The following is a 56,479-nucleotide window of genomic DNA, read 5'->3' as shown; positions in this document are numbered from 1 at the left end:
AACGCTAATTGATTAATCAATTAGCGTTTTTTTACTAAACAAAAGAGTATTTTACGATTAAGAAATTTGGTCATGTTGTTATATATTGCACCCTACACTCACCATGCACAACCTTAAACAATATACTTTTTCATCCCTTTATAAATAAGTATATAAAACTGATTCAAAAAAAGCAAACACACACAATCCAAGATAGGTAGCCTAACGTATCGCTGTCAGTCATTATTGATCATACATAAAAGTACATGGATTATGTTTTATGGAATAAAATAAGCCTCAAACACAGACTGGATAAAATTTCAATGTTTTTTTAAAGAAAAAAACAATAACAGACAAAGTTTGACAAAAGTTGTTTTTCGAGGAATTAAACCTGTTTAATAATAATTTTTAACGTCCTTTTTTTTAACGTTCATTTTTTCTAGACACCTAGATATGACCGCTAAAAACAGTATGCTCTTGCCACACTCTTTCCTGCTGCATCAAAAATTCTATATTTGTTTCAAACTGACAATTGATGCAAGAAATTAAAAACTACGTGGCAGCCAACAAAGACCGTTTTTTGGACGAGCTCTTTGCCCTGCTCCGTTTTCCTTCGGTGAGTGCCGACCCAAAATATAAAAACGATGTTTTAAACGCGGCCAATTTTGTTGCCCAGAAGCTGCGCGAAGCAGGCGCCGAAAACGTAGCAGTTTGCCCAACAGCAGGTTATCCGGTGGTTTATGGCGAGAAAATTATTGATCCAACAAAACCAACTGTTTTAGTTTACGGTCATTACGATGTGCAGCCGCCCGATCCTTTAGAACTTTGGAAAACGCCTCCTTTTGAACCCACCGTTCGAGATGGTAAAATTTATGCCCGCGGCGCCTGCGATGACAAAGGCCAGTTTTACATGCACGTTAAAGCCTTCGAACTGATGATGCAAACCGAAACTTTGCCTTGCAACATCAAATTTATGATCGAAGGAGAAGAAGAAGTTGGTTCGGATAACCTGGGCATTTTCGTTCAGCAAAACAAAGAAAAACTCAAAGCGGATGTGATTTTGATTTCGGATACTTCAATGTTGAGCATGGAAAACCCATCGTTGGAAACCGGTTTGCGCGGGCTTTCTTATTTGGAAGTAGAAGTAACCGGGCCGTCGCGCGATTTGCATTCCGGTGTTTACGGCGGCGCGGTTGCCAACCCGATCACCATACTTTCAAAAATGATCGCTTCTTTTCATGATGAAAATAACCACATCACCATTCCCGGTTTTTATGATGATGTGATCAAGCTTTCAAACGAAGAAAAACATGCCTTAAACGAAGCACCGTTTGATGCAGAAGCGTACAAAAAAGATTTGGCAATTGATGAACTTTGGGGCGAAAAAGACTACAGCACTATCGAGCGGACCGGCACACGGCCAACTTTAGAAGTAAACGGAATTTGGGGCGGTTACATTGGCGAAGGCGCAAAAACAGTTTTGCCATCCAAAGCTTCTGCAAAAATTTCGATGCGGCTGGTGCCAAACCAAACTTCAGCAAAAATTACCGAACTGTTTACCAAACATTTTGAAAGCATAGCGCCGCCTTATGTCAAGGTAAAAGTTACGCCGCACCACGGCGGAGAACCAGTGGTAACACCAACTTCAAGCGCAGCTTTTAAAGCAGCAGAAAAAGCAATTGAAGAGTCTTTCGGTAAAAAACCAATCCCGACACGTGGTGGCGGCAGCATCCCGATTGTGGCTTTGTTTGAGAAAGAATTGGGCATAAAAACAGTATTGATGGGTTTCGGCCTGGACAGCGACGCCCTGCACTCGCCCAACGAGAAGTACGATATTTTTAATTATTACAAAGGCATCGAAACCATTCCGTTGTTTTATAAATATTTTGCAGCTTTATCCGCAGAAAGCTAAAATTGGCTGATGCTTCTTTTACCATGCAAAAATTGGTGTCCTTTTTAACCTTTTCAGGTAACCCAAATTAACGTAATGCCGTTACAAATAAAACCTTTAATCTAAATCAATGAGTAAAATAATTGTGTTTGGCGCTTCCGGCCAGTTGGGTCAGTGTTTAAAGCAGGTTGCTGCCGAAATGGATATCACCGATATTGCTTTCCCCAACGAAACGGAAGCCAATATTTTGAACCCTGATGCTTTGCAGGAACTTTTTGACAAACATCAGCCTAAATACGCTATCAATTGTGCAGCTTATACGGCTGTTGATAAAGCGGAAGACGAACTGGAGTTGGCCCGAAAAATCAATAAAACTGGCGTTGATAACATTGCCGCTTTGTGCAAAGTATTTGATGCCGCTTTGGTTCAGGTTTCTACCGACTTTATTTTTGCAGGCAGCACGCCGCATCCTTTAATAGAAACCGATCCGGCCGAACCAATCAGCGTTTACGGTTTGACTAAATTGGAAGGCGAGCATGTAATTCCGCAACATACCGAAAAATATTTTATATTGAGGACGAGCTGGCTTTACTCTGAGCACGGCAACAACTTTGTAAAAACCATGTTAAAGCTGGGCAAAGAAAGAGACGAACTTAAAATCATTGCCGATCAGGTTGGTACGCCAACTTACGCCATTGACCTGGCTTCGGCTATTTTGCAAATCATCGAATCGGGCAGCCAGGCTTACGGCATCTATCATTACAGCAACGAGGGCGTTACTTCCTGGTACGATTTTGCGCAAGGCATTTTCGACATCAGCAAAACGGAGGTAAAAGCATTGCCCATCCGCACTTCCGAATATCCAACCAAAGCCACACGCCCGGCTTATTCTGTTATGGACAAAGCCAAAATTAAAAAGACTTTTGGCATCGAAATCCCTTACTGGCGCCACAGTTTGGAAAGATGTATTCAGGCTCTTGCCCAAAATCCATAAAATCTACTTCAACCTCTATCAACACAAAAACATACATGAAAGGAATTATCCTCGCCGGCGGTTCCGGCACGCGCCTTTACCCAATCACCAAAGCCATCAGTAAACAATTGATGCCGATTTACGATAAACCGATGATCTATTATCCGCTTTCGGTTTTGATCCATTCGGACATCCGCGAAATTTTGATCATCACCACGCCAGAAGACAGCAGCAGTTTTAAACGTTTGCTGGGCGACGGAAGCGAATTGGGCTGCCGTTTTGAATTTGCCGTTCAGGAAAAACCAAATGGGTTGGCGCAGGCTTTTGTCATCGGCGAAGAATTTATTGGCCAGGATAAAGTTGCTTTAATTTTAGGCGATAACATTTTTTACGGAACAGGTTTTGGCCGATTGATGCGGAAATATAACGAAGTGGATGGCGCTGCCATTTTTGCGTACCAAGTTTCAGACCCGGAACGTTATGGCGTGGTGGAGTTTGATGATGATTTTAAAGCGCTTTCGATCGAAGAAAAACCGTTGCAGCCTAAATCTAATTACGCCGTTCCGGGATTGTATTTTTATGATAATAATGTAGTGCAGATTGCCAAAGATATTCCGCTTTCGCCGCGCGGCGAATATGAAATTACCGATGTAAACAAAGTATATCTGAAGCGTAAAAAGCTGCATGTGGGCGTGATGGACCGCGGAACGGCCTGGCTGGATACCGGAACTTTTGATTCGTTAAGTGATGCAACCGAGTTTGTGCGCGTGATTGAAAAACGCCAGGATACCAAAATTGGTTGTATTGAAGAAGTTGCTTTTCGCAGAGGTTTTATGAACGAAGAACAATTGCGCGTGATGGCCGAACGTTATCGAAAAAGTGGTTACGGCAGCTATCTTTTAAAACTGCTCAACAAAAACTAATCCCACCAAGCAAACTTTATGCTTCGTTTACAGTATTATTTTAATTGAAAATTATGGAAAATAAAATTACAGTAAACGAAGAAAGCCACCAGTTTGAAATGCAAACGCCGGAAGGTTTAGCTTTAATTGCTTATGAAATGGACTCGAACGTAATGAATATTATGCACACCGAAGTCCCGGAAGCGATGGAAGGACAAGGGATTGCTTCGGATTTGGCAAAGTTTGCATTGGATTACGCCCGCGAAAACCAAATGAAAGTGAAAAACTATTGCCGTTTTGTGCAGGTTTTTCTGCATCGCCACCCCGAATACCAGGATTTGATTGTGAAGCCGTAAAACCTGCTTAAAATTTGTTTGGTAAGCCTGATGCTTCTTTTATCGGCTAAAAATCAGTGTATATTTGATTTTATTTAAATTGATATGGACACCAATTTCTATGCGGTAAAAGAAGCATCGGCATTTTTTGCAAACTTAAACAGCGCTTTATGTTTCAGGCTTTCGATAAAAACCTAAAACTGCATGTTGGCCTTTCGCAGCAGGAATTGGAAATCGTCCATCAGCATTTTCAGCATAAAACTTATCCGAAGAAAACACTTTTATTGAAAGCCGGCCAGGTTTGCAATTTTGAGGCTTATTTGTTAAAAGGCTGTATCAAAAGATATTACATTGATCAAAACGGTGATGAAACCATTTTGCAATTTGCGGTTGAAGATTGGTGGGTGAGCGATATTGCCAGTTTTTGCCAGCAACTTCCTTCCCGGTTTTATGTTGAAACGATGGAAGAAACCGAGCTGTTGCAAATCAATTATCAAAACAAAGAACTGCTTTTTAAGGAAGTGCCGAAGCTGGAACGCGTTTTCAGGCTGCTAGTGCAACGTGCTTATGCGGTTTTAGAAAACCGTTTTTTTACGGGGATTACCGATCCTGCGGAAGACCGTTATCTCGAATTTATCAAAAAATATCCCGGCCTGTTGCAACGTGTGCCGCAATATCAAATTGCTTCTTATCTCGGCATTACGCCCGAAGCGCTTAGCCGCATCAAAGCAACACTTTCCCGAAAAAAGTAGTTGGATTTCTTAACCTGCATCAACCTAAAACGCTGTAATTGTTGCCGATATTTGTACTGTTAGCCCATTAATTTTAAGGCTGACGGACATTAAAAAACTAAGGGTAAAAACAGTATGGCAAATTCAATTCTTCACAAAGCAGAAAGCCGCGGACACGCAAACCATGGTTGGCTGGACAGTTATCACAGCTTCAGTTTTGCAAATTATTATAATCCCGAAAGGATGAATTTTGGCGTATTGCGCGTTTTAAACGACGATACGGTTGCCGGTGGCCGGGGTTTTGGCAGCCATCCGCACGATAACATGGAAATCATCAGCATTCCGTTGGAAGGCGATTTGGAACACGAAGATAATTTGGGAAATGTTGCCGTAATTAAAAAAGGCGATGTGCAGATTATCAGCGCTGGGACAGGCGTTTTTCACAGCGAAAAAAATAAAAACCCGAACCAGCAAGTCCAGTTTTTGCAAATTTGGTTGTACCCGAATAAGTTAAATGGTGCGCCGCGTTACGATCAGGTTTCGTTGGATGTGAAAGACCGGCATAATAATTTCCAGCAAATTTTGTCGCCAAACCCAACTGATGAAGGCGTTTGGGTGCAGCAGGATGCTTGGTTTAGTTTGGGCAAATTCGACGAAGGATTTCAAACAACTTATCAAATTAAAAAACCGGGAAACGGTGTTTACGCTTTTGTTTTAGAAGGTGATGTAACGATAAACGGACAAGCTTTGCACCGCCGCGATGGTTTTGGTATTTGGGATACCGATCAGCTTAATTTTAAAGCGGATTCTGCCGGTGCCGAAGTTTTATTGATGGATGTGCCGATGAAATTTTAATTTTTTAATCAATTAGTTACCGAAGCCGGAAAACTTGTCGAAAAACATCTTCCGGCTTCCTTAGTTTTTAAAATTATGCACCGTTTAAATATCCTGGCCATCCACCGCGACACCAAAATTTTGGCAACTGTTTTAAGGTTGATCAATACGAACGAAAATTGGAACGGGATCGGTTCTACTTCGGATGAAGAAGCGGTCGAAATGTTTCATCAACAACCTGTTGGTATCGTTTTATTTTGTGCTGGGATTGATGAAACCAGCGAAGAAAAACTAAAAGCTATTTTTAGTACACAAAATCCGTCGCCAATTTTTTTACAGCATTATGGTGGAGGAAGCGGTTTGTTAAGTGCCGAGATTTATGAAGCGTTGGCCAAGCAAGGGCATTAATTTTCCGTTGCCGGTTGCGGGTTTTCTGCTGCCAGTTTTGGTTTGATTGTCCGCGTTGTTGTTGAAAGTATCGCTGCCATTTCGACCGTAGGGAGAAATCTTATTCAAATTGTTAATGCTTCTTTTATCGGCATAAAATCATCAAATAATTTCTCTTTGAAGTAGATTTCTCCCTACGGTCGAAATGACAAAACCGCCTCTAAAATAGCTTCTACAGCAACTGTTTCCGGTGCTTTTTCCTGATGCTGCTGCACAAATTTTAAGACTTCGTTTTTACTTCGCAACGCTTCTGGAACTTCAAAAAACAAAACTTTATTAGGCGTTTTCCAAGGTGTATGCTGCGGATTGGTTTGCGCATACAAAACCACAACTGGAGTTTGCGTTGCAGATGCAATATGCACTGGGCCAGTATTTACCGAAAGTAGGAGTGGTGCTTCTTTTATCAGGCAAATAAATTCATCCAAAGTAAACAAACCCGCAATAGAAAAAGCGTTTGTGCCAATGCCTTGCTGTATTTCGTCCGTCAGTTGTTTCTCAGCAGCCGAACCTGTAAGCAAAATCTGGTAACCAAAATCTTTAACCAAACATTTTCCCAACTCAATCCATTTTTCGGTTGGATATTGCCGTTTCAATTCGCTTACGCCCGGATGTAAAACGAGCCAGGGTTTTTGCAAGTCAATACTGTTTTTATCAAGCTTTTTTTGAGTTGATTGCCAGGCATCAGGGATTTGAAGGCTTAAACGGTCATCCGAAGTTTTTGCGCCAATAGTGGCAACCAAATCCAAATCGCGTTCTACCTGATGTTTGATCAACGTATAAGGCTCTTCGTCCGGAACCCAATTTGTTAATAATTGATAAGAGTTTTCCCGGCAATAAGCCAAACGCAAAGGAATATCAGCGAGATAAGCAAGCATCACGGCCGGCATTGGGTTCTGACTGAAAACCGTAAAAATAACCGCCGCATCAAAATGTTTTTGCCTCAACACTTCCGCCAAAGTCAAAAAAGTAGTGCTAAAAGAAGCATTTTGGGTTTTTACCCAGGGAACATCAAACGTTAAAGTTTCATCAATTTCGGGAATATTTTTGGCGATCCCGGCGGCCATGGAAGAAGTTAAAACGGTAATCCGGCTGTTAAAAGTTTTTTTCAAAGCACGAATGGCTGGGGTTGACATCAGCAAATCGCCCATGTTATCCAACCGGACAACTAAAATATTTTTACAGTTTTGCCAGAGATTATCCATCGGCTAAATTCCCAGATCGGTAGAATGAACATCGGTGATAAAAGCAGCGGCCTGAAAAAAGTTTTTCGCTTTGTAGTCTGGTGTGCGGTATTCACCTGGAACCCATTCTGTTTCGTTGCCGTTATCAATCAAAACGGTTTGGCAGCCCGCTCTTTTTCCGGCTTCTACGTCATTTAAAATATCACCGATCATCCAGGATTGCTGCAAATCAATCTGATGTTCTGCCGCCGCTTGCAAAATCATGCCGGGTTTTGGTTTGCGAAAGTTGCATTCCACTGCATATTTTTCAACTGTTCCCTGCGGATGGTTAAAGCTCCAGTAAAAACCCTGAAACCGGATTTCGTCTTTTTCCAGCAAAACCTGTATTTTATTTTTTACGCCGGTTAAAGCTTCTTCCTCAAAAAAACCACGCGCCACACCGGATTGATTGGAGATCATGATAAAGATATAACCTTGCGCTTTTAACAGTTTCAAGCCTTCAACCACGCCTTCCTGCAAGGTAATCTTTTCAGGGTCAACGTTGTAAGGAATATCCGGGATCAGTGTTCCGTCTTTATCAATAAAAATGGCTTTGTTCATTATGTCGTTTTCAGTATTTTGCCATTTCTGTGCGCTGTCATTCCGACGATAGGAGGAATCTTCTTCAAAGCAGTTTGTGGATTAATAATGTTCGATGAAGATTTCTCCCTACGGTCGAAATGACAGCGTGCTTAATATCAGCAATGCTTCTTTTATCCCTATAAAATCAGTGTTTATTTTACCGAAGCGGTTTTCGTAATTTTAGTTGTTTTGCTTTTTCTGGTAGATAAATGATTTTCTACCAAACGGGAAATGGTATGTAAAAGGTGCAAATGGATTTCCTGAATTCGATGCGGGCTGTTGGAAGGCACGATGATGTTTAAGTGCGCATAAGTTGCTGCATCGCCGCCGCCTTTTCCAAGCAAAGCAATGCAGGTCATGTGTTTTTTATGGGCAACTTTTATCGCATTTACAATATTTACCGATTGGCCGCTGGTGCTCATGCAAAGCAAAATATCGCCTTTTTTGCCATAAGTTTCTATCTGTCTGGAAAAAACATCATCAAAACCAATATCGTTGGCAAAACCGGTAAGCACAGAAGTATCCGCAGCAAGCGAAATTACCGGCAAACCTTGCCGTTCCGAACTTTCAAAGTAATTCATCATTTCTGATGTAAAGTGCAAACTTCCCGCAGCGCTGCCGCCGTTACCGCAAACCAATAGCTTTTTATCTGCTGCCAAAGCATTGCTAATGAGCGTTGCTGCTTGTGCAACCGGAATGCGCAATGCTCTTTTTGCACGCAAAAAAGTATCGGCAGCTTTATCAAAAGCTTGGTCAATCAACATCAGCTCGTTGTCTTCTTCATTGCCGAATTCGTTTACGTGAATAATTTTCTCGTACATACTAATGGCCATTTCCGAGATTTTATGCCAGGTAAACAAAGCATTTACACGACGGATGGCGTTATCGCGCATATCGTTCAGCAATTTTTTATTGCTGATCAACTGAAAAACGCGTTGTGCCAGCACGTCAGGATCATTCGGCGGAACTAAAAAACCTGTTTTTTTATCAGCCACACTGTGTTTAATGCCGCCAACATCGGCACCGATAACCGGCGTGCCGCACGCCATTGCTTCCAAAGGCGTAATACCAAAAGGCTCGTACCAGGGCGTAGTAATAAAAATATCGGCGGCAGCGTAATAGTATTTTAAAATATCACGGTTTTTGCGGCCAACAAAAGTAACATCGGCAGAAACGCCATGATCTGCTGCCAGTTTTTTTAGGCGCAGCATTTCCGGGTTTTGGTCGGTGTCCGGGTTATCGGCTTCGCCGCCCACAACCACCAATCGCAATGGTGTGTCGGTCTTTTTCACTTTAACCAAAGCACGGATCACATTGTCAATCCCTTTTCTCGGAACCATACGGCCCAATTGCAGAATAATGTTTTCGTTCGATTCAAAGTTGAGGATCATCCGCGCCAGCTTTTTATCAATCGGATAAAACTCGGTCGGGCAAAAACCGCAAGGAATGATCGTGATATTTGCCGGGTCGGCGTTGTAATAATTGATCAGGTCTTCCTGGTCTTGCGGGCATTCGGCCACAATCTGATCAGCTTGCCGGGCAATTTCTTCTTCAATTAAAATTCGTTCTTTTGGAAACTTGTCCTGGTCGCCCTGATGGATTTGCCGAACTCGGCCCAACGCATGATAGGTAATGACAAAAGGCAGTTTCAGTTTTGCTTTGAGATTGCAGGCCACCAGGCCCGACATCCAGAAGTTGGCGTGGACCAAAGCATAATCTATTTTTTCGCGGGCAATAAAAGCAATCATTTCCGAAGTAAAATCGGGCATGTACTGCAGCAGGCTTTCCTTCGGGATAAAACTTTCCGGGCCGGCCGTAACATGGATGATGCGGACGCCCTGCACCCAGCTAACAATTTCGGGAAAACGCGTATCATCGCGGCGGGTAAAAATATCAACTTCGTAGCCGGATTGCGCAATATGCTTGGCCAGTTCTCCCACATAAACATTCTGTCCGCCGCTATCTACACCGCCCAGCATAGCCAGCGGAGAAGCATGTTCACTGATAAAGGCTATCCTGTTTTTCATATTTAGGTTTTTGGTTCAATGAGCTAAATTTTGGTAAGTAAGGGGCCGGTTACAGTTTTTTGGATCAACTGCTTCCAATCGGCTAAAAAACGTTTTGAGCTAAAAATTTTTATTGCGAACGAACGCGCATTGGCACCTAAAGAAGCGGCTGATTGCGGATCTGCTATTAATTGCTGCATTTTCCCGATAAGGTATTGCAAATCAGAATGTACAAAACCGGAAACTTCATTGCTGATGATCGTCGGTAAATCGGTCGTCGCTAATCCAACAACAGGCATTCCGATCATCATAGCCTGCTGCACGGCAAAACTGGGACTGGCATAACGATCAGGGCAAAACAGGAAACGGTAAGGGCTGAGTTTTTCGGCTAAATTTTGGTAAGTTATATCTTTTTTTCCGATTTGGATAATTTCCAGCGGCAATGCTTCTTTTACCTGCATAAAAATGTCCATCCCGGTTACACGGTTATCGGCAGGGTTTTCTTCTAAAACCACCACACCGCATAACTTTTCACCGGTAAAAGAAGCATGGTTTTCCGGTACGCCGTTTTCGATTACCGAAACAGGAACGCTGTTATTGTCCCACATTAAAGCGTTGTAATGATTAACATGGACAAGCTGAACGTCAACATCTTCTACCCAGTGTTTGGTGTTGGTTGGATGTTGTTTCGGCGGATTATGTTCTAAATAAACCTTTGGGAGCTCGCGTTGCTGCGGCGATAAAACCTCGTATTGCGCGGTTTGGTAGCTGTGTTCGTCCTGAAACAAAATACAATCCAATTGCAAATCTTTTATCTCCGCAACATTTGTTTCAACCACATTTTTTTGAGCAGAAAAAAAGTTCCTGAAGCTTTCGTTTTGGCCTTCGGGAATATAAATTTCAAAATCTCCCTGCGCCAGCTCCAACAAATATTGTTGTTGCACCGGCCACGTAAAGATTTTATATTGTTGGTCCATGTAAAATTATTGGTTCAAATTATCGGCTAAATTATCTTTTAGTAATTAATTATTTTAATCAAAAGCCAAGCTTTAAATAAAATGTTGATAATTTGTAAAGCGCGCGCTTTGTTTTTTTGTAATTGCTAACACTATATTATTTTATTTGGTTTGCGATGTGCATAATTTATTGCCGCTAAAAACAGTAATGCTTCTTTTACCAGGCAAAATTAAGGCACGTAAAATAGTAAATTATTTAGAAATGCGGATAAGTGCTACCTTTGCGCAACAATTTTTAAAATGAAATTTATTTATCAAAGCTGGTGGAAAGTACTGGCTGTTGTTACCATTATTTACACGCTGGTTGCGGGTTTAACGTTCCATGTACCTACGCTGCCAATTTTGCACGAAACCATTCGGAACCTTTATTTTCATGTGCCGATGTGGATGGCGATGCTGGTTATCTTCAGCATATCGGTTTGGTACAGTATCAAATATTTAAGAACCGGGCAAGAAGCGTACGATTTAATTGCGGTTGAATGTGTAAACACCGGTGTCGTGTTTTTTATATTTGGGTTGGTAACCGGCATGATCTGGGCAAAATATACTTGGGGCGAATATTGGAGCAACGACCCGAAGCAAAACAGTGCAGCCATCGCTTTCTTGTTGTATTGCGCTTATTTAGTGTTGCGAAATTCGATTGATGAAGAACAAAGGCGTGCGAAAATCTCCGCTGTGTACAACATCTTTGCTTTCCCGATCATGATCGTGCTGATCTTTATTTTGCCGCGTTTAACCGATTCGCTCCATCCTGGAAACGGCGGAAACCCGGCTTTTGGCAAATATGACTTAGATAGCAGGATGCGCGTAGTACTTTATCCTGCTTTTATTGCCTGGCCGTTGATTGCGGTTTGGATTGCAACCCTGCGTTACCGCATCCGCCTGATCGAAAACAAAAGAAATACTTTATAAATCCTCCCGATGAAAAAAATATTGTTGTCGTTTTTAATGCTGTTTTTATCCACCTTTTTTTCGTTCGCACAGCAAACTACTGGTGTAGAAATGGCCGACCAGATGCGCAGTTCGGGAAAAATTTATGTGGTGATTGCCACCATCGTGATCGTTTTTATCGGCCTGGCCATTTATCTTTTCACCATTGACCGCCGCTTAAAAAAGATCGAACGCGAAAATTAACCGCCCTAAACCTCAATTCAATCAACCCTACCGAATGATAAGACGTATACACTGGCTATAAAGAATTTGTGTAATTGAAATAATTTCATTCAACTTTGCATACCTTTTATAAAACCAGTTAACGTAACAATTTTTATTATGAGTAATTCACTTGTTCTCTCCGAAGTGGAGAATCACTTTTTTGGTGATGTTTGTCAGTTTTTTGATCACGCAGCCCAATTTACCAATCACGATGCCGGTTTGCTGGACCAAATAAAATCCTGCAACAGCGTTTTCCGTTTCCGTTTCCCCATCCGCAAAGGCAAAGGGTTTGAAGTAATTGATGCCTGGCGCGTAGAACATTCGCACCACCAATCGCCAACTAAAGGCGGTATCCGCTACAGCGAAATGGTGAACGAAGACGAAGTGATGGCTTTGGCCGCTTTGATGACTTATAAATGTGCGATCGTAAACGTGCCGTTTGGCGGCGCAAAAGGCGGCATCAAAATCAACCCGAAAAATTATACCGAGCAGGAACTGGAGAACATCACCCGCCGCTACACCGTAGAGTTGATAAAAAAGAATTTCATTGGGCCCAGTATTGATGTCCCAGCACCCGATTATGGTTCCGGAGAACGCGAAATGAGTTGGATTGCAGATACTTACGCTACTATGAACCCCGGCCAGGGTGATGCTTTAGGTTGCGTTACCGGAAAACCGATTGCTTTGCACGGTATTGCCGGAAGGCGTGAGGCAACTGGCCGTGGCGTTGCGATTGCCACACGCGAATGTGTAAGCGTGGCAGAAGACATGAAAAAGTTAGGTTTGCTGCCGGGCATTTCAGGCAAACGCGTAATTGTACAAGGGCTTGGAAACGTAGGCTTTTATTCGGCTAAATTTTTGGCAGAATTTGGCGCATTGATTGTTGGCATTTGCGAATACGAAGGCGCAATTTACAACGAAGACGGCCTGGACGTAAATACTGTTTTTGAGCATAGGAAAGCGACCGGTTCAATTTTAGGCTATCCTTTGGCCACCAAAGAGTTTAAAAACTCGATGGAAGGCTTGGAGCAGCCCTGCGATATTCTGGTTCCGGCAGCTTTGGAAAACCAAATTACAGTGGACAATATCCGCCGTATCCAGGCAAAAATCATTACCGAAGGAGCCAACGGCCCAACCACACCGGAGGCGGAAGCTATTTTTACAGAACGTGGCGGCATCATCATCCCGGATATGTACGCCAATGCCGGCGGTGTAACGGTTTCTTACTTTGAATGGTTAAAAAACCTGTCTCACGTTTCTTTTGGCCGTATCAACCGTCGTTTTGAAGAAACCGCCAATATGAACTTAGTAAATATGGTAGAAGGAATTACAGGCGTGGCCTTAACACCCATGCAGCGTTCTACCATTGTAAAAGGAGCATCAGAACTGGAACTGGTAAACTCCGGATTGGAAGATACCATGATTCGTTCGTACCACGAAATCCGCGAAACTTTTGTACAAACACCAAAAATAGATACGTTAAGAACTGCCGCTTTTGTGGTTGCCATCAATAAGATTGCAGTTTCCTACAAAAACCTGGGCATCTGGCCATAAGCACTAATTTTTATGCGGTAAAAGAAGCATTTTCTATTTCTATGGAAAATGCTTCTTTTTGTTTAGAACGATTCTAAATTCGAGATAGAAACCCTAAAAAAAAGATTACGAACTTTGTTTTGTATTTTTGTATGCTTATTAAAACCAAGAATTATCCAGATGAAAAAAAGTTCAATATTAGGTATCGTTATTATTGCCGTTGCTATTTGTATCATCATCAGCACTTATGCAGATACAAGCACATACGGTTCTTTTAATGAAGCCAAAAACACACATAGCGAACTGCACGTAGTCGGCCATTTAAATAAAGATAAACAACTGATTTACGACGCTAAAAAAGACGCCAACTATTTTTCTTTCTTTATGAAAGACAACAAAGGTGAGGAGTGCAAAATTGTATTTACCGGCACCAAACCGCAGGATTTTGAACGATCGGAACAAATTGTGCTGACCGGGCAAATGGTGGGCAACGAATTTCATGCCTCAAAAATTCTGATGAAATGCCCTTCCAAATACATACAAGACAAAGTGGAAGTTACCGAGGCAAACGCAACCAAACAAGCTTCAATTTAAATTTCTTTAATGGATATTCAATATAAAGGAGAGCACCTTTTGCCGGGGCAGCTCGGCCAGTTATTTGTTATACTGGCATTCGGCTCGGCACTTTTTTCTGCCATCAGTTATTATTTTGCAACCGTAAATAAAAACCAGCTTGATAATAGTTGGAGAAACCTGGCGCGTTACGGCTATTTTATCAACACACTTTCGGTTGTTGGTATTGGTGCCTGTTTGTTTTACATCATTTACACCAACCTGTTCGAGTACCATTATGCCTGGGCGCATTCTTCGCGTACGCTGCCGGTTTATTATATCATTTCCAGTTATTGGGAAGGGCAGGAGGGAAGTTTTTGGCTTTGGGGATTTTGGCAGGCCGTGCTGGGAAACATCCTGATCTGGAAAGCGAAATCTTGGGAAAACCCGGTAATGGCTGTGGTAGCTTTATCGCAGGCATTTTTGGCTTCGATGCTGATCGGCATTGAGATGTTTGGCACGCGTGTGGGCAGTTCGCCATTTATTTTACTGCGTAACGCGATTGAAGGTCCGGTTTTTAGTAGACCGGATTATTTAAACTACATTAAAGACGGAAACGGGTTAAACCCTTTGCTGCAAAATTATTGGATGGTCATTCATCCGCCAACGTTGTTTTTGGGTTTTGCTTCGATGGTTGTCCCTTTTGCTTACGCCATTGCCGGATTGTGGCAACGCCGGTACAAAGAATGGATCAAACCAGCTATTTCTTATTCACTTTTTGCAGTGATGGTTTTAGGGACCGGTATTATCATGGGTTCTTTCTGGGCTTACGAATCGCTAAATTTTGGAGGTTTTTGGGCTTGGGATCCCGTGGAAAATGCTTCTTTTATCCCCTGGTTAACGCTGATTGGCGGCGTACATGTGTTGATCGTTTATAAAAATACCGGTCATTCTTATTTTACGGCAGCGTTCCTGGTCATTATCAGTTTTATACTGGTTTTATATGCTTCTTTTTTAACGCGAAGCGGGATTTTAGGCAGTACATCTGTCCACGCTTTTACCGATTTAGGCATGACCTGGCAATTGTTGGTTTTCCTGTTTGCTTTCATCGCGATTTCGGTTTGGCTATTTGTTACCCGTTGGAAAGAACTGCCCATCACCAAAAAAGATGAAGAAACCTACTCGCGCGAATTTTGGATGTTTGTTGGGGCTGTCTTCCTGGCTTTGTCTTGTTTGCAATTGGTTATCGTAACTTCCATACCGGTTTGGAATGCTATTTTCGGAACAAAAACTGCACCGCCAACGGAACCTGTAAGGTTGTACAACATCGTGCAATCTTCCTTTGCCGTCGTAATTACGCTGCTGATGGGTTTCGCGCAATTTCTTAAATACAAACGTTCGGATGCAACCACTTTCCTCATCCGTTCTTTGGTTTACCTGTTTTTTGCAGCTTTAATCAGCGCCGTTATCATCGTTTTGTCCGGCCTTTACCACACGCATTTGGTTTATATGCTGGTTATTTTCGGTTCGGTTTACGCCGTTCTGGCCAATACCAAATATTTGGCCGATATTTTTAAAGGCAAAACAAAGCTGGTTGGTTCGGCAGTGGCACATATTGGTTTTGCTTTGTTGCTGGTTGGTGCGGTAATTTCTACGGGAACGAGCCGCGTGATTACCATCAACAACAGTGGTGTTGGTTTTGGAACCGAGTTTGAAAAGGTTGGAAATTCGCGCGAAAATCTGCGTTTGGATTTTAATACGCCAACCAAAATCGGCGTTTATACGGCAACTTATGTCGGCGATTCCTTAAACGGGCCAAACCATTATTTCAAAGTTAATTACAAACGCATTGACGATAAAACTGGTAAAGTAAAGGAGAATTTTACCTTGCTTCCAAATGCGCAAGCTAACCGTAAAATGGGTTTGGTATCTTCCCCGGATACACGCCACTATGTTTTTAAAGACATGTATTCTTACGTGAGCATTGCCTGGCCAATGAAATTTCAGGACGACCAGACCGCCGAAAACGAAGGCCACACCGAAGCCAACGAAGATAAAGAATACGCCAAACCGGTTGCCCACGAAATGAACATCGGCGATACCATCCGTTACCGTGCCGGTTTGATCATTTTAAAAGCTTTAAATAAAGATGCCAAAGTGCGCGATATTCCGTTGGCTAAAAACGATGTTTCTGTTGGTGCGCAGTTGGAAGTGCAAAGCAATGGCAAAGTATTTACCACAGAACCGGTTTTTATGATCAAAGGCGGCAACAAGTTTGATTTCAGTAAAAAGGTAGACAGCGCCGATTTGAAAGTGCGCTTCTCTAACATTTTGCCTGAAAAAGGCAAGCTGGAAATCACTACTTATGTAAAACCCGAAGGCGAAAAACCATATATCGTGATAAAAGCGATTGAGTTTCCTTCCATCAATTTCTTTTGGTCTGGAACAATTATTATGGTAATTGGCTTTTTGCTTTCTATTTTCCGCAGAAACAAAGAATTGAAAACGGCGTAAACGGCAATACTTCTTTTACCATGCAAAAAACAGTGGGCCTGATTTTACTATTTCTAAGTGTTTTCTCCATTTCTGTAAAAGCACAAAGCAAAGAAGAAAAGCAGGTTGCCGCGGCGGTGGAAACATTAAAGAAAGCAATGATTGACGGCAACAAAACCGCTTTAGAAAACATAAGTTCTGATCAATTAAGTTACGGCCATTCCAGTGGAAAAGTTCAGGATAAAGCGGCTTTTGTAGAAACCATCGTAAGCGGGCAATCAGATTTTGTAACGATTGATTTAACCGGGCAAACCATTGTTATCAAAGATAAAACCGCCATCGTTCGGCACACACTTTCGGCACAAACCAACGACGGCGGAAAACCAGGAAACGTAAACTTAGGCGTAATGTTGGTTTGGGTGAAAGAAAAAGGCAACTGGAAATTGTTAGGCCGGCAAGCTTTTAAGTTGTAAACAAGCCAAAAGATTGATTTTTATTTGTAGGAAAATTTTCTGATTGAATCAGAAAATTTTCCTACTTTTGTTTATACAACAAAAGGTTATGGCTAAAAAAGAAGTATCAACTAAAAAAAGTGTAGTTTCTGGAAGCACTTCATCGAACGAAAAAGCTGCCACAACTTATAGAAAAACCAGCGTTGGCAATAAAAATTTATTTAACGAGCAGGCAGTTGTTTATCAATCTTTATACGCCAACCCAATTAGCCTGTTAAACAGTTCTAAAAAAGGATTGGATGCCAAAGCCGCTTTAGATTTTATTAATCTGTCTGGTTTTACGCAGGAACAGTTTCAGGATACTTTTAAAACCACGATCAAAACAATTCAGAATTATGACCGCCAGGAACTGAAACTGGATGCTTCTTTGAGTGAGAAACTGCTTAAATCTTTTGCCCTGTTTGAAAAAGGTATCGAATTGTTTGGTTCGGCAGAAGCATTTAATGATTGGCTTCACGTATCAGCTTACGGTTTAGGAAACCAGGTTCCGGTTGAAATGATGGACACCATAACCGGTATTGGTTTGATTGAAGAAGAATTGATCCGCATCGCATACGGCGATTTAGCTTAAAAATGTTTGTTTACAGGATTACGTTGAGTGTTTATTCGGATAAATTGAAAGCATCGGGCAGGGCGGCAAGATGGAACCCCAATAAAACGGAGGTGATCTATACAGCTTCTAATCGTTCTTTGGCTTGTTTGGAAAACGTTGTCCACCGTGGCCAGTTAGGTTTGAGTCAGATTTTCAGCATCATGGCCATCAACGTAGATGATAAAATTAAAAAGGAAAAAATAAGTTTGAACGAACTGCCGGAAGATTGGAAAGAATTTAACCGAATGCCGTTTACACAAGCTTTAGGAGAAAGATGGATAAGTGAAAACCGTTCGGCAATAATGCAAGTACCGTCATCTATTGTAGAAGAAGAGGTAAATTATTTAATCAATCCTAAGCATCCTGATTTTAATTTTGTTAAACTTATTAAAATAGATCCTTTTGTTTTTGATAAAAGGATCAAACTGTAATGCTTCTTTTACCATATAAAAAATGCGCATCACTTTAATTGGTTCGGGCAATGTGGCCACACATTTAGGCGCTGCGCTTAAAAATGCCGGCCATCAAATTATCCAAGTTTGGAGCCGTAATCTGCAAAATGCGGCTTTGCTGGCTTATTATTTAAAAGCCGAACCGGTTGATGATTTAAGTGAAATTTGTCCAGAAACTGACTTAATTATCATTTCAGTAAAAGACGATGCGGTGGAAACCGTTGCTTCTTTTATCCACCTAAAAAATGTATTGGTGGTGCATACTTGTGGTAGCGTAAGTATGCAAACTTTGGAAAAGTATTTTGATACTTGTGGCGTTTTTTATCCGCTGCAAACCTTTTCCAAGATGCGTGAATTGGATTTCCGTTCCGTGCCGCTCTGCATAGAAAGTACCGATAAAAACAGTATGGCGTTGTTGCTCGGCCTCGGCCAAACCATCAGCAATAATGTAACTTATATTGATTCGGCACAACGTAAAACCTTGCACTTGGCTGCTGTTTTTGCCTGTAATTTTCCAAACTTTTTGTACGCCATTGCTGCCGATTTACTTTCTGAACAGCAAATGGATTTTAATTTGATCAAACCGCTGATCCTCGAAACCGCATCCAAAGTGCAATCTTTTTTACCGGCTGAAGTACAAACCGGGCCAGCCAAAAGGCGAGACATGCAAACGATGGCTGCTCATTTGGAATTGTTGCAGCAACAGCCCGAGTGGCAGCAGTTGTACACGTTGCTCAGTCAGGGTATTATCAAAATGGACGAACCGCCTTTAGCCTGAACTAAAATTATTACTTTTGCGTGCAATGGAAATTTATAACGTCAAGATTAACTTTGAAGAAGCAGGAGTGCAATCCGTTGTGCTGCCGATTGCCGAAGGAGAATCTGTATTGGATGTTTGTTTGGAAAACGGTATTGACCTGCAGCATAACTGCGGCGGCGTTTGCGGTTGCAGCACATGCCACATTTACGTGAACAAAGGCATGGACAATGTGCAGGAAATATCCGACAAAGAAGAAGATTTTATAGACCGCGCCGTAAACCCGCGCATCACTTCCCGTTTAGGTTGCCAATGTGTGATGATTGATGGCGACATTGAAGTAACCATTCCTGACCAGTCTCAATTTCTGGGTCATTAAAACTCAAATTAATTATGTTGGATAAAGATTTTGCCCTGCCCATTCATTGGAACGATTACGAAGACATTGCCATGAGTTTGTACGAAAAATTTGGCGATGATTTTAACGATTCTAAAATTTACCGTGTACGCTTTACCGATCTTTTAGAATGGGTGCTTACGTTGCCAAACTTTGTTGGCAAACGAGAAGAAAGCAACGAAGGCCATCTGGAGCAAATCCAAACTGCCTGGGCTTACGAATGGCGCGATAACCAGTAAACCGGTTGCCGGTTTTGGGTTTTCTGTTGCCGGTTCAATGCTCAGAAACTCGCACCTCAAACCTCGTACCTGAAAACCCACAACTTCCTCAAATGTACCTCGAAAAACTAAAAAATATCAAAGCGTTTATCTTCGATGTGGATGGCGTTTTAACGAACGGCGATGTTACTGTGGCCGAGAACGGCGACCAAATGCGGCATTTTAATGTAAAAGATGGTTATGCAGTTAGCCATGCGGTTAAGTCTGGTTATTATATCGCCTGTATTTCTGGCGGACGTTCGCAAGGCGTTATATCGCGCTTAAATGGTTTGGGTGTGAAAGATGTTTTTTTGGGGATCAGCCATAAATTGGAAGTTTTTGAGCGCGTTGTAGCAGACATGAAACTGAACCCGGAAGAAATTTTGTACATGGGCGATGACATCCCGGATTTAGATATCCTGAAAAAAGTAGGTTTGCCAACTTGTCCGGCTGATGCTTGTGAAGAAGTGAAAGCTGTTGCCGAATATATTTCGCCAGTTATAGGTGGAAAAGGTTGCGTGCGCGATGTGATCGAAAAAGTTTTGAAAATCCAGGATAAATGGATGAAGGAAAACGCGACGAGCTTTTAATGAATCAAAAAAGCTTATTATTAATAAAAAGTTTAATTTTTTTCTTAAAAAGAATTATAAAAAGTTTCTATTAACAAACAATAAGATTTTTATTTGTTAAATTTGAAGATGCCAAATTAATTATTACCAAAATGTCCAGTTTAATTAACTAACATTTTTGTCCTACGTAAAACAACCAACCATTATAAAACTGTTAAAAATTGACTATCATGAACATACAAGAAATATCTGATCTGTTAGATTCAAAATTAGATTCAAAGCTTGAACCAATAAAAAATGATTTATCAGCCTTGAAAACCGATGTACATGCGATTAGAATACATGTAGATTCTATTAACAACAGGTTATACAAATTAGAAGAAAGAGTAGCTAAAATTGATACAAAGCTGGATACTGTAGTTAGAAGCAGTAATTTAACAGCGATATAAAGTTTGCTATAAGCTTAATAAAAAAGGTGCTTATTTATTTAGGCACCTTTTTTATTGGTAAAAAATTCCTTGCTTAATTAAAAATGGGTTTTGGGATGAGAACAACAAACAGCCAAAAATCCAACTAAAAGAGGAAAATCTATCATGCAACAATTCCCACCCATCATTCTCGCTTCCAAATCGCCACGAAGGCAAGAGTTATTACGCTTGATGAATTTCAATTTCCGCGTTGTTTTAAAAGAAGTGGATGAATCTTATCCGGAAAATTTAAAACCGGAAGAGATTGCTGTTTTTATCGCCCAAAAAAAGGCAGCCGCTTTTGATGAAATGATCGAAGATGAAATTGTGATTACCGCAGATACCATTGTTTCTATAGATGATCAAATCCTGGGAAAACCGGAAACACCGGAACATGCGATTGCTATGTTGCAACTGCTTTCAGGGAGAAAACACAAAGTTATTACCGGTGTAAGTTTGTTGTACAAGCAGCAGCAAAATACTTTTTTTGATGTTTCCGAAGTGCTTTTTCGCCCGTTATTAGATGAAGAAATCCGGTATTATGTAGAAAATTTTAATCCCTTTGATAAAGCCGGTTCTTACGGCATCCAGGAATGGATTGGTTTGGTTGGTATTCAACGCATCGAAGGTTCTTATACTAATGTGGTTGGTTTGCCAACGGAGAAATTGTATCAGCAGTTGATAGCAATCAGCCATTAGCTTTCAGCTTTCAGCTACCTTTCTATTGGTTATTTTGCTCGAAAGCTTGAAATCAGCTATTTGCTGAAAGCTGAAAGCCGACAGCTAAAAGCCTTCTTCCGCCAAAACTCCTTCTTTCAACGAATAAGTCGTCATCGCCAACTTTTTAATTTGCAGCTTTTGCAGTACAAACTGCGTAACCAAAGAAGCCACCACAATCATATCCACACGCAACGGAATAATGCTTCTTTTAGCCATCCTTTTTTGGTGGCTGGATTGCTTTAACCAATCCGCAATGGCATTAAATTCATCCATTTCAAAATCATAGGTTTTGATGTTTTGAATGTTGAATGGGTTTCCTTTTTCAACCTCAATCATTTCTGCATAAGTTTCAAAAGAACCGGCAGAACCAATCAGTTGCTGCACATCCCAATTTTTAACCGATAAAAACAGTAGCTGCAATTGTTCTTCTAAATAATTGTTCAGCTTCTGAATATTTTCCTCCGTCATCGGATCGGTTTGATGGAAAAGTTGTCGCAGCCGTTGTGCGCCAATTTCAAAACTTTGTTTCCAATAAATCTCCCGTTCATCGCACAAAATAAACTCCACACTGCCGCCGCCAATATCCAAAATCAGTGCTTTTTCTGCCGATAAAATACCCGAACTTTTTACGCCTTTGTAAATCAACCCAGCTTCCTGCAAACCGTCAATCACTTCAATTTCAATCCCGGTTTTGGTTTTTACTTCGCGGATAAAATCCTGTCCGTTTTTGGTACTTCTAACAGCAGAAGTTGCTACGGCACGAACTTGTGATGCTTCTTTTACCGCTATTTTTTCGGCAAAAAGCTGCATGGTTTTCAGGCCGCGGTCAAAAGCTTCGGCAGTAATCAAGCCGTTTTTCATGCCGCCTTCGCCCAGCTTTACCGCTTCTGTTAGGTGCAAAATTTCTTTAAATCCGTTTTCCGCTTTTTCGGCAATCAGCAAATGGAAAGTGTTGGTTCCGAGGTCCATTACGGCGATGCGTTGGTTCATAAACCGAAGATGCTGAAATAAATTGATCCTTTAAAAACGGAACTTAAACTTTCGGGCTTTCTAACTTTCTGACTTTTGGTCTTTCTGAATTTTCCGACTTTTTGTTTTGGGCGTGCCCCTGCGGGTCGGGCTTTCCGCTCCAAGTCCTCGCTCGTGCCTCGCTGTGGGCTTTCCGCTGCAATCCCTCACGCGCATGGCGGCTACCTTGCAAACGGCCCTTGCTATCGTAAGAAAAACAAGAATCAATTTTTCAACAGACCAAATTTATACCGATAAAAGAAGCATTTAGACATTCAGAAGCGGCAGGTCTGCGCCCAGGCGCGCAAAGGCTGGACAAAACGCCCGGAGGGAGCGGGTTTGTCTTGATTTCGTTGGTTCTTTTTCATCAAGGAAAAAGAAAGTTAAATACAATTAGTGATACTTCTTTTATCAACCTAAAATCACTCTTTATAAAAAAACCATTTGGCCAGCTCTTTATAACTTGCTTTCTTGCCATACATCAGCACGCCAACACGGTAAATGCGGGCGGCAACCCAGGTGGTAAACAAAAACCCGGCAACCATCATCACCATAGATAAAGCCAGTTGCCAACCCGGCACGCCAAACGGAACGCGCACCATCATGGCAATGGGTGCCGTAAACGGGATAACCGAAAGCCAAAACGCCAGCGAACTATCCGGGTTGTTAACCAAAAAAGCAAACGATAAAATGTAGGTGAACAAAAGCGGCAACGTGATGGGGAACATAAACTGCTGCGTTTCCGTTTCGCTATCCACAGCCGAACCAACGGCCGCAAACAAGGCACTGTAAAGCAAATAGCCCGACAAAAAATAAAAGATAAAACAGCCGATGATGTACGGGTAATTAACGCCTTCTAAACTCTTCATAAAACTCATCACCGGGTTGCCAATGGGCGGCTGCGTTTGCCCCGTGCTGTTTTTACCACCTTTTATTTGGGTTTGATTGCTTTGTTCAACAGCGGTTTCGTGTTTGGTAAAAGCTTTTTCGGCGATGTTGGTAACCGTGGTGGAAAGGACGATCCACAACAAAAACTGCGTTAAGCCAACCAAGCCAACGCCCAGAATTTTGCCCAGCATCAGTTGAAATGGTTTTACCGAAGACACAATGACTTCAATAATCCGGTTGGTTTTTTCTTCGATTACGCCACGCATCACTTGGGCGCCATAAATAAACAGCGAAAGATAAATCAGGATGGCCGAAGCAACGCCGATGCCGTAAGCCGAAGCCAGGTTGCTGTCTTTCTCGCCCTCGTCCGTTAATTGTTTGGTTTCTGCGGAGATATTGCTTTTCAAGCCGCTTAACTTAACCACATCAATACCCGCCGCCGCCATGTTATTGCCGGTTGCGATCGTGTTCAGTTGCGTTTCTACTTCGTTTACCAAGGCAAAATTGGGTTTCTTTTTGGAGAAGATTTGGACGCTGTTTTTATCGGTAAAATTTTTTGGTATCGAGAGGATAAATAAATCTTCGTTCTTGTTTGCTGCTTTTTTGGCTTCAGGCAACGATTGGCTTAACGAACTAAAATGGATGTTTTTATGGTCTTTCAATTTCCCCGCAAAAACGCCGCTTTCGTCAATCACTTTAATTTCGCGGGTTTTATTTAAGCTGTCGCTGTTGGCTGCAATTAAGTAGGTGATGGCATACATCGCCAAAATCAACCCCGGGACCAAAAAAGTCATCAGGATAAACGATTTCTTTTTTACCCGCGCCAAATATTCACGCTGGATGATAAGTAAAGTTTTGTTCATGGCGATAATTGCTATTTGCGGTTTTGGTTAACTTTTCGGATAAAAATTTCGTTCATCGTCGGGATTGTTTCTTCCAGTTTTTGGATGCTTACTTTCGGTATCAAATACTGCAATACTTCGTTTACCGTATGATTTTCTTTGAGCTTGATTTGGATTAATTCAGTTTCCTCACCGGGAGTGTGTTGCAACAATTCAAAAGGTTCTGTTCCGTTAAAATCCAGTTTCCCCGAAAATTCTACTTTAAAAGTATTGTTGCGGTACGAATTGCGGATGGATTTCACCGGCCCATCTAAAATTTTATGCGACAAGTTGAGCAACGCAATCGAGTCGCACAATTCCTCCACCGATTCCATCCGGTGGGTCGAAAAAATAATGGTGGCACCTTTTCGGTTCAGTTCCAATATTTCATCTTTGATAATTTCTGCATTTACCGGATCAAAACCGCTGAAAGGTTCGTCCAAAATAATCAGTTCCGGGTTGTGCAAAACGGTGCTTACAAACTGCACTTTTTGCTGCATCCCTTTAGAAAGGTCTTCAATTTTTTTGCCCCACCAATCGCCCATGCCCAACTTTTCAAACCAGGCTTTGATGCGTCGTTCGGCATTGGTTTTTTCCAAACCTTTTAACCGCGCCAGGTAAACCAACTGCTCGCCGATCTCCATTTTTTTGTACAAACCGCGCTCTTCGGGCATGTAGCCAATGCGTTCAATGTGCGACTGGTTTAATTTCTCGCCGTTAAAATAAACCTCGCCCGAATCTGGTGCCGTAATCTGGTTGATGATGCGGATCAGCGAAGTTTTGCCGGCACCGTTTGGGCCAAGCAAACCAAAGATGATTCCTGTTTCAACTTCCAGGCTTACATTGTCCAACGCCCGGTGCCCGGCGTACTGTTTCACAATGTTACGGATACTTAGCATCATGCTTCTTTTATCGGTGTTTTTTTGGGTTAGAGGAGGTTGGAGGTAGAAATGTTACGGCAATGTAAATATTAAAAAGAGGAAAGGAAATAATTTTTTGTGGTTGAGGGGAATTAGGTTTAATAATAAGATTGGAAGGTTTAATTTGTATTGAATTTAATTATGACTATTGAAATAAAAACACCTGTTACAAAAGAAAAAGTTTAGCAAGCTATCGAACAGCTAAACAATGTCTTAAAACTATACTTGTAATTTTTCCTGATTCTATTTTTTCTGCCCTTAAAAAAAGCATCCTGCCTGTAAAACTTTTTGCCTTTGATACTTCTTTTATCAATAAAAAAACAATGTCAGGATTACAAAATTTTGTGCAGTTACCGGTTGCCGACGGAACAACCATGCAAGCTTATACTTCCATTCCGGCGCATGGCAAAAGCCCGTTCCCGGGTTTAATTTTATTTCAGGAAGCTTATGGCGTCAACCACCACATCCGCAAACTGGCCGACCGCTTTGCCGATGAAGGCTATTTTGTGATTGCACCCGAACTTTTTCACCGTTCTGCCAAACCCGGAATTGAAATTGATTATACCGATTTCCAGTCGGCAATGCCGCACATGCAGGCGATTACTGTGGAAGGACTGGAAGCTGATATTCAGGCAACCTGGGACTGGCTGGAAAATCATTCGCAGGTAGAAAACGGAAAAATTGTGGCAACCGGCTATTGCCTGGGCGGCCGTGTTGGTTTTTTGGCCAATACCATGCTGCCGTTTAAAGCTGTTGCTTCCTATTATGGTGCTGGGATTGCGCCTGACCTGATTAAAAGGGCTGCTGCCATCAACGCGCCACATTTGTTTTTTTGGGGAGGAAAAGACCAGCACATCCCGAAAGAACAGATTGAAACCGTTAAAAGCGAACTGACCAAAGTTGGCAAACAATTTATCAATGTAGAATTTTCTGATGCCGACCATGGTTTCTTTTGTGATGAACGCGCCAGTTTTAATGCCGATGCCGCCGAACTGGCCTGGGGCTTAACACTGGAATTTTTTATACAGAAGATGAAGCTTTAGGGGCGAAAGGCAAATTGTAACTTCAAACCAAAAACGGACAACCGAAAATGCAACATCAATAGCAACAGCTTTGATGTTTGTGTTTTTGAAACGGATTGCAAAATACAGGCTGGCAGGTTTAGGTTGATGCTTCTTTTATTGGCATAAAATTGGTGTTCGATATTGAAATTAAAGTTTAACTAACTCTTGAGCTAAAGTTAAAAGATTGGCACAAATAAAACGGGGCTTTTCAGCCAGCGAATACAAAGCTTGTTCTTTTCGGGCAATAAAAGCAGCTTGCAAACCTGCACCAACAGCACCGGCAATATCCCAGCCATGTGCGGCAATCAGCATGGCTTCCTTTGGTTTAAGGTCCATTTTATTCAAAACGTATTCATAAGTTTCCGGATGCGGCTTGTACAGTTTTACTTTATCCACACTATAAGTATCTTCAAAAAAATCTTTCAGCCGGGAAAATTGCAATTGCTTTTCCTGCGCAGCAGGTGCAGAATTGGTAAGCGTTGCCATTTTGTAGCCTGCTTTCTTCAACATTTCTAATCCTTCAACAACTTCCGGGTAAGGCGGCAACTGCTGCATGGATTTTAAAATATCTTCCATAAAAGTTTCATCTGCATCAACTTGCAATGAAACAGCTGTCATTTGTAAAGATGCTTTTGCAATATCGCTAAAAGGATGGTAAGATTTTGTAACGGTATCAACCAAAGAATACTGCAACAACCAGGAAAACCATTGTGTAAAAGTACCAGGATGTTTGTAAGCATGGTTGATAGCTTCTTTGATGCTTTCCATATTTAGCAAAGTGCCGTTAACATCAAAAATTAACAGTTTAGGTTTGGACGGTGTAAAAAGCATGGATAAAGGATTTATGGTTAAGGAACTCCTTGGCTTGGATACTGTTTTTATCTATCAAAAATTGTTGGGTTATTTTTAGGAGTTAAGCTATTTGCAGCACAAGTGCTAAACCTTAACAAATACTTTACGTTAAACAGGCAAAGTATTTGTTTATCCTGTTATCATTATAAAAAAATTACAACTCAACTCATGAAAAAACTAATTTTGATTTTTGCCGTATTTTTTACGCTATCTGCTGTTACCGGAACTTTTGTACAGGCCCAAACCGTTAAGCACACTTATTACAAGCATGGTAAAAAGTATGTTTACACCACTAAAAACCGCAGGGGAATGTCTAAACGCGCAAAAGGTGCGTTGATTGGCGGTGGAGCCGGTGCATTGGGCGGCGCATTAATTGGCCATGGTGTTAAAGGCGCATTAATTGGCGGTGCGCTTGGTGCCGGTGCCGGTTATGTTGTTGGCAACGAGACTGATAAAGGAAAATCGCGTGCCGGAACGCATACAGTGTACAAACGCAAAGTGGTTCAATAACCTGATTTTTACCTTATAAAAAAAGCATGTTCAACTTGAACATGCTTTTTTTATGCCTATTTTTTGGTTTTTAATTTAATGAAGCCATATCAATCACAAAGCGGTAATGCACATCGCCTTTCAACGTGCGTTCGTAAGCTTCGTTGATTTGGTCAATTTTGATCATTTCCACATCCGAAGTAATGCCCTTTTCGGCGCAGTAATCCAACATTTCCTGCGTTTCTTTAATTCCGCCAACCAAAGAACCAACCAAACTGCGGCGGCCACCGATCAAATTAAAAGCACTAACGTCAGCCGGTTTTGGCGGGGCGCCCAACAAAATCATCACACCATCGGTTTTTAATAAAGCCAGGTACTCGTTGTAATCGTGTTCGGCAGAAACTGTATCAATGATAAAGTTAAACGTGTTGGCCAGCTTCTTCATATTTTCCGGGTCGGTCGTCAGCTCAAAATGGTGCGCGCCCAATTCCTGCGCATCTTTTTCTTTTTTAGGAGAACGGCTCAACATGGTAACTTCGGCACCCATTGATGCAGCTAATTTTACGGCCATGTGCCCTAATCCGCCCAAACCAACTACGGCAACTTTATCGCCTTCTTTTACGCCCCAATGTTTTAACGGCGAATAAGTGGTGATGCCGGCGCACAACAACGGCGCAACTTTTTCCAACGGTAACTGATCCGAAACATTTAGCACAAAATGTTGGGTAACCACAATGTGCGAAGAATAGCCGCCGTAAGTAATCGTTTTTTTATCTTGAGATTGCGAATTGTAGGTCTGTGTGTTTCCGTTTTCGCAATATTGCTCCAAGTCTTCTTTACAATTGTTGCAATGGCCGCAACTATCTACAAAACAACCCACGCCAACGGTATCGCCTGCTTTAAAACGGGTAACATTTTGACCAACGCGGGTAACTTTTCCTACAATTTCGTGTCCTGGCACAACCGGATATTGTGTTCCCTGCCATTCGTTCCGCGCCGTGTGGATATCAGAGTGGCAAACGCCGCAATATAAAATTTTGATTTCTACATCATCATTGCCAGGTTCCCGCCGGTCTATCTGAAACGGGCCTAATGGTTGATCGGCTTTTTCGGCCGCGTATGCTTTAACTTCTGTCATATACTTGTTTTTAGTGTTGCAACAAGTATCGGGCTTTTATTGTTTAGGGAAAGTCAAAAGCCTCAGAGGCAAACCAAACGCCTGCTTTTCTGGTAGTATCTACAACACCAATTTTATACCGATAAAAACAGCATCATGCCAAATCGCCTCGCCAATTCCACTTCGCCATATTTACAACAACACGCTAATAACCCGGTAGATTGGTTTCCCTGGGGACAGGAAGCGTTGCAAAAAGCAAAGGATGAAAATAAATTATTGTTGATTAGCATCGGTTATTCGGCCTGCCACTGGTGCCATGTGATGGAGCACGAAAGCTTTGAAAAACAAGAAGTTGCTGAAATAATGAACCGGTTTTTTGTGTGTATTAAAGTTGATCGGGAAGAAAGGCCGGATGTTGACCAAATCTACATGAGCGCTGTACAACTGATGACAAACCGCGGCGGCTGGCCGTTAAATTGCATCTGTTTGCCCGATCAGCGGCCGGTTTACGGCGGTACGTATTTCCCAAAAAAAGACTGGCTGAACGTGTTGCTTAATCTGACTGATTTTTGGAACGAAAAACCAAAAGAAGCCGAAGATTATGCCGTTCGCCTGATTGAAGGCATCCATCAATATGAACAATTTGAGTTGGTAAAAGAAGCAAAGGAATATTCAAAATCCGATCTGGAAGCCATTGTAACGCCCTGGAAACGCAATTTTGATATGGTAGATGGCGGTTTAAAACGTGCGCCAAAATTCCCAATGCCCAACAACTGGCAGTTTTTGATGCGTTACGCGCATTTGATGAAAGACGAAGCCGTGAACATGAGTGTCCGGGTAACGCTGGAAAAAATGGCTTTCGGCGGCATTTACGATCAGATTGGCGGCGGTTTTGCACGATATTCTGTGGATGGAAAATGGCACGTGCCGCACTTCGAAAAAATGTTGTACGATAACGCGCAGTTGGTTAGTCTTTATGCGGAGGCTTTTACCTGGGCCGTTGATCCGCTTTATCCAAAAATTATTGAAGAAACGCTGACTTTTATCGAACGCGAACTCACTTCTCCCGAAGGAGGTTTTTATTCGGCTTTGGATGCCGACAGCGAAGGCGTGGAAGGCAAATTTTACACCTTTACCAAAGCCGAAGTAGAAGCGATTTTGGGTGAAGATGCCGAACTGTTTTGCACTTATTTCCACGTAACCGAAGAAGGAAACTGGGAAGAGGAGCAAACCAATATTTTTTTCCGAAAAGATGACGCAGATGAACTGGACGAACGTTTAGGACTTTCTGCAGATGAACTTCAAACCAAAATCAATCAAGCACGACAAAAAATACTGGATAAAAGAAGCATGCGCGTTCGTCCGGGTTTAGATCATAAAATTTTGGCTGGTTGGAACGGTTTGATGTTAAAAGGTTATTGCGATGCTTACCGCGCTTTAAACGAGCCGCAATATTTGGAAACCGCCAAACGTAATGCTTCTTTTATCCTGCAAAATTTATCCAACGGAAACGGAAAACTGAAACGTGTTTTTGGCAACGATTCGCCTGCTTTTCTGGATGATTATACGTTGGTTGCCGAAGCTTTGATCAGTTTATACGAAGTTACTTTTGAAGAAAACTGGTTGCAGGAAGCCCGAAAAATCAACGATTATGCGCTGGATCATTTCTACGATCTGTCGAGCGGCATGTTCTTTTACACTTCCGATGAAGACGCGCAACTCATCGCCCGAAAAACAGAAGTGATGGATAACGTGATTCCGGCTTCCAATTCCGTCATGGCCCGAAACCTGAAAAAGTTAGGTTTGTTTTTCGATCATTCTGAATACCTCGAACTTTCAGCACAGCTTTTACGGAACGTGGAAAAAAACATGGCGCCGTACGGTTCGTCGTTCTCCAATTGGGCCATGCTGCTTTTAGACGAGGTTTTTGGCATTTACGAAATTGTACTTGTTGGCGATGAAGCCGAAGAAAAACGCAAGGCTTTCGAGCAAAAATATCTTCCCAACAAAATTATCTTGGGCGGAACAAAAGGAACTTTACCTTTGTTGCAGGATAAAACCGGTAGTAAAAACAGCATTTTTGTTTGTAAAGACAAAACCTGCCAGCTTCCGGTGAACGAAGTATCCGAAGCGTTTAAACAAATTGATTAATAGGTTTGAGGTGCGGGGGTATCAGGTTTGAGGCAATAAACGTTGCCCGGGCTGATACCTCATACCTCATTCCTGAAACCTAAAAACATGAAAATTGAACCACAACACGTAGTATCATTAACGTATGATTTATACGTAGATCAGGAAAACGGCGAAGAGGGTTTGGTAGAAAGTGCCACCCAGGAGCAGCCCTTAACATTTATATACGGCGCAGGCCAGATGCTGCCTAAGTTTGAAGAGCATTTAAGCGGTTTAAGCACCGGCGACCAGTACGAATTTCGGTTAACCGCCGATGATGCTTACGGCGAATACGACAATGAAGCCGTTGCCAGTTTGCCAAAAGAAATGTTTGGCACCGAAGAAATTCCGGCAGTGGGAACGATGCTGCCTTTGCAGGACAACCAGGGGAACCGCTTGCAGGGCCAGGTAGTTTCTATAGCTGAAGATGCTGTTATTGTAGATTTAAACCACCCGATGGCCGGCCAGGCGTTACATTTTAAAGGCGAAATTTTAAACGTTCGCCCGGCAAACGAAGAAGAATTATCGCACGGCCATGCGCATGGTGCTGACGGACATTCTGGTCATTAAAAAAACCGAATGCTTCTTTTAGCATATAAAAATTGGTGTATAAAAAATCCCGGTCAGTTTTGATTGGGATTTTTTTTGTGATGATTTTATAATTCTTCCGGCGCGTTTGGTTTTGTTGGCGCTACGGGCAAAGGCTGCTTATCCATTGATTTCTTCCATTCTTTTTGCGATTTTTCAACCTCCTTTTGAATCTTTTCTTGTTGTTTTTGCCATTCCGGGCTTTGGTAATACTTGCGCATTTCCTCGCCTTGTTTGCGCATTTGTTTAGGTTGTAACTTTAAATCTTCCATTTGCTTTTTCCATTCAGGGCTGTTGAATTGTTTACGGATTTCTTCGCCCTGAAGCTTAATATCTTCCATCTGCTTTTTCCATTCCGGGCTGTTGAATTGCTTTTGGATTTCTTCGCCTTGTTTGCGGATATCTTCTAAATGTTTTTTCCAATCGGGTCGGTTATTATATTCTTTAAGCACTTCTTCCTGGTGTTTACGAAGATTTTCCAAGTGCTCTTTTAATGCAGGATTGTTTAAAAGTTTACCATTAAGACTTAAAAGTTTACCGTTTAAAACTAACTTGTTTGTGTCATTCATAAATTGAAAGTTTTCCCAACTTTGAATCTGATGAATATTTCCATTTTCTTTCAAAAACTCTTTTCTTGATTCTGCAGGAAGATCATTTAGTGAATTGTATTCTTTTCTATTTCCTGTAGAATCTTCCAACACAATTTTAAACTTGTTTTTAGTTTTGATGGAAGTATCAGCTTTTACATTAAAAACTGTTGCTGTACCAATAATGTCTGAGTTTTTATTGGTGTAATTTTTAACTTGAAATGCTAATTTTTCCTGGGCTGTTTTTGTTTTAGGTTGAACATTCTGGGTGTTTTCAGTAATTGTAGCGGTGCCAACAATCGAGTTAGATTTAGTTGTATCCAATGCTTCTTTTACCGCCATAAAATTTGTGGCAATTGTACGTTTAATTTCTTTCTTTGCCGGAACATTCCAGGCAACAGATATTCCAATTGTAGCAATAGCCAGCAGTAAAACAATAAGTTTGTTTTGTGGCGAAGGGTTGTTGATTTCCATATTGGTGATTCTTTTAATGCGGTTTAACAAAGTGTATTTTTTGTCGTTTGCGGCTAAAGCGAGCGATAATTGTGCGTTTCTAAAAGTTTCTATTTGAAGCAAAGCGTGGGCATAAGCAAGCGTATCGCGGGTTTTATCGAGCACTAAATCGTCGCAACATTGCTCGCGGTACAGGTTTATTTCGCGGCCCATCAACCAAATTATCGGGTTAAAAAACAAGAACGACTGGATGATGCTAAGCAAAATATTGAGCAAATAATCCGCCCGTTTGATATGCGCCAGTTCGTGCAGTAAAATGGCTTCCGTTTGTGCGAGGGAAAGTTGGTTGACCAGTGCCACCGGAAAAACAATGACCGGTTTGAGAAAGCCAATCGTGAGCGGAACCTGAATTTTGTGCGATAAATAAACCGATACTGTTTTTACCAGGTTAAAATGTTTGGCCAATTGTGCAACCTGATTATCCCAACGGCTTTCCTGCCGCTGTTCGTTTTTGCGGAACCAATTGATGTTAATTAAACCGATCGTTAACCGCAACACACAAAAACCCAAACCCATTAAATACAAACCGGTAATGGTATAAGCGTAACGGCCCGTCCAATAACTTAAAGCTTGCGCAAAGTTTGGTTTTAAAGCGGGAATGTTTTGGCTTGGCGGAACCAGGTTTGAAGCAACAAAACTGTTTGAAACAGCGTTTTCTGCTTCACCATAATGTTGAAACAGCGTAAACAAAAAGCCGGCAAACAGCAAAACCGATGCACCATAATACAAGTTGAAACGAAAAGCCGGCGAGCTGTTTTTAAACACAGAAAACAACAATTTGAGCGCGATAAACACGAGCAAACCTTGCAGGCACGATTCGGGCAGCGTTTTACTTAGAGCGAGTATGAACAGGCTGGTTTCCATACGTTTTTTATTTTTGGTTAAGTTGATCCAAGTATTTTTTTATCGCTTCCAATTCTTCCGGCGATGATTTATGGTCGCTTAAAGCCGGCATGACCAATTGCGAAGCTGATCCGTTAAAAGCAGTGTCAATCAGTTTGTTCACCAAACTTTTTTGTGTCTTTTTTTGGTTTAATAAAGCTTTATAAACATGGGTGCGGTTGCTGGCATCACGTTCTACCAAGCCTTTTTCGTGCATCAACTGCATCAGTTTCAAAGTTGTGGTGTAGCCAATTTCGGTTTGTTTTAGCTTGCTCAGTTCTTCGTTTACTTCTCGAACGGTACACGAGTTTTTCTGCCACAAAATCTGTAAAATCTCCAGTTCGCTTTCCGTTGGTTTTAGACTCATCTTTCTATTACGAATATTTTCGTAGGGCTAATGTACGAAGGGTTTCGTATAATCCAAATATTTTTTAAAATAATTTTTTGGGAGAGGGGCGAACAGATTTTAGTCGGTAAAAGAAGTATTCTTATAGTTTTAGCTATGCCGATAAAAGAAGCACCTGTAATTTACAACAAAAAGGTTAATGGTAGAAAAGTAGGCTGCCATGCTTCTGTCTCCGAGAGGAGTTAAGTGTTCCTTTCTTCAACCCAAATTTATGCCGGTAAAAGAAGCATCTAAACCCGTTTCAATCCAGCAATTTTTCCAACATTTTTTGAACGCGGCCTGTCCGGGTCTTTTCTTGTTTGGCCGTTAATATCCAAACCAAATATTCTTTTTGATGGCTATAGGCTAACTGTTGATATTTTGCAAAAGCGGCCGGTTGCTGTTCCAACGCCTGCTTTACGTCATCCGGCAAATGCACAATCCGGTTTTTCGTATCAATAAATTCATTCAATTCGTTTTCCCGGATTGCAGCATTAGAAACAGTAGATTTTTTAACCTGATTTATTGGCCGCAAACGCAAAGCCGTCCAGGTTTGATCAATGGATGCTGCCGATACGGCCCTTAAATTGTACTTTTCCAATTCCGTCCAATTTCCCGTCATTTCCAAATCAGAAACCACGCCCGAGCTTTTTTTGGGATAAGCAACCCAGCAAATAGTTTCCGGTTTTAAAACAGGAATAATTGTGGGCAAAACTACTTGTAAGCCGTTGCTGTTTTTAACAAAAAACAAAACACCGTTAAATGTTTCATCATTTGCAATTGAGGTTTTTACTTCGATTGAAAGTGCAGCAAAGCCTTTAACAAATCCTTCCGGCACATGGATAAACAACCAATGTTGTGCTGTTTTTATCAGTAGTTTTTTGGCAAGTTGGGCAGCGGTTGTTGGTTCGATGTCCATAGATTATTGTTTGATTTTAAGTAGATAAAATAATTATTAACAAATGATAAAATTATTTAATTTTTATTTGAAATGTAACTTTCTTGTTATATATTGCCAAAGAAAGGAGGGAAAATATGGCATAAAAGAAAACTAAAACACCACAACAAAAAATTAAAGAACGTATTAAAAAATCTACTAAATTTTTAAAAACATGAAATCTAAAATTTTTACCGGTACCATGATGGCACTATTGCTTGCTTTTTCTATTTCTTCTTGTAAAAAAGAAAATAAAGTGGGGGGGGTGAAACAATTTCTACCAAAAAAACAACAGTTGACCCGAAATTAGTTTTTTATAAACCCTCTACAGACCAGGAAAAGAAATTGGTTGCCAATTTGGAAAAAGTTACAGAAATTGTAAAAGAGGTGTATAAAAACAAAGAGGCAATAAAAGAGGTGAATGCTGCCATTATTGCTAAAATTTATACGGACCAATCAATTCTGTTAAAGGATATGATTTATCCGGGTGAAGGATTATTAACTACTTCTAAATCTTTTAAAAAGCTATCTTCAGACCTGAACATTCAAGCTGGTACGTTTTCAAAAGCATTTTGGGTGGAAGTTGCCAAAAAAAACGATACTGAATTTAACAGCTTTTTAACTGCCTTAAAACCCGGCAACGATTCTAAAGACAAGCTAAATCAAAAGAAGGTTCAAAACCTCAAAGCAAATGATTACGACCCCAACCAATATCAGGGTTTACCTCCTGATGGTGTTAGCCTTTATTATCCTTATGCTGAACAGTACATCAACCCTTTTGACAATTCCGGAAATTATTCGCCCTCAACTTCTGTAATGACGGCTACTGCGGAAGCTGATGAAGGTTATGGCTGGCAACCTATTTATGATTCCAACGGCAACATGGGCTATACTCAGGTAGTAATCAATGATGATTATGCTTATGCAAACCCTACGCTTATTATTGGTATTAATGGTATAGAACCCCTGAGCGAAACTATTACAAATGGAGTCGAAGCAGCATTTCCTCCAGGACCACCTGTTACAATCTTTGGATTAACAAGGACGGTAAGAAAGGTTTTTGTTGGTGATGTTAGGGTTAGTAAACATCAATATGACCATTTTATTAGCTTTTCAGGTAATGGAGGAGGGTCTGAAATTCGTTTTACCCGTGCTTCAGGTTACTTGAAAGTAATTGATGGGCAGGTACAACCAACTGCGGATGTGTTTTTAGTAAATGGCCCTTACAATGTTAGTAGGGGTGATATTAGGAATTCAAGATGGGTAAACTGGACAGCTACCTGGGATGCAGATTGGCAACAAGACAATTTAGAGCAGAACCTGGCGATTTATGAAGATGACAATACCAGTTCTTCAACTCTGAATTTGTCTGTAACAACAACGGTAAGCGTTGGTGGCCAAAAGCAAACAGGCACTGTAGGCGGAACAATTACTTATAAATCCCTTGATGATATAATTCGGCAGAATAATCATAAGTATGCATCTTTTTTCCCATTCAACCGAGGCGAGGGTGGAGAGCCAACATACGCCGGATGGTTAATTTTTGATAATTACAGTACGGTAAGCTTTACCTTACCTGATAAATTATTTATCCAATAATTATTAACGGAGGTTTTTCATGCAGGAAAACCTCCGTTATCTTTTTTAGGAAAACCTCGATTATTCTCTCTCATCAATTAATACTAAACCAATGAAGTTTTTTAATTATCTAATTTTAATTACCGCATCATTCATTAGTTCAAATATGTTTTTGTATGCACAAACTACATCTACTGTTGAAAAAAACGATTTATACCTAAACACATTTGCCGGTTACGGCACAGAAAATAACTGGGGCAACACAGGCTTTTTTTTAGGAGCAACATTGTCTAAACCGATAAGCAAACATATATTTTTAGAGGCTGGCTTAACCCGCTTTACTACAGATTTGTACAACATCTATAAACGTAAACCAACTGGTTTCCAGGGTGAAGACCGTTACTATAATGCATGGTTTTTGCCTGTGGATGCAAATTATACTTTTGGTAACAAAGAATCTTTTATAAATACCTCGATAAAAATAGGCCCTGCATTAAAATATCAAAATGATAAAATTTTAAAGACATTTAATGAGTATCAATTTCCTGATGGTCACCAAGAAGTAGTACAAAGCTCAATTCAATATTATTATGAAAAAGGATTCAATATATCGATATATAGTGCTGTAAGTGTGAGTGCTAAAATTAATTCGAAATTGAGAATGGGAATAGTTTTAGATACCTATTCAAAAGCTATTCCTATAGAACATTGGTTTGCTGGCATTAATGCTGTTTTTAAATTATAAAATTTAGCCAATTATTAACATTTTTAAATTAATCTCTATGAAAAAAATATTACTTTTTGTTTTTAGCCTCTTCATCCTGTTCTGCAGCTGTAAAAAAACACCAACTGAATTTTCAGTAAGTGAAATAAATACTTTAAAGGAACTGACTACTCCCGGTACAAAAGAAGAAATAGCGGTTAACAAACAGGTTACCTTTTATATAGAGGTAGTTAAAATGAATAAACCTGCCGTAACTTATACTTTAAAGGAAACCACCAAAGCCAACCCCGATCTGTTGATTGCTTCCGGAACGATAGACAAGGTAATGTCTGGCAAAACGTTAAGTTTAAATTATACACCAACGCAAAGCAATGTACTAACTACTTTACAATTGAGGGTGGTTTGCGGCAATGAGATTATCCATCGTTTTAAAGATTTTGTAGCCAAATAATTATGCTGTTTTCCAGCTGTGCAACCAAAAAGGGTACAAAAAAAAGCGCATAAACGATTCCTCAGCCGGTAGTTTATCTGGTAACATTAAAAAAGATTACTTAGACGTTCTGCTTTCTTTTCGTTACTGCTTTTTTAACAAGCCCGAAAACAGCTTATTTGTATCAGCAGGCTTGTACCAATCCTTTATTTTAAGCGATAAAACTGTTTTCCCTAAACCGGCCACGCCTGGTCTAAAACCTTATGAGCAACGCTTGTACCGCGCAAACGACCGCGAAGTAAACTTAACCGGTTTTAGTTTTGGCACTGGCTATCGTTACCATTTGCTGGAAGCGCAGTTGGAGTACAAGAACGACCATCATTATGAATATGCTTTGATCGGTTTATCATTTTATTTGCATTAATCTTAACCTAAAATTTGGAAATATGCAATACTTCTTTTACCATAGTAAAATTGGTGCAACATGAATATTTAATAAAGCCAATTTAACTTTTAAATGCAATCCTTTTTTAAATGAAGAATTTCTACCTGATCGTATTTTTTCTAACCTTTGGTTGTCCTGCTTTTTCTCAAAGCTCAATCAAACTCGATTCCTGGCACTTAGGGACAAGCCTTTCTTTTATCAACGAGCCTCAATTAAAAACAGGTGTTGGTTTTAATACTGGTGTTGCTGTACAGGTTGTTCCCAAATTAAATGGAATTGTAAATGTGGAATATATGTTTGCATCGTCTATAAAGCCGGACGATGTAGTTTTGAGGGTTTACAATCCAAACAAAAGCTTGTCATATGTACGCATAGATGTAGGATTAGAAAAAACTATTTTTAAAGTAGGAAATTTAGATTTTGCCGTAAGCACATCTCTTGCCTTAAGAAAACGGAACGAAGCTTTTGCTTCTGTATTTTACAAACAATTTCCTTTAGAACAAACACCGCGCCTTGTTAGTGAAACAGTTTATAGTTCCATGTGGCAGTTAGGAGATATTACATCGCTTAAAGCCCGATTCAACTTAAAAAAAATGTTTGTTGGTATAAATGGCAACTACCAATTGTTTAGTAAAAATAGTTTTTTGTCTTCCGGCGTATTTACTGGCATAAATTTTTAACAGATTATGAAAAGGTTATTTCTACTATTATTATGCTTATTTAACATTGTTGGGATTGTATTGGCACAAAGACCCGAAAAAAATATTACATTATCACAAACTTCTAATAACTTACAAATAGGTTTTCATTTAATGAACATCGAAGATGACAAGTTTGCCTTGGATTACCTCAAAATAGAATACCAAAAAGATATATCGAAGTATTCTGCTTTTTCAACGAGTTTTGGCTTTGCCGCATATACCAAATATTCATCTTCCAAGTTTTTTCCTTCTTTGCACTTGCCCGAAGAAGATATTAAAAGGTTTAACCAAAGTAACAATCAATCTTCCCTTTTTATGTTCAATGTAAATTACGTTTACAACATTTATCCATTTAAAAGAGGGAATTTTGTTGTTAAAGCTGGGCCAACTGTATCTTATTTAATTGAAGTAAGAGACACAGATGGATTTTCACAAATTGGATTTAAGCCTGATGGTTCTTATGTTTATGAATACACTAACTATTCTACGTTTAAAAAGAGCTATGACTATGGTATCAATTTTATTTTAGGGTATAATTTTGATTTAAGTAAGAAATTTAATTTGATTACCTATGTTAATTATCAAAAATACTTACAAAATGTTAATCCATATATATATGCTTTAGGTGTTGAAGTTGGTTATAAGTTTTAAGTAAATTATTTTTAATTTTTGTCAACATCATATTAATATTTTTTCATTATTTAATAATTTTCGTCTCATGAATAAACAAGTAGTTTTATTTTTTTGCTTCATAAGTTTACTCACAACCAGTTGCAAAAAAACCAGCCAGGTGAATTTTTGGTAAGCGGAATGCAAACGATAAATGCCTTAACAAACCCGGGCATTAAAGAAGAATTTTCGGTGAACCAAAAGATTACCTTTTATGTTACCATCAGCAAAGTAAACAAGCCCAAGGTGGTTTATACTTTACGGGAATATTTCCCCAATAGCAGTTCAATAGTTATCACTTCCGGCTCGATAGATGAAAGGTACACCGGCCATGATTTAAGTTTGGATTATACGCCAACGCAAAACAAAGATTTGATTACTTTGGAATTTACGGCAACCTGCGGCAAAGAAGTGATTAAACGGTTTAAGTATTTGATGGCAAAATAAAAAGCGTTTAAGTTTTGCCGTGCCTGTTTTGCATGCTTCTTTTAGGGCATAAAAAACGGTATGCGTTAACTAAAGTTTTTCAATATCCTCTGCCAAAAGGCCGGTTGCTTTTACAATTAAATCTGTAGACAGCCCGCTTTCTTTTAAGGATCTTACAACTTTTAAAATGCCTTCGTTTATGCCTTTTGCTATCCCTTCGGATATTCCTTCTTCACGCGCTGTTTCAATGGCGTAATCATAAGTTGCTTTGTTGTCCCGAAAGGCTTTCAAGCTGTATTCGTACCGGTCTAATTCGTCTTGTTTAAAGTTGGCCAATTTGGCTTTTTCAAAGGCTTGGGCAAATACTTCGTCTTTAAAAATAGCGGGTATGTTTTGAAAATCTTCCAGGTTTTTAATAAAGTACAGCCATTGGTCTAAGCGTGTTGCCAGTTCGTTTTCCGGTTTAATAAAGTTCGGCATCTCTAAATAAATGTAGGTCAGCTTGTCATAAAAAACCTTGCCGTGCTGGTTTTTCAATTTGATGGTATGCACCACTTCGTTTTTTTCGGATTCATTTTCGTAATCATCAAAAGTAAAATCCAGGATACCGATACAATAAACTGCGTTGAGGTTGTAGTTCCACTGGCCTTTTTCGGCCTGTTCGCGGATGGGGAAAGTAGAGTAATAAACCGTGCGCTCGATAAAGTAATTTTGCTTGGCCTTTTGCAGTTCAACAATAAATTTCTCGCCTTTACCGGTTTCGCAATAAATATCGTAAATAGCTTTCCGGTCCAAATCAGTTTGCCCAAGCTGTTCGGTATTTTTAAAAGAAAGGCTGGCAATTTGGTTGTGCAAAGGCAAAAGCGCATTCAAAAAATCAATCAGCAAAGGCTTGCTGGCTTCTTCGCCAAAAATCTTTTTAAAGCCAAAATCGGTAAACGGATTAATGTATTTTGCTTTCATTTTTTAAGATGGAACGGTAGCAAATTTACAAATTTTAAAAGACGGAACAGTAGTTTAACGGTTCCTGTAAAGAGCCTGTTTTGGGTTTAGATCATAAAAATTTATAATGCTTCTTTTATGCCTATAAATTTGGTGCTTGGCCATTATATTAGTACAAAAAGTACAATTGGCACTAATTTTTATGTGCTAAAAGAAGCATGGCTTAAAAAGAGGCAGAGGAAGTTGCAACTGTTTTTACAAACCAAAATTAATACACATGACAGAACTTCAAACCAAAGAAAACAACAGCCGTATCAGCAGTATTGATGCTGCCAGGGGATTGGTAATGATTGTGATGGCCTTAGACCACGTTCGTGATTTTATGCACGTTGCTTCACTCACCCAAGATCCAACTAATTTACAAACCACCACCGCCGCTTTGTTTCTCACCCGGTGGGTTACGCATTTATGTGCGCCTACTTTTGTGTTTTTATCGGGCGTTTCGGCGTATTTATTTTACAACAGCTCTCCGGGTTCATCCCGGAAAAAGTTTTTGTTTAGCCGCGGTTTATGGCTGATGTTCATTGACCTTACCGTTATCAATTTTGCGCTTTGGTTTGATGTACAACTACATACCGTGATTATGGAAGTGGTTTTTGCCATCGGTTTCGGTTTAATGGTGATTTCTTTGCTGCTAAAACTGCCCGTACGTGCTATTGGCCTGGCAGGTATCCTGATTATTTTTGGCCATAACCTTTTGCAGGGTGTATCTTTCAAAAATAACCCGGTTCTGGATTTTATTTTCGCCGTGTTTTTTCGCCAAAGCCTTTTTACGCCTAAACCCGGCTTTGCTTTTATCACGGCTTATCCGCTTTTGCCCTGGCTCGGTGTTATTTTAACGGGTTTTAGTTTTGGCCAAATTTTTAAGTTGCCAGAACTGGTGCGAAAGAAAAGGTTTTTGCAGATAGCAGCAAGCGTTTTTTGCCTGTTTATCCTGATACGCGGTTTAAACTTTTACGGCGATCCTTTACCGTGGTCGGTACAAAAAAATGCGCTGTTTACTTTTCTGTCTTTTATCAACGTAACCAAATATCCGCCTTCGTTGCTGTTTATATTGCTGATGTTGAGCGTGCTATTTATCGTTCTTTGGCTTGCGGAAGGCAAAAACAATCCGTTAGTTAAGGTTCTTCGCGTTTATGGTAAGGTGCCGTTGTTTTACTTTGTCCTTCACTTGTACCTCATCCATCTGTTAACGCTGCTGATGGTTTTTGTGGAGGGACATACTTTTACTAACCTAAAATTTGGGTTGCTCCGTAACGGCAGGCCAGAAGGTACAGGCGTTGATTTAGGAACTGTCTATCTAATCTGGATCGCTGTGGTGCTGTTTTTATTTCCAATTTGCAAGTGGTACGGAAAATATAAACAAAAGCACCGAGGCAATCGCATCCTTCAATACCTGTAACCTAAAAAATTATGGGCGAATTAAAAAGCTAATGTAAATTCAGTTTCGCAAAAAAATCCCACAAAACAATGCCGGCCGAAACCACAATGTTAAAAGAATGCTTGGTGCCAAACTGCGGGATTTCGATGCAGGCATCAATCATTTCCATCGCTTCTTCGCTTACGCCGTTTACTTCATTGCCAAAAATCAAAGCGTACTTTTGGTTGTTTTTGGGTTGAAATTGGTTTAAGCTGATGCTGTTCTCCGCCTGCTCTACAGCGATGATTTGGTAACCTTCGTTCCGCAAATGCTGCAATGCTTCTTTTATGCCACTAAAATAAGTCCAGTTGATGGATTGCGTGGCGCCTAAAGCTGTTTTTTCGATTTCGCGGTGCGGCGGTTGTGCCGTTATCCCGCAAAGTATCACCTGTTCTACTGCAAAACCATCCGAAGTACGAAAAACCGAGCCAACATTGTGCATACTTCGGATGTTATCCAACACAACCGTTACCGGCAGTTTTTCCTGTTCTTTAAAAGTTTCAACATCAACCCGGCCTAATTCTTCCAGTTTGAGTTTGGTAAAAGGAGTGTTCATGGGTTTTAGTTCATCATTCATGGCTGAAGGCTAATCGCTAAAAGCTGATTGCCGTCCCTCACACCCTTTTCACTCCATTGCCGATTAAAGAATTATAAACGGCACATTCGTAACCTACTTTTTCAGTATAAAATTTTGTGAGGTTTTTAGAGAATTCATCAAAAGCATCGTGCTTAACCAAAGCAATGGCGCAACCGCCAAAACCTGCGCCCGTCATCCGTGCGCCGGCTACCGTTTGCTGCGTTTTGCAGAAATCCACGATCGTGTCCAGCTCCACGCCGGTTACTTCGTACAAATCTTTTAAAGAAGCGTGCGAAGCATAAAGCAACTGGCCAAAACGGGTCAGATCGCCGCTGGCCAAAACTTGTGTTGCTTCTTTTACCCGGTCATTTTCTTCAATTACGTGGCGGGCGCGTTTTTTTACCACGTCATTTTCAATCAAATGTTCGTATTTGTTGAAAGTTGCCGTATCAATTGCGCACAAATTAGCTATTTTGAGTTCTTTTTGTAGATCTTTTAAAGCCGTTTGGCACTCGGCCACGCGCTCGTTGTATTTGGATTCGGATAGTTGGCGCGGTTTGTTGGTGTTGATGATCGCCAGCACATAATCCTGCAACTTGCAATCCACAATTTTGTAGTTCAGCGTATCGCAATTTAGTTCAATGGCTTTTTCTTTTTCGCCAAAAGCAACCGCAAACTGGTCCATAATGCCGCTGTTTACACCGATAAAATCGTTCTCTACCTTTTTGCCCAACTGCGCCAATTCCAACTTGGTAAAGCCGGAATTAAAAGTTTCATTCAAAGCAAAAGCCGTAACAATTTCGATGGAAGCTGAAGAAGAAAGGCCGGAAGCAACCGGCACATCTCCTTTAAACAGCATATCCAAACCTTTGATGCTTTTTTTATGCCCTAAAAATTGCTGCATCACGCCCAGCGGATAGTTGAACCAGTCGCCTCCGTTTTTGGTGTAAGCTTCCAACAACGGAATATCCAATTGTTCGTCAAAATCCAGGCTTCTGAAACGGAAAATTCCCTCCTTGTTTTCGGCAACCAGCAAATCTGTGCCAAAAGTGATGGCACAAGGCAAAACCAGGCCGCCGTTATAATCAATATGTTCGCCGATTAAATTTACACGTCCGGGCGCAAAAAAAGCAGCCGTTGCGGGTTGGCCAAACAGCTCAGAAAATTTTTGTTGAAGGTCAGGTTTCATGGTTCAAATATGATAATTATAATAGATTCAATTTATGGCTAATTTGTTTTTCTTGGCTGATGTTTTGTCCTTTTTAAAAATCGGATGCTTCTTTTACCGGGTAAAAATTGGTGTGGTTAAACCAGGTGCAGGCCATGCTTCTTTTAGCACCTATTTTTTAACATCTGCCGTAAAAACCTTTTCATCGCTTAACTTTACAACTTAATCGGATTGAAATTTGGGAAAGAAAACTTCGGCAGAAACACCTTTAATGCAGCAGCACGGCCAAATCAAGGCCAAATATCCGGGCGCATTGCTGTTGTTTCGGGTGGGCGATTTTTATGAAACTTTTGGCGAAGATGCCGTTACCACTGCCCGCATTTTGGGAATAATTTTGACGAAACGCGCAAATGGTTCGGGCACTTCCATCGAGCTGGCTGGTTTTCCGCACCATTCTTTAGATACTTATCTGCCTAAATTAGTTCGCGCCGGGCAGCGTGTGGCCATTTGCGATCAGTTGGAAGACCCAAAAGCCACCAAAACCATTGTGAAAAGAGGCGTTACCGAACTGGTTACGCCCGGCGTTTCTTACAACGATAACATCCTCAATCAAAAAGCCAACAATTATGTGGCCGCACTGCATTTTGATAAAAACCTGATCGGGCTGGCTTTGCTCGATATATCTACCGGCGAGTTTCTGGCTGCGCAGGGCGATGCCGAATACATTGACCAGTTGCTGCAAAGTTACCGGCCCAACGAAGTGGTTTTTTCCAAACAAAAACAAAAAGAATTTGCCGAAACTTTCGGCAGCGGTTTTTACACTTATACGTTGGATGATTGGGCTTTTACGTTTGATTTTGCTTCGGAAACGTTACTCAAGCATTTTGAAGTAAAAAACTTAAAAGGTTTCGGCGTTGACCGTTTGCCTTTGGCGATTGTTGCAGCCGGTGTAACGTTGTATTACATCAACGAAACGGAGCACCGCAACTTGCAGCATATTTCGGGTTTGAGCCGGATCGAACATCAAAAATACATGTGGCTCGATCGGTTTACGGTGCGCAATTTGGAACTGCTGGATTCGGCCAACGAAAATGCCATTACGCTTTTTCATGTGCTCGATCAAACCGCTTCGCCAATGGGCGCACGTTTGCTGCGGAAATGGATTTTGATGCCGCTGAAAGAATTGAAACCGATTAAAGAACGGCTGGAAGTTGTTGATTTTTTGCATGTAAAAGAAGCATTAGCCGAACAGCTTTTGCACCAGGTAAAACAAATTGGCGATTTGGAAAGGCTGATTTCGAAGATTGCCTTGCAAAAAGCCAATCCGCGCGAAATTATACAGCTAAAAAGAGCATTGCTGGCCACGGCAGAAGTTCAAAAAATTTGTGGCCAAACCGAAAATTTGTTTTTGCAGCAATTGGCCGAGCAGTTAAACCCTTGCCAGTTGATCCGCGAAAAAATTGAAAAACAACTTCGTCCGGAACCGCCGGTTCAAGTGGCCAAAGGCGAAGTAATTGCTGATGGTGTGGACGAAGAACTGGACCACCTGCGTAAAATTGCTTTTGGCGGAAAAGATTTTTTGGTAGAAATACAACGCCGCGAAGCCGAAGAAACCGGAATTCCATCGTTAAAAGTAGCATTTAACAGCGTTTTTGGTTATTATCTGGAAGTTACGCACACGCATAAAGACAAAGTCCCGTCGGGCTGGATCCGAAAGCAAACCTTGGTGAACGCCGAACGCTACATCACGCCCGAACTGAAGGCATACGAAGAACAGATTTTGGGTGCCGAAGAAAAAATCTTCGCTATCGAAACGCGTTTGTACAACGATTTGCTGCATGGCATCAGTTCGTACATTAAACCCATCCAACTCAATGCGCGAATCCTGGCCAAATTAGACGTACTGCTTTGTTTCGCAAAAATTGCCCATAAAAACAGCTACTGCAAACCTGTAATTAGTTTGGATGAGCAAATTGACATCAAAGGTGGCCGTCATCCGGTTATTGAACGCAATTTGCCTTTGGGCGAAGAATACATCACCAACGATGTTTTTTTGGATTCGGACAGTCAGCAAATCATCATGATAACCGGCCCAAATATGGCCGGGAAATCTGCTATTCTCCGCCAAACCGGCTTGATTGTTTTGATGGCGCAGATCGGCTGTTTTGTACCTGCAAAAGAAGCACGCATCGGTTTAGTGGATAAAATTTTTACCCGCGTTGGCGCTTCGGATAACCTCACTTCCGGCGAATCTACTTTTATGGTGGAGATGAACGAAACGGCCAGCATTCTCAACAATATTTCTAACCGCAGTTTGGTTTTGCTGGATGAAATTGGCCGCGGCACTTCTACTTACGATGGCATTTCCATCGCCTGGTCAATAGCCGAGTTTTTACACAACCATCCTTCGGCCAAAGCCAAAACTTTGTTTGCCACACATTACCACGAACTGAACGAATTGGCAAGCTCTTTTTACCGCATCAAAAACTACAACGTTGCGGTAAAAGAAACCGGGCAAAAAATTATTTTTCTGCGGAAGTTGGTGCCAGGCGGAAGCGGGCATAGTTTTGGAATCCATGTGGCCAAATTGGCCGGGATGCCGCCGAAAGTTTTATTGCGTGCCGAAGAGATTTTGAAGAAATTGGAAGCAGAAAGAACGGGCGGCGAAAACATCAAAGAGAGCATCAAAAAAGTGCAAAAGCAAGCCATGCAATTGCAAATGTTTTCGATAGATGACCCGGTGTTGATAAAAATCCGGGACGTGTTGAATGCTTTGGATGTAAACACGCTTACACCGGTAGAAGCTTTGATGAAATTGGATGAAATACAACGTTTGATTAAAGGCGGCAAAAGTTAAAACTGTTTAAACAAGTTGAAAAAATAAATCCAATAATTTTTCCTTTGCACAACACTTAATTCTTTTCTTCAAAAATAATTAATCAAGTTTTTTCAACTCAAAACAACGTTGAAAATTGTCTTGAAATTATTACAAATATTGGATAGCTGTAAAAATCCAAATTTTATAGATATCTAACCTTTAAAAGTACGACAATTCAAAAAAAAGTTGTATATTGTTCCACCCTGTAATTTTTGCGTTTTTAATATCGCAAAAAAAATTTTTCATTGCTAAAAACAGTACGCAAACTGGTTCACTTGCATATTTAATAATGCATACATTTTGTGTAGTTTGGGTTGGTTAAAATCAGCCTGTAAATTTTTTTTGCCGGGCATCAAACAATCGAATTTTAAATATGTTAATCTTATAATTATTGCCATACACATCATGAAAAAATTACCCGCCAAACTGCTTTGTCTTTCACATCTAAGATGGGATTTTGTTTATCAGCGTCCGCAACACTTGTTAACCAGGTTTTCGGAAATGTTTAAAACTTATTTTTTAGAAGAACCCATACATGACGCAACAGATGGCGCGTATTTACATTTATCAAACCGGTTGCCCAACTTGTGGGTAGTTGTGCCACATATTCCAAAAGGTTTATCTAAGCTTGAAGAAAAGCTAATGATGAAACAATTGATGGATAAATTTATGGAAAAAGAAGACAGCGAAGATTTTCTTTTCTGGTATTATACACCTATGGCTTTGTCTTTTACAGAGCAGTTAAGCCCTGCTTTAACCGTTTACGATTGTATGGACGAACTTTCTTTGTTTAAAAATGCACCGGCAGAGTTGAAAGACCTCGAAAAAAGGTTGATTGCAAAATCTGATGTTGTGTTTACCGGCGGACAGTCTTTGTACGAAGCAAAAAAACAACAACATGCCAATATGTTCCCTTTTCCAAGCAGCATAGATAAAAGCCATTTTGTAAAAGCGCGGACCAACAAAGTACAGCCGGCAGACCAGGCACAAGTTGAAGGCATCAAACTTGGGTTTTATGGGGTGATTGATGAGCGGTTTGATATTAATTTAATTAAAGCAGTTGCAGATGCAAGGCCGGAATGGAATTTTATGTTGATTGGACCGGTTTTAAAAATCAACCGAGAGCATTTGCCAAAAAATAAAAACATCCATTATTTAGGGCAAAAAAGTTACGAACAATTGCCCGCCTATTTATCTGGTTGGGACGTAGCTTTGATCCCGTTTATGTTGAATGATTCCACTAAATTTATCAGCCCAACAAAAACACCTGAATATTTATCGGCCGGCAAACCGGTTGTATCAACTGCAATCCGCGATGTAGTTAATCCTTATGCCAAAAATAAATTGGTGCATATTGGTTACACGGCCGAAGATTTTATTGATGCAATTGAGTTGGAACTGAACAACAAAAACAAAAAAGAATGGTTGGCTAAAGTTGATGCTTTCTTAGCAAAAAATTCATGGGACAATACTTGCGAAAGTATGCTGACTTGTATTAAAAATTCAATCAAAGACAAACACAAAATTTCTATTGCAAGTTGATACTTGTATAATTTAATATTTTAAATTTTGAAAGTGCTGATTGTATGATTAGCACTTTTTTTATGTTTTATCTTTTTTAATTTTGTAGGCATAAAAGAAGTATGTACAATTGTTGCCTTGGTTTTAGAATGTATTGCATCCAATTTTAAACAATAAATTAAATCTTTTCCTTCCTAAGTCAAAGCTGTTGTTTGTGGTTAAATATACAATATGTTCTCAAATGTATGGGTAGAATTGGATAGGGGTAAAGCGGTTTGCGGCAGGAAGACGAAATTTTAGCAAACCAAATTGTAAATTGCAGATCAAAAGACTAAGAATGAATTTAAATTTTATTCAAATATTTTCCATGCTTCTTTTACCACATAAAATTCATTGTCTTTTTGTAGTTTTTTTACCTGTATAATAGCTTAATACACCAAATTTATAGGCATAAAAGAAGCACTATAAATTTTTACGACAGGGGATTGCAATTACTTCAAATTTCATCCAAAAGTGTTCATGCCGGCGCTCCTTTTAGCTTGCTTTGTTTAATCAGGTTCACTTCATCTACCGCTTCTTTCACGCCTTCCAAAACTTCAGCTTTGTATGCGGTAAGTGACTTGGCTTTAACAAAAGGTAAATTTTCTAACAGTTCCATCATAACAGGAACTTTGCCTTCTTCAATATCCAACAGTATTTTCATAATTGAATGTCTTTGAATTAATAAAAGTTAATCGCTTTTGTATCAAAATTACAGAAAATATTCTTGTTGCCCTGATCCATTTTTCTCGTTGCCATACTTCTTTTATCAACCTAAAATTGGTGTCATTTAATATGGGAGCGAAGATCGGAGACGGGCGACTGTTTTAATCCCGCTTTTTTACCGCTTAATTCTTCGCTCCCCGCTCTTTTACATTTGGGCGTGCCCCTGCGGGTCGGGCTATCCGCTGCAAGTCCTCGCTCGTGCCTCGCTGTGGGCTTTCCGCTGCTATCCCTCACGCGGCCGCGCGCCTACCTGCAAAATCGTTACCTGCCAATTGCATTTTCCCTAAAACCCAATTTCTATAATACAGTTATCCTTTAGGAAACCATCCGATCATCTAACACAAAAAACACCATGTCAAAAACAGTAGCAGACCAAATCGTAAACATGCTGGCCGAGGCCGGCGTTAAACGCATATATGCCGTAACCGGCGACAGTTTAAACAACGTGAACAACGCCGTGCGCACCAGCGGCAAAATCCAATGGGTACACGTGCGGCACGAAGAAGCAGGCGCGTACGCCGCAGGTGCCGAAGCACAACTTACCGGCGAACTTGCTTGTTGCGCAGGCAGCAGCGGGCCGGGCCATGTGCATTTGATCAACGGTTTGTACGATGCGCACCGTTCGGGCGCGCCGGTTTTGGCCATTGCTTCCACCATCATGTCGCAAGAGTTTGGCACCGAATATTTCCAGGAAACCAATACCATCAAACTGTTTGACGATTGCAGCCATTACAACCAAATTGCCGTTACGCCGCACCAATTGCCGCGCATGTTGCAAGCTGGCATTCAATATGCTACAAACAAAAAAGGCGTTTCCGTACTGGGTTTGCCCGGCGATTTGACCGCGCAAGATGCCGAAGAAAGCGAAACTTCCATGCACTTTTACCAGCCGGAACCTTTAACCCGCCCTTCTGACCAAGAGTTGCAGCAATTGGCAGCCCTTATTGCTGAAAACCATAAAATCACGATTTTTTGCGGAATTGGCGTTGCCGGTGCACATGATGAAGTGGTAGAATTGGCCGCCACGCTGAAAGCTACGGTTGGCTTTTCTTACCGCGGCAAAATGTTTATCCAGCACGATAACCCTTACGAAGTTGGCATGACCGGTTTGCTCGGCCTGCCTTCTGCTTACCATAGCATGCACGAATCGGATCTGGTGATTCTTCTCGGCACCGATTTTCCTTACGTTAATTTTATGCCAACTAAAAACAAGATTGTGCAGATTGACACAAAACCAGAGCGTTTAGGCCGTCGCGCTAAATTAACGATGGGCTTGTGCGGCGATATCAAACATACCTTAAAAACGCTGATGCCGCTTTTAGCCCCTAAAACTGATGACAGCTTTTTGCAAAGCCAGTTGGAGTTTTACGGCAAAGTGAAAGAGAGAATGCAGACTTATGTGGATGACCGTGGTGAAAAAGATGCCATCCACCCGGAGTTTGTGGCAGCCACCATTGATAAACTGGCCAACCAAGATGCCATTTTTACGATGGACACAGGCATGTGCTGCGTTTGGGGGGCGCGATACATAAATTCGACCGGTAAAAGAAGCATGATTGGTTCGTTTAATCACGGCTCGATGGCCAATGCGATGCCGCAGGCGATTGGTGCAGCTTTGGCTTGTCCGCAACGCCAGGTTATTGCTTTTTGCGGCGATGGCGGATTGTCAATGTTGCTGGGCGATTTGGCAACCATCGTTCAATATAAATTGCCTGTTAAGCTGATTGTTTTCAACAACAAATCATTGGGCATGGTGAAATTGGAAATGGAAGTGGCCGGCCTGCCCGATTGGCAAACCGACATGGCCAACCCTGATTTTGCCGCTGTTGCCGCTGCCTTTGGAATGAAAGGTATCACCGTGAACGAACCGGAAAATTTAGAACAAGCCATCCAACAGGCTTTTGCTTTTAACGGGCCGGCATTGGTAAACGTGATGACCGACCCGAACGCTTTGGCCATGCCGCCCAAAATAGAATTTAAACAGGTAAAAGGCATGGCCTTATCCATGAGCAAAATGATTTTAGATGGAAACGTGGATGAAGTTTTGGATACGGTTAAGGCGAATTATAAGCATATTAAGGATGTGATTTAAATTGTAAATTTTGTTTAGGTTAGTGCTTAAATTTATTAGTATGAAAACTTTATTTTCAGTGCTGTTTGTTTTGATGGCTTTTAAAAGTTATTCGCAAAGTTTGTACAAACTTCCGGAGCAGCCGAAAGCAAAATACAGTGCGCAAGATTCTATCGTTACCGATCAATATAATCAAAGTATCAATTTGTATGGAAAAGTTAAATTTGAAATTAACGGATTGACTGTGAAAGCTGATCAGGTATTTTTTGATGAAAAGAACCACCAGGTTTTAGCGAAAGGGTTAAACAGTTATACTTTTGATAAAAAAGTAAACGTAGCCAAGGGTTCAAAAAATCGAACTTTAAAATATACAGTTGGTAACGATACTGTTTTTATCGAGTAAAAATTGGTGTTCTAACGTATAGGGAAGATGAAGTTTTATGTAGATACATCAGTTTGGGGCGGACATGAAGATGAAGAGTTTGAAGAATGGACACTGCCATTTTTTGAACAGGCAAGAAAAGGCAATTTTGTTATTGTCATCTCAGATTTGACTTTACGTGAACTTTTACCAGCACCTGAGCGGGTAAGAAAGTTAACTAAAACAATCCCTGACGAGTTTTTGGAAGTAATTTCTTTAAATGAAAAAGCAGAATCACTTGCAAGTGCTTACCTTAACGAAGGCGTATTAACTCAAAAGTTTGAAAGTGATGCCCAACATATTGCTATGGCAACTATTTTAAAAGTAGATAGCTTGATAAGTTGGAATTTTAAACACATGGTAAATTTCTTTCGTATTAAACAGTACAACTCAATCAACCTTAAATTTGGTTATCAAACCATTGATATCAGAACACCAAAAGAAGTAATATATGGAAACGGAGATTAAAAAGAAGTTTAAAGCGGTTGAATTTATGCGTGAAGTCCGTAATGATTTATCCGATCTTTATCAATCAGACAAACAACGTTATCATGAGGAATTGAAACAGGTGATGGATGAGTTTTTAAAAGAGCGGCATAAAAGTGCTACAATTAATTCAGTTGAAAACTAAAATTTAAACAACGCTAATAGTTTTTTTAAAAGTAAGCGGCTTTCTCCTTCAAAAACCCAACCGAAACTTCGCAAACCTGTTCCAAACTTGCAGGCAAACTTGCATCCAAGTATGGATGATTGGAATTAAAAGTATGGTTGGCGCGGGGTGCAATAACCAAGTCGGATTTTGGCTGCTTTCTGTTCAGTTCCAAAGCATGGCTAACGTTTACGGTTGGGTCAGCATCGCCATGAATTAGCAGCCAGGGTTGTTTAATTGCGGCGGCAGCTAACAAAATATTTAAACGTTTGGCGTTTTGGTCGAGGTCGTCTAGCAAAGTAGCTTTTACCGGCATTTGCTGGTTGGTGCGTGAATTTGGAAAATGCAGCACGTTGGTGAGCCGCCATTGCGCTTCTGCTTCTTTCGGCCACAAATTATGAAAATCGGCAACGGAAGCCCAGGTAACCAGTTTTGCTACACGCGCATCTTCGGCAGTTTTGATAATGCTGATGCCGCCGCCCATGCTGTGCCCAATCAGCGATACTGTTTTTACCGGCATAAAATTGGCGCCGTTTGTGGCAAAATCAATCACCAGTTTTAAATCTTCCAGCTCGATGGAAAAAGTATTGTCGCTGAAAGCTTCCAGGTCAACAAAATCCAAAGGATGTTCTGGCGTGGTGCCGTTGTGCGAAAAATTGAACTTTAAGAAGCGGAAACCTTGTTCGGCAAAATAATGCGCCACTAAATTATGCGTTCCCCAATCTTTAAAGCCTTTAAAACCATGGGCAAAAATGACCAAAGGGGCTTCCCGGTTACGACTATCAAAAGTAAGGTCGGCCAGCATATTTCTGCCGGAAGAACCGGGGATTAAAAAAGTTTCCTGTTTGATGTATTGGTTCATATTAATGCTTCTTTTATCGGGTAAAATTAGTTATTGTTGAGAAGAGTCTTTCGGCAAATACAGGATGAACGTTGGTGCTTTGTCATTTCGATCCGAAGGGAGAAATCTTCATCAAAGCGATATGTTCAGCACTTCTAATAGAAAGAAGATTTCTCCCTTCGGATCAAAATGACAAGAAAATGCAACATGACAGAAACGGATCATGCTTCTTTTATCCACCTAAAACCCGCAACTCACAACCCGCAACTGAAAACTAATCTTCCCAATGCCAAAGCGCCCAGGCAATTAAAACCCCTTGCAACGGCAAACGTATCCAAGCAACAATTTTGGTAACCAGCCATTTTCCTAACATAAAAGGCGCAATTTGGATCATGTAAATATGTGCCGGAACAAAAGCAACCAGCATTAAAACGATACCACAAACAGCGTATTTGCGCGTTGTTTTAAAGATCAGCATCAGGCCAAAAAGCAGCTCAAAAAAACCGGCCAGCAAATTTAACAGCTTCGGAAAAGGCAGGTAAGGCGGTATCAGTTTTAAATACCCGTTTGGGTTTGCAAAATGGTTTGTGCCGCCAACCAGGTACAACGCAATGAGCAAAAAAAGGCTGGTTTTTTTTAGTTTGGACATAAAACCAGTATCGGGATTTTAGCCGAAACAGGAAAAATTAAATAGCAATTTACTTGCAAATAATACGGTTTAGCTTCTATTTAAATGCATTCTAAATAAAAGTGTTTGACAAAGCATTGACACTGCTGCTAACTGCTGTTAGTACTTTTGTCATTGTCTTTTATAACAGAAGCCTTGAATTATCTAAAAGTTATTGCCTTTACACACAAACAGATTGAACTGAAGGAACTGGGCAAACTGGTGATCTGTCAAGACAGTATTACGTCGAAACTGCAACGGGCCAAAGAGCATTTTAATATCCCGGAAATTTTTTACCTCGCTACCTGCAACCGGGTAGAATTTGTGATGGCCACGGCGCAGGAAATAGATAAAGCGTTTGCCCGCAAATTTATCGAATTTATGGAAATCGGGCTTGGTTCGCATTATTTAGACACTTTTATTTCCGGCGCTTCCATTTACGAAGAAAAAGAGGCTTTAAACCATTTGCTGCGCACTTCTTGCTCGATGGAAAGTTTGGTGGTGGGCGAAAAAGAAATCCTAGCGCAAATGCGTAAAGCTTACGAAACCTGCCGTGCTGCACAACTCACCGGCGATTACTTGCGCATGGTGATGAACCACGTGGTAAAAACAGCAAAAGAAGTTTACACCGATACCAATATTTCGCGCAACCCAATTTCGGTGGTTTCCTTAGCTTACCGCAAATTGCGCGAACTAAACCTAACTTCCAACGCCCGCATCCTGATTATCGGTGCCGGTGAAACCAATAAAAATATTTCCAAGTATTTGCAAAAACACAAGTATTCCAACTTTGCTGTTTTTAACCGCACAAAATCCAAAGCCAATGAACTGGCAGGCGAACTGAAAGGCAAGGCATTTAACTTGGCCGATCTGGCTAATTACCGTGAAGGTTTTGATGTGATCATCACTTGCACTTCTTCGGTTGAACCGATCATCACCAAAGAGATTTACCAAGTTTTGCTGAATGGCGAGACCAGCCGCAAAACGATTGTTGATTTGGCCGTGCCGAACGATACGGCTGCAGAAGTGATTGAACAATTTCCGGTCAATTACATTGAAGTGCATACGCTGAACGAACTTTCTAAAAGTAATTTGCAGGAACGTTACCAAGAATTGATCCATGCCGAAAAGATCATCGAGCAAAACCTGATCGAATTTGTGCCCGTTTTAAAGCAACGCCGTATTGAAGTGGCCATGCGCGAAGTACCAGAGAAGATTAAGGAAATCCGTAAAACGGCCGTAAGCTGTGTTTTTGCAGATGAAATTGAAATGATGGATTTGCAATCGCGTGAAATTTTGGAAAAGGTGATCAACTACATGGAAAAAAAATACATTAGCGTACCGATGCGCATGGCAAAAGAAATTATGCTGCGCGATGACAACTGAACTGTAAAAGCTTTTGTGCTGATGCTAAAGTTGGTTAAACTTTTTTAGGCTGATGCTTCTTTTACCCTATAAAAATTGGTGTATGTACAGGCTCGAACAAACCAAAAATCAGGCACACCAATTTTTAGGCGATAAAAGAAGCATGGTGTAAAGCACAAACAAACAACTTTAAACAAGCCCTTTATTTATCGTCAGAAAATTTCAATTTCTACAGATAAATCCCCGTAAAATTTCTTAAACAGCTACCTTTGCGCACATTATAACAGCAAAACTTTGAACAGAAAAATCACCATAGGAACACGCGGAAGCGATTTGGCTTTGTGGCAAGCCAACTTTGTGAAAGACCGTTTGGCCGAAATTAATGTTCAGGCAGCGCTTAAAATCATCAAAACACAAGGCGACCGTATTTTAAACCTGAGTTTTGATAAACTGGAAGGCAAAGGTTTTTTTACCAAAGAACTGGAAGAAGAACTGCTGGCCGGAACAATTGACCTGGCCGTACATTCGCACAAAGATTTGCCGACCGAAAACCCGCCTGGACTGATTGTTGCCGCTGTTTCTGAGCGCGAAGACCCATCCGAATTGTTGTTGATTTTGAAAGATTGCGTGGACGTGAGGCAAAAGCTTTCGGTAAAATTTGGCGGTTTGGTAGGCACTTCTTCCAACAGAAGAAAAGCACAATTGCTGGCCGTTCGCCCAGATTTGGAGATTGACGAATTGCGCGGCAACGTGCCAACACGCATTCAAAAATTACGGAACGAAGAGTACGATGCCATCATGCTGGCCAAAGCCGGCGTAAGCCGTTTAGGTTTGGATTTGAGCGATTTGCATGTAGAAGAAATCGGCCCGACCGAATTTATCCCCGCGCCGGCACAAGGTGTTTTAGCCATTCAAATCCGTGAAAACGACAAAGAGTTATTCGATATTTTGCAGGTTTTAAACCATCCCGAAGTAGCCGAAGCTTTAGCCGTTGAACGCAAAGTATTGCGCTTGTTTGGCGGCGGCTGCCATTTGCCTTTGGGCTGTTATTGCCGAAAAGAAGATGGCGTTTTCCAGGTTTTTACTTCTAAAGCAAATGCCGAAGACGAAAAAGTGCCCGACCGTTATTTTACCGAAGCGCAAAGCACGGAAGGTTTGCCCGAAAAAATTGTGGCTAAATTTAACAATGGTCGCCAGTTGCCTGGTGCTGTTTTTATCTCGCGTGATTTATCGGCACAAAGTTATTTCCGTAAAGCACTCGAAAAACACGGCGTTATGATAGAGGCACGTTCGCTCATCCGTACGGTTCCAATCATCACCAAGCTGGATTCTTACATTGTGAGAAATGTAGATTGGGTATTTTTCACCAGTAAAAACGGTGTCGAATATTTTTTCAATTTGCAGCCTCAGTTACCAAAAAAAGTAAAATTTGGGGTGATGGGCAGCGGATCGGAAACGGTTTTGCGCAGTTTCGGCTACAAGCCAGAATATGTGGGCGAAAGTGTGGAC

Annotated in this window: 60 protein-coding genes; 42 read left to right on the top strand and 18 right to left on the bottom strand. The window is 40.9% G+C overall.

Annotated elements, in window-relative coordinates:
- The first annotated feature begins 514 nt into the window (after nucleotides 1–514).
- The 7 genes from Q0192_RS12330 (at nucleotide 515) to Q0192_RS12300 (ending at nucleotide 6,053) form a co-directional block, all read left to right on the top strand.
- Nucleotides 515–1,891, top strand: coding sequence for a dipeptidase (locus tag Q0192_RS12330; RefSeq protein WP_299289785.1), 1,377 nt, complete (start codon nucleotides 515–517; stop codon nucleotides 1,889–1,891).
- A gap of 109 nt (nucleotides 1,892–2,000) precedes the next feature.
- Nucleotides 2,001–2,864 carry a dTDP-4-dehydrorhamnose reductase gene (rfbD, locus tag Q0192_RS12325; protein WP_299289784.1) on the top strand — a complete coding sequence of 288 codons (864 nt, stop codon included), beginning with the start codon at nucleotides 2,001–2,003 and terminating at the stop codon, nucleotides 2,862–2,864.
- Between the two features lie 35 nt (nucleotides 2,865–2,899).
- Nucleotides 2,900–3,766: a glucose-1-phosphate thymidylyltransferase RfbA gene (gene rfbA, locus Q0192_RS12320; RefSeq protein ID WP_299289783.1), complete on the top strand. Its 867-nt coding sequence runs from the start codon at nucleotides 2,900–2,902 to the stop codon at nucleotides 3,764–3,766.
- Nucleotides 3,767–3,819: 53 nt separating this feature from the next.
- Nucleotides 3,820–4,101: a GNAT family N-acetyltransferase gene (locus Q0192_RS12315; protein ID WP_299289782.1), complete on the top strand. Its 282-nt coding sequence runs from the start codon at nucleotides 3,820–3,822 to the stop codon at nucleotides 4,099–4,101.
- 149 nt (nucleotides 4,102–4,250) lie between these two features.
- The gene (locus Q0192_RS12310) at nucleotides 4,251–4,832 is read left to right on the top strand and encodes a Crp/Fnr family transcriptional regulator (RefSeq protein WP_299289781.1); all 582 of its coding nucleotides are present in this window, start codon (nucleotides 4,251–4,253) and stop codon (nucleotides 4,830–4,832) included.
- A 114-nt stretch (nucleotides 4,833–4,946) separates the two neighbouring features.
- Nucleotides 4,947–5,666, top strand: a complete 720-nt coding sequence (locus Q0192_RS12305; RefSeq protein ID WP_299289780.1) for a pirin family protein — start codon at nucleotides 4,947–4,949, stop codon at nucleotides 5,664–5,666.
- A gap of 75 nt (nucleotides 5,667–5,741) precedes the next feature.
- A complete protein-coding gene (locus tag Q0192_RS12300; RefSeq protein WP_299289779.1) occupies nucleotides 5,742–6,053 on the top strand; it encodes a hypothetical protein in 312 nt (103 codons plus the stop codon).
- 173 nt (nucleotides 6,054–6,226) lie between these two features.
- On the opposite strand, the gene Q0192_RS12295 is transcribed toward Q0192_RS12300, so the two are convergent.
- The 4 genes from Q0192_RS12295 to Q0192_RS12280 all read right to left on the bottom strand — a co-directional run bounded on the left by Q0192_RS12295 (nucleotide 6,227) and on the right by Q0192_RS12280 (nucleotide 10,877).
- A complete protein-coding gene (locus Q0192_RS12295) occupies nucleotides 6,227–7,294 on the bottom strand; it encodes a glycosyltransferase family 9 protein (protein ID WP_299289778.1) in 1,068 nt (355 codons plus the stop codon).
- 3 nt (nucleotides 7,295–7,297) lie between these two features.
- On the bottom strand, nucleotides 7,298–7,873 hold the full coding sequence (locus tag Q0192_RS12290) for an HAD family hydrolase (RefSeq protein WP_299289777.1): 576 nt from the start codon (nucleotides 7,871–7,873) through the stop codon (nucleotides 7,298–7,300).
- A gap of 173 nt (nucleotides 7,874–8,046) precedes the next feature.
- Nucleotides 8,047–9,921, bottom strand: a complete 1,875-nt coding sequence (locus Q0192_RS12285) for a glycosyltransferase (protein WP_299289776.1) — start codon at nucleotides 9,919–9,921, stop codon at nucleotides 8,047–8,049.
- 23 nt (nucleotides 9,922–9,944) lie between these two features.
- On the bottom strand, nucleotides 9,945–10,877 hold the full coding sequence (locus Q0192_RS12280; protein ID WP_299289775.1) for a glycosyltransferase: 933 nt from the start codon (nucleotides 10,875–10,877) through the stop codon (nucleotides 9,945–9,947).
- 288 nt (nucleotides 10,878–11,165) lie between these two features.
- On the opposite strand from Q0192_RS12280, the gene ccsA (Q0192_RS12275) reads away from it, so the two are divergent.
- The 14 genes from ccsA (Q0192_RS12275) (at nucleotide 11,166) to Q0192_RS12210 (ending at nucleotide 21,351) form a co-directional block, all read left to right on the top strand.
- A complete protein-coding gene (gene ccsA / locus Q0192_RS12275; RefSeq protein WP_299289849.1) occupies nucleotides 11,166–11,828 on the top strand; it encodes a cytochrome c biogenesis protein CcsA in 663 nt (220 codons plus the stop codon).
- A gap of 9 nt (nucleotides 11,829–11,837) precedes the next feature.
- Nucleotides 11,838–12,050: a CcmD family protein gene (locus Q0192_RS12270; RefSeq protein WP_299289774.1), complete on the top strand. Its 213-nt coding sequence runs from the start codon at nucleotides 11,838–11,840 to the stop codon at nucleotides 12,048–12,050.
- 138 nt (nucleotides 12,051–12,188) lie between these two features.
- Nucleotides 12,189–13,625, top strand: a complete 1,437-nt coding sequence (locus Q0192_RS12265) for a Glu/Leu/Phe/Val dehydrogenase (RefSeq protein WP_299289773.1) — start codon at nucleotides 12,189–12,191, stop codon at nucleotides 13,623–13,625.
- Nucleotides 13,626–13,784: 159 nt separating this feature from the next.
- Nucleotides 13,785–14,198, top strand: a complete 414-nt coding sequence (locus tag Q0192_RS12260; RefSeq protein ID WP_299289772.1) for a cytochrome c maturation protein CcmE — start codon at nucleotides 13,785–13,787, stop codon at nucleotides 14,196–14,198.
- A 9-nt stretch (nucleotides 14,199–14,207) separates the two neighbouring features.
- Nucleotides 14,208–16,670, top strand: coding sequence for a cytochrome c biogenesis protein CcsA (ccsA, locus tag Q0192_RS12255; RefSeq protein ID WP_299289771.1), 2,463 nt, complete (start codon nucleotides 14,208–14,210; stop codon nucleotides 16,668–16,670).
- Nucleotides 16,671–16,690: 20 nt separating this feature from the next.
- Entirely contained in the window at nucleotides 16,691–17,122 is a 432-nt protein-coding gene (locus Q0192_RS12250; protein WP_299289770.1) for a nuclear transport factor 2 family protein, read from the top strand.
- An 88-nt stretch (nucleotides 17,123–17,210) separates the two neighbouring features.
- Nucleotides 17,211–17,732 (top strand): antitoxin Xre/MbcA/ParS toxin-binding domain-containing protein, encoded by a 522-nt coding sequence (locus tag Q0192_RS12245; protein ID WP_299289769.1) that lies wholly within the window; start codon nucleotides 17,211–17,213, stop codon nucleotides 17,730–17,732.
- A 23-nt stretch (nucleotides 17,733–17,755) separates the two neighbouring features.
- Nucleotides 17,756–18,184 carry an RES family NAD+ phosphorylase gene (locus Q0192_RS12240; RefSeq protein WP_299289768.1) on the top strand — a complete coding sequence of 143 codons (429 nt, stop codon included), beginning with the start codon at nucleotides 17,756–17,758 and terminating at the stop codon, nucleotides 18,182–18,184.
- Nucleotides 18,185–18,206: 22 nt separating this feature from the next.
- Nucleotides 18,207–18,983 (top strand): F420-dependent NADP oxidoreductase, encoded by a 777-nt coding sequence (locus Q0192_RS12235; RefSeq protein WP_299289767.1) that lies wholly within the window; start codon nucleotides 18,207–18,209, stop codon nucleotides 18,981–18,983.
- Between the two features lie 25 nt (nucleotides 18,984–19,008).
- A complete protein-coding gene (locus tag Q0192_RS12230; RefSeq protein ID WP_299289766.1) occupies nucleotides 19,009–19,341 on the top strand; it encodes a 2Fe-2S iron-sulfur cluster-binding protein in 333 nt (110 codons plus the stop codon).
- 14 nt (nucleotides 19,342–19,355) lie between these two features.
- Entirely contained in the window at nucleotides 19,356–19,598 is a 243-nt protein-coding gene (gene iscX / locus Q0192_RS12225) for a Fe-S cluster assembly protein IscX (RefSeq protein ID WP_299289765.1), read from the top strand.
- Nucleotides 19,599–19,690: 92 nt separating this feature from the next.
- On the top strand, nucleotides 19,691–20,206 hold the full coding sequence (locus tag Q0192_RS12220) for an HAD family hydrolase (protein WP_299289764.1): 516 nt from the start codon (nucleotides 19,691–19,693) through the stop codon (nucleotides 20,204–20,206).
- Between the two features lie 209 nt (nucleotides 20,207–20,415).
- Nucleotides 20,416–20,634, top strand: coding sequence for a hypothetical protein (locus Q0192_RS12215; RefSeq protein WP_299289763.1), 219 nt, complete (start codon nucleotides 20,416–20,418; stop codon nucleotides 20,632–20,634).
- A 144-nt stretch (nucleotides 20,635–20,778) separates the two neighbouring features.
- Nucleotides 20,779–21,351, top strand: coding sequence for a Maf family nucleotide pyrophosphatase (locus Q0192_RS12210; RefSeq protein ID WP_299289762.1), 573 nt, complete (start codon nucleotides 20,779–20,781; stop codon nucleotides 21,349–21,351).
- Nucleotides 21,352–21,435: 84 nt separating this feature from the next.
- Here the strand turns inward: Q0192_RS12210 and Q0192_RS12205 are convergent, their stop codons facing one another.
- The 3 genes from Q0192_RS12205 to Q0192_RS12195 form a co-directional block, all read right to left on the bottom strand.
- Nucleotides 21,436–22,362, bottom strand: coding sequence for an exopolyphosphatase (locus Q0192_RS12205; protein ID WP_299289761.1), 927 nt, complete (start codon nucleotides 22,360–22,362; stop codon nucleotides 21,436–21,438).
- A gap of 440 nt (nucleotides 22,363–22,802) precedes the next feature.
- The gene (locus Q0192_RS12200; RefSeq protein WP_299289760.1) at nucleotides 22,803–24,131 is read right to left on the bottom strand and encodes an ABC transporter permease; all 1,329 of its coding nucleotides are present in this window, start codon (nucleotides 24,129–24,131) and stop codon (nucleotides 22,803–22,805) included.
- A gap of 11 nt (nucleotides 24,132–24,142) precedes the next feature.
- The gene (locus tag Q0192_RS12195; RefSeq protein ID WP_299289759.1) at nucleotides 24,143–25,051 is read right to left on the bottom strand and encodes an ATP-binding cassette domain-containing protein; all 909 of its coding nucleotides are present in this window, start codon (nucleotides 25,049–25,051) and stop codon (nucleotides 24,143–24,145) included.
- 341 nt (nucleotides 25,052–25,392) lie between these two features.
- Between Q0192_RS12195 and Q0192_RS12190 the strand changes: the two genes are divergently transcribed.
- Complete coding sequence (locus Q0192_RS12190; protein WP_299289758.1) at nucleotides 25,393–26,112, top strand: dienelactone hydrolase family protein; 720 nt, start codon at nucleotides 25,393–25,395, stop codon at nucleotides 26,110–26,112.
- A gap of 168 nt (nucleotides 26,113–26,280) precedes the next feature.
- Here the strand turns inward: Q0192_RS12190 and Q0192_RS12185 are convergent, their stop codons facing one another.
- On the bottom strand, nucleotides 26,281–26,964 hold the full coding sequence (locus Q0192_RS12185; RefSeq protein WP_299289757.1) for a haloacid dehalogenase type II: 684 nt from the start codon (nucleotides 26,962–26,964) through the stop codon (nucleotides 26,281–26,283).
- 189 nt (nucleotides 26,965–27,153) lie between these two features.
- Here Q0192_RS12185 and Q0192_RS12180 point away from each other — a divergent pair, with 189 nt between their 5' ends.
- Nucleotides 27,154–27,495 (top strand): YMGG-like glycine zipper-containing protein, encoded by a 342-nt coding sequence (locus tag Q0192_RS12180; RefSeq protein WP_299289756.1) that lies wholly within the window; start codon nucleotides 27,154–27,156, stop codon nucleotides 27,493–27,495.
- Between the two features lie 70 nt (nucleotides 27,496–27,565).
- Here the strand turns inward: Q0192_RS12180 and Q0192_RS12175 are convergent, their stop codons facing one another.
- Nucleotides 27,566–28,612, bottom strand: a complete 1,047-nt coding sequence (locus Q0192_RS12175) for an NAD(P)-dependent alcohol dehydrogenase (protein ID WP_299289755.1) — start codon at nucleotides 28,610–28,612, stop codon at nucleotides 27,566–27,568.
- A 135-nt stretch (nucleotides 28,613–28,747) separates the two neighbouring features.
- On the opposite strand from Q0192_RS12175, the gene Q0192_RS12170 reads away from it, so the two are divergent.
- Together Q0192_RS12170 and Q0192_RS12165 are read left to right on the top strand one after the other, a co-directional pair.
- Nucleotides 28,748–30,742: a thioredoxin domain-containing protein gene (locus tag Q0192_RS12170; protein WP_299289754.1), complete on the top strand. Its 1,995-nt coding sequence runs from the start codon at nucleotides 28,748–28,750 to the stop codon at nucleotides 30,740–30,742.
- An 87-nt stretch (nucleotides 30,743–30,829) separates the two neighbouring features.
- Nucleotides 30,830–31,330, top strand: coding sequence for a peptidylprolyl isomerase (locus Q0192_RS12165; RefSeq protein WP_299289753.1), 501 nt, complete (start codon nucleotides 30,830–30,832; stop codon nucleotides 31,328–31,330).
- 86 nt (nucleotides 31,331–31,416) lie between these two features.
- On the opposite strand, the gene Q0192_RS12160 is transcribed toward Q0192_RS12165, so the two are convergent.
- The 3 genes from Q0192_RS12160 to Q0192_RS12150 form a co-directional block, all read right to left on the bottom strand.
- A complete protein-coding gene (locus Q0192_RS12160; RefSeq protein ID WP_299289752.1) occupies nucleotides 31,417–33,312 on the bottom strand; it encodes a M56 family metallopeptidase in 1,896 nt (631 codons plus the stop codon).
- Between the two features lie 7 nt (nucleotides 33,313–33,319).
- The gene (locus Q0192_RS12155) at nucleotides 33,320–33,697 is read right to left on the bottom strand and encodes a BlaI/MecI/CopY family transcriptional regulator (RefSeq protein ID WP_299289751.1); all 378 of its coding nucleotides are present in this window, start codon (nucleotides 33,695–33,697) and stop codon (nucleotides 33,320–33,322) included.
- A 280-nt stretch (nucleotides 33,698–33,977) separates the two neighbouring features.
- Nucleotides 33,978–34,634, bottom strand: a complete 657-nt coding sequence (locus Q0192_RS12150; protein ID WP_299289750.1) for a YdeI/OmpD-associated family protein — start codon at nucleotides 34,632–34,634, stop codon at nucleotides 33,978–33,980.
- Nucleotides 34,635–34,827: 193 nt separating this feature from the next.
- Here Q0192_RS12150 and Q0192_RS12145 point away from each other — a divergent pair, with 193 nt between their 5' ends.
- From Q0192_RS12145 to Q0192_RS12110, 8 genes are all read left to right on the top strand, one after another.
- Nucleotides 34,828–34,962 carry a hypothetical protein gene (locus Q0192_RS12145; protein ID WP_299289749.1) on the top strand — a complete coding sequence of 45 codons (135 nt, stop codon included), beginning with the start codon at nucleotides 34,828–34,830 and terminating at the stop codon, nucleotides 34,960–34,962.
- Between the two features lie 47 nt (nucleotides 34,963–35,009).
- Entirely contained in the window at nucleotides 35,010–36,251 is a 1,242-nt protein-coding gene (locus Q0192_RS12140; RefSeq protein ID WP_299289748.1) for a hypothetical protein, read from the top strand.
- A gap of 91 nt (nucleotides 36,252–36,342) precedes the next feature.
- Entirely contained in the window at nucleotides 36,343–36,975 is a 633-nt protein-coding gene (locus Q0192_RS12135; protein WP_299289747.1) for a hypothetical protein, read from the top strand.
- Nucleotides 36,976–37,012: 37 nt separating this feature from the next.
- Entirely contained in the window at nucleotides 37,013–37,405 is a 393-nt protein-coding gene (locus tag Q0192_RS12130) for a hypothetical protein (protein WP_299289746.1), read from the top strand.
- 172 nt (nucleotides 37,406–37,577) lie between these two features.
- Complete coding sequence (locus Q0192_RS12125; RefSeq protein WP_299289745.1) at nucleotides 37,578–37,808, top strand: hypothetical protein; 231 nt, start codon at nucleotides 37,578–37,580, stop codon at nucleotides 37,806–37,808.
- Nucleotides 37,809–37,918: 110 nt separating this feature from the next.
- Nucleotides 37,919–38,509 (top strand): hypothetical protein, encoded by a 591-nt coding sequence (locus Q0192_RS12120; RefSeq protein WP_299289744.1) that lies wholly within the window; start codon nucleotides 37,919–37,921, stop codon nucleotides 38,507–38,509.
- Between the two features lie 6 nt (nucleotides 38,510–38,515).
- The gene (locus tag Q0192_RS12115; protein WP_299289743.1) at nucleotides 38,516–39,181 is read left to right on the top strand and encodes a hypothetical protein; all 666 of its coding nucleotides are present in this window, start codon (nucleotides 38,516–38,518) and stop codon (nucleotides 39,179–39,181) included.
- 120 nt (nucleotides 39,182–39,301) lie between these two features.
- Nucleotides 39,302–39,646, top strand: coding sequence for a hypothetical protein (locus tag Q0192_RS12110; RefSeq protein ID WP_299289742.1), 345 nt, complete (start codon nucleotides 39,302–39,304; stop codon nucleotides 39,644–39,646).
- 69 nt (nucleotides 39,647–39,715) lie between these two features.
- On the opposite strand, the gene Q0192_RS12105 is transcribed toward Q0192_RS12110, so the two are convergent.
- A complete protein-coding gene (locus Q0192_RS12105; protein ID WP_299289741.1) occupies nucleotides 39,716–40,588 on the bottom strand; it encodes an Rpn family recombination-promoting nuclease/putative transposase in 873 nt (290 codons plus the stop codon).
- A 256-nt stretch (nucleotides 40,589–40,844) separates the two neighbouring features.
- On the opposite strand from Q0192_RS12105, the gene Q0192_RS12100 reads away from it, so the two are divergent.
- The gene (locus Q0192_RS12100) at nucleotides 40,845–42,029 is read left to right on the top strand and encodes a heparan-alpha-glucosaminide N-acetyltransferase domain-containing protein (protein WP_299289740.1); all 1,185 of its coding nucleotides are present in this window, start codon (nucleotides 40,845–40,847) and stop codon (nucleotides 42,027–42,029) included.
- A gap of 28 nt (nucleotides 42,030–42,057) precedes the next feature.
- Here the strand turns inward: Q0192_RS12100 and Q0192_RS12095 are convergent, their stop codons facing one another.
- Entirely contained in the window at nucleotides 42,058–42,603 is a 546-nt protein-coding gene (locus Q0192_RS12095) for an RNA methyltransferase (protein ID WP_299289739.1), read from the bottom strand.
- 58 nt (nucleotides 42,604–42,661) lie between these two features.
- Nucleotides 42,662–43,813 carry a galactokinase gene (locus Q0192_RS12090; RefSeq protein ID WP_299289738.1) on the bottom strand — a complete coding sequence of 384 codons (1,152 nt, stop codon included), beginning with the start codon at nucleotides 43,811–43,813 and terminating at the stop codon, nucleotides 42,662–42,664.
- Nucleotides 43,814–44,063: 250 nt separating this feature from the next.
- Here Q0192_RS12090 and mutS point away from each other — a divergent pair, with 250 nt between their 5' ends.
- Both mutS and Q0192_RS12080 read left to right on the top strand, forming a co-directional pair.
- A complete protein-coding gene (mutS, locus tag Q0192_RS12085; protein ID WP_299289848.1) occupies nucleotides 44,064–46,649 on the top strand; it encodes a DNA mismatch repair protein MutS in 2,586 nt (861 codons plus the stop codon).
- Nucleotides 46,650–47,075: 426 nt separating this feature from the next.
- Nucleotides 47,076–48,212 (top strand): glycosyltransferase, encoded by a 1,137-nt coding sequence (locus tag Q0192_RS12080; RefSeq protein ID WP_299289737.1) that lies wholly within the window; start codon nucleotides 47,076–47,078, stop codon nucleotides 48,210–48,212.
- A gap of 496 nt (nucleotides 48,213–48,708) precedes the next feature.
- Here Q0192_RS12080 and Q0192_RS12075 read toward each other — a convergent pair whose 3' ends face one another.
- On the bottom strand, nucleotides 48,709–48,894 hold the full coding sequence (locus tag Q0192_RS12075) for a hypothetical protein (protein ID WP_299289736.1): 186 nt from the start codon (nucleotides 48,892–48,894) through the stop codon (nucleotides 48,709–48,711).
- A 414-nt stretch (nucleotides 48,895–49,308) separates the two neighbouring features.
- Here Q0192_RS12075 and Q0192_RS12070 point away from each other — a divergent pair, with 414 nt between their 5' ends.
- From Q0192_RS12070 to Q0192_RS12055, 4 genes are read left to right on the top strand one after another with little or no spacing between them, the layout of a single operon-like run.
- The gene (locus tag Q0192_RS12070) at nucleotides 49,309–51,048 is read left to right on the top strand and encodes a thiamine pyrophosphate-dependent enzyme (protein WP_299289735.1); all 1,740 of its coding nucleotides are present in this window, start codon (nucleotides 49,309–49,311) and stop codon (nucleotides 51,046–51,048) included.
- 40 nt (nucleotides 51,049–51,088) lie between these two features.
- Nucleotides 51,089–51,430 (top strand): hypothetical protein, encoded by a 342-nt coding sequence (locus Q0192_RS12065; protein WP_299289734.1) that lies wholly within the window; start codon nucleotides 51,089–51,091, stop codon nucleotides 51,428–51,430.
- Between the two features lie 27 nt (nucleotides 51,431–51,457).
- Entirely contained in the window at nucleotides 51,458–51,916 is a 459-nt protein-coding gene (locus Q0192_RS12060; protein WP_299289733.1) for a PIN domain protein, read from the top strand.
- Complete coding sequence (locus Q0192_RS12055) at nucleotides 51,900–52,079, top strand: hypothetical protein (RefSeq protein ID WP_299289732.1); 180 nt, start codon at nucleotides 51,900–51,902, stop codon at nucleotides 52,077–52,079. Before Q0192_RS12060 ends, Q0192_RS12055 begins: the two co-directional genes overlap by 17 nt.
- Nucleotides 52,080–52,104: 25 nt before the next feature.
- Here the strand turns inward: Q0192_RS12055 and Q0192_RS12050 are convergent, their stop codons facing one another.
- Both Q0192_RS12050 and Q0192_RS12045 read right to left on the bottom strand, forming a co-directional pair.
- Nucleotides 52,105–52,959, bottom strand: coding sequence for an alpha/beta fold hydrolase (locus Q0192_RS12050; protein WP_299289731.1), 855 nt, complete (start codon nucleotides 52,957–52,959; stop codon nucleotides 52,105–52,107).
- Nucleotides 52,960–53,212: 253 nt separating this feature from the next.
- On the bottom strand, nucleotides 53,213–53,587 hold the full coding sequence (locus Q0192_RS12045; protein WP_299289730.1) for a MauE/DoxX family redox-associated membrane protein: 375 nt from the start codon (nucleotides 53,585–53,587) through the stop codon (nucleotides 53,213–53,215).
- Between the two features lie 174 nt (nucleotides 53,588–53,761).
- Between Q0192_RS12045 and hemA the strand changes: the two genes are divergently transcribed.
- Entirely contained in the window at nucleotides 53,762–54,991 is a 1,230-nt protein-coding gene (gene hemA, locus Q0192_RS12040; RefSeq protein ID WP_299289729.1) for a glutamyl-tRNA reductase, read from the top strand.
- 273 nt (nucleotides 54,992–55,264) lie between these two features.
- The coding region (hemC, locus tag Q0192_RS12035) for a hydroxymethylbilane synthase (protein ID WP_299289728.1) at nucleotides 55,265–56,479 on the top strand (1,215 nt) is incomplete at its 3' end.

Source organism: uncultured Mucilaginibacter sp. (genome assembly GCF_937859865.1).
In the GTDB taxonomy this organism is placed as follows: domain Bacteria; phylum Bacteroidota; class Bacteroidia; order Sphingobacteriales; family Sphingobacteriaceae; genus Mucilaginibacter_A.
This window is presented reverse-complemented; position numbering and strand designations above follow the sequence as displayed.

Bases quoted from the DNA above. Each gene is read 5' to 3' on its own strand.
- Q0192_RS12310 (WP_299289781.1), top strand. From the start codon at position 4,251: ATGTTTCAGGCTTTCGATAAAAACCTAAAACTGCATGTTGGCCTTTCG.
- Q0192_RS12210 (WP_299289762.1), top strand. From the start codon at position 20,779: ATGCAACAATTCCCACCCATCATTCTCGCTTCCAAATCGCCACGAAGG.
- Q0192_RS12245 (WP_299289769.1), top strand. From the start codon at position 17,211: ATGGCTAAAAAAGAAGTATCAACTAAAAAAAGTGTAGTTTCTGGAAGC.
- Q0192_RS12190 (WP_299289758.1), top strand. From the start codon at position 25,393: ATGTCAGGATTACAAAATTTTGTGCAGTTACCGGTTGCCGACGGAACA.
- Q0192_RS12130 (WP_299289746.1), top strand. From the start codon at position 37,013: ATGAAAAAAATATTACTTTTTGTTTTTAGCCTCTTCATCCTGTTCTGC.
- Q0192_RS12200 (WP_299289760.1), bottom strand. From the start codon at position 24,131: ATGAACAAAACTTTACTTATCATCCAGCGTGAATATTTGGCGCGGGTA.
- Q0192_RS12080 (WP_299289737.1), top strand. From the start codon at position 47,076: ATGAAAAAATTACCCGCCAAACTGCTTTGTCTTTCACATCTAAGATGG.
- Q0192_RS12290 (WP_299289777.1), bottom strand. From the start codon at position 7,873: ATGAACAAAGCCATTTTTATTGATAAAGACGGAACACTGATCCCGGAT.
- Q0192_RS12250 (WP_299289770.1), top strand. From the start codon at position 16,691: ATGCAAAAAACAGTGGGCCTGATTTTACTATTTCTAAGTGTTTTCTCC.
- Q0192_RS12175 (WP_299289755.1), bottom strand. From the start codon at position 28,612: ATGACAGAAGTTAAAGCATACGCGGCCGAAAAAGCCGATCAACCATTA.
- Q0192_RS12155 (WP_299289751.1), bottom strand. From the start codon at position 33,697: ATGAGTCTAAAACCAACGGAAAGCGAACTGGAGATTTTACAGATTTTG.
- ccsA (WP_299289771.1), top strand. From the start codon at position 14,208: ATGGATATTCAATATAAAGGAGAGCACCTTTTGCCGGGGCAGCTCGGC.
- Q0192_RS12170 (WP_299289754.1), top strand. From the start codon at position 28,748: ATGCCAAATCGCCTCGCCAATTCCACTTCGCCATATTTACAACAACAC.
- rfbA (WP_299289783.1), top strand. From the start codon at position 2,900: ATGAAAGGAATTATCCTCGCCGGCGGTTCCGGCACGCGCCTTTACCCA.
- rfbD (WP_299289784.1), top strand. From the start codon at position 2,001: ATGAGTAAAATAATTGTGTTTGGCGCTTCCGGCCAGTTGGGTCAGTGT.
- Q0192_RS12300 (WP_299289779.1), top strand. From the start codon at position 5,742: ATGCACCGTTTAAATATCCTGGCCATCCACCGCGACACCAAAATTTTG.
- Q0192_RS12090 (WP_299289738.1), bottom strand. From the start codon at position 43,813: ATGAAACCTGACCTTCAACAAAAATTTTCTGAGCTGTTTGGCCAACCC.
- Q0192_RS12075 (WP_299289736.1), bottom strand. From the start codon at position 48,894: ATGAAAATACTGTTGGATATTGAAGAAGGCAAAGTTCCTGTTATGATG.
- Q0192_RS12095 (WP_299289739.1), bottom strand. From the start codon at position 42,603: ATGAACACTCCTTTTACCAAACTCAAACTGGAAGAATTAGGCCGGGTT.
- Q0192_RS12265 (WP_299289773.1), top strand. From the start codon at position 12,189: ATGAGTAATTCACTTGTTCTCTCCGAAGTGGAGAATCACTTTTTTGGT.
- Q0192_RS12270 (WP_299289774.1), top strand. From the start codon at position 11,838: ATGAAAAAAATATTGTTGTCGTTTTTAATGCTGTTTTTATCCACCTTT.
- Q0192_RS12215 (WP_299289763.1), top strand. From the start codon at position 20,416: ATGAACATACAAGAAATATCTGATCTGTTAGATTCAAAATTAGATTCA.
- Q0192_RS12280 (WP_299289775.1), bottom strand. From the start codon at position 10,877: ATGGACCAACAATATAAAATCTTTACGTGGCCGGTGCAACAACAATAT.
- Q0192_RS12060 (WP_299289733.1), top strand. From the start codon at position 51,458: ATGAAGTTTTATGTAGATACATCAGTTTGGGGCGGACATGAAGATGAA.
- Q0192_RS12045 (WP_299289730.1), bottom strand. From the start codon at position 53,587: ATGTCCAAACTAAAAAAAACCAGCCTTTTTTTGCTCATTGCGTTGTAC.
- Q0192_RS12180 (WP_299289756.1), top strand. From the start codon at position 27,154: ATGAAAAAACTAATTTTGATTTTTGCCGTATTTTTTACGCTATCTGCT.
- Q0192_RS12145 (WP_299289749.1), top strand. From the start codon at position 34,828: ATGAAATCTAAAATTTTTACCGGTACCATGATGGCACTATTGCTTGCT.
- Q0192_RS12235 (WP_299289767.1), top strand. From the start codon at position 18,207: ATGCGCATCACTTTAATTGGTTCGGGCAATGTGGCCACACATTTAGGC.
- mutS (WP_299289848.1), top strand. From the start codon at position 44,064: ATGCAGCAGCACGGCCAAATCAAGGCCAAATATCCGGGCGCATTGCTG.
- Q0192_RS12065 (WP_299289734.1), top strand. From the start codon at position 51,089: ATGAAAACTTTATTTTCAGTGCTGTTTGTTTTGATGGCTTTTAAAAGT.
- Q0192_RS12220 (WP_299289764.1), top strand. From the start codon at position 19,691: ATGTACCTCGAAAAACTAAAAAATATCAAAGCGTTTATCTTCGATGTG.
- Q0192_RS12120 (WP_299289744.1), top strand. From the start codon at position 37,919: ATGAAGAATTTCTACCTGATCGTATTTTTTCTAACCTTTGGTTGTCCT.
- Q0192_RS12305 (WP_299289780.1), top strand. From the start codon at position 4,947: ATGGCAAATTCAATTCTTCACAAAGCAGAAAGCCGCGGACACGCAAAC.
- Q0192_RS12230 (WP_299289766.1), top strand. From the start codon at position 19,009: ATGGAAATTTATAACGTCAAGATTAACTTTGAAGAAGCAGGAGTGCAA.
- Q0192_RS12205 (WP_299289761.1), bottom strand. From the start codon at position 22,362: ATGAACCAACGCATCGCCGTAATGGACCTCGGAACCAACACTTTCCAT.
- Q0192_RS12100 (WP_299289740.1), top strand. From the start codon at position 40,845: ATGACAGAACTTCAAACCAAAGAAAACAACAGCCGTATCAGCAGTATT.
- Q0192_RS12285 (WP_299289776.1), bottom strand. From the start codon at position 9,921: ATGAAAAACAGGATAGCCTTTATCAGTGAACATGCTTCTCCGCTGGCT.
- Q0192_RS12195 (WP_299289759.1), bottom strand. From the start codon at position 25,051: ATGATGCTAAGTATCCGTAACATTGTGAAACAGTACGCCGGGCACCGG.
- Q0192_RS12150 (WP_299289750.1), bottom strand. From the start codon at position 34,634: ATGGACATCGAACCAACAACCGCTGCCCAACTTGCCAAAAAACTACTG.
- Q0192_RS12160 (WP_299289752.1), bottom strand. From the start codon at position 33,312: ATGGAAACCAGCCTGTTCATACTCGCTCTAAGTAAAACGCTGCCCGAA.
- Q0192_RS12330 (WP_299289785.1), top strand. From the start codon at position 515: ATGCAAGAAATTAAAAACTACGTGGCAGCCAACAAAGACCGTTTTTTG.
- Q0192_RS12115 (WP_299289743.1), top strand. From the start codon at position 38,516: ATGAAAAGGTTATTTCTACTATTATTATGCTTATTTAACATTGTTGGG.
- iscX (WP_299289765.1), top strand. From the start codon at position 19,356: ATGTTGGATAAAGATTTTGCCCTGCCCATTCATTGGAACGATTACGAA.
- Q0192_RS12165 (WP_299289753.1), top strand. From the start codon at position 30,830: ATGAAAATTGAACCACAACACGTAGTATCATTAACGTATGATTTATAC.
- Q0192_RS12105 (WP_299289741.1), bottom strand. From the start codon at position 40,588: ATGAAAGCAAAATACATTAATCCGTTTACCGATTTTGGCTTTAAAAAG.
- Q0192_RS12260 (WP_299289772.1), top strand. From the start codon at position 13,785: ATGAAAAAAAGTTCAATATTAGGTATCGTTATTATTGCCGTTGCTATT.
- Q0192_RS12055 (WP_299289732.1), top strand. From the start codon at position 51,900: ATGGAAACGGAGATTAAAAAGAAGTTTAAAGCGGTTGAATTTATGCGT.
- Q0192_RS12050 (WP_299289731.1), bottom strand. From the start codon at position 52,959: ATGAACCAATACATCAAACAGGAAACTTTTTTAATCCCCGGTTCTTCC.
- Q0192_RS12135 (WP_299289747.1), top strand. From the start codon at position 36,343: ATGAAGTTTTTTAATTATCTAATTTTAATTACCGCATCATTCATTAGT.
- Q0192_RS12295 (WP_299289778.1), bottom strand. From the start codon at position 7,294: ATGGATAATCTCTGGCAAAACTGTAAAAATATTTTAGTTGTCCGGTTG.
- Q0192_RS12070 (WP_299289735.1), top strand. From the start codon at position 49,309: ATGTCAAAAACAGTAGCAGACCAAATCGTAAACATGCTGGCCGAGGCC.
- Q0192_RS12315 (WP_299289782.1), top strand. From the start codon at position 3,820: ATGGAAAATAAAATTACAGTAAACGAAGAAAGCCACCAGTTTGAAATG.
- Q0192_RS12185 (WP_299289757.1), bottom strand. From the start codon at position 26,964: ATGCTTTTTACACCGTCCAAACCTAAACTGTTAATTTTTGATGTTAAC.